The sequence below is a fragment of the Bacillus cereus group sp. Sample62 genome, assembly GCF_036851315.1.
Taxonomy (GTDB): domain Bacteria; phylum Bacillota; class Bacilli; order Bacillales; family Bacillaceae_G; genus Bacillus_A; species Bacillus_A wiedmannii.
In genome coordinates, this window is sequence record NZ_JAFLPK010000001.1 from 2,366,002 (window position 1) to 2,423,672 (window position 57,671).

Sequence of the window (57,671 nt, forward strand, 5' to 3'; positions counted from 1 at the left end):
CACATGATCGCCGTGTGAAACAGTTATCTTTAACAGAAATAGGTGTAGATTTAGAGAAAAAACTGAGCGATGTTCAAAGACAACAAATGAGTGTTATTTTTTCAAAATTTGGTGAATCGTGTGAAGAAAATTGGCATCAAGTTATGAATGAAATGGCAAATAGTCGATCAGGTTTTGATGCTTGGATATCAAAACGAGAAGTTGTAATCGATCAAAAATAATAAGAAATATATCTGTATTTATAGTTTGAAAAAGAACAAATTTTATCCATACATTTGGCAACTATGAATTGGTCATAGAGTGAATGGATAAAAAGATACATTACTAGATACTTTATACGTGTACGCAATGGAACAATAAAATTCACATTTCCGAGAGGGGAATTATTATGATAAAACTTGTACTTATTCGTCACGGACAAAGTTTATGGAATCTTGAAAACCGATTTACTGGTTGGACAGATGTAGATTTATCAGAGAATGGACTAAGTGAGGCAAGAGAAGCAGGAGCAATATTAAAGAAAAACGGATATACTTTTGATGTTGCTTATACATCTGTATTAAAACGAGCAATCCGGACGTTATGGATTGTACTTCATGAGATGGATCTTGCTTGGGTCCCAGTACATAAATCTTGGAAGCTAAATGAAAGACATTATGGTGCATTGCAAGGGTTGAATAAAGATGAAACTGCGAAAAAGTATGGTGAGGAGCAAGTTCATATTTGGAGAAGAAGTATTGATGTAAGACCACCTGCTCTTACAGAGGATGATCCTAGATATGAAATGAATGATCCAAAATATAAAGCACTTAAAAAAGGTGAGTTTCCATTGACTGAATGTTTAGTGGATACGGAGAAAAGAGTACTTGATTATTGGCATTCAGAAATTGCGCCGTCATTAAAAAGTGGTGAAAAGGTAATTATTTCATCACACGGTAATACGATTCGTTCGCTAGTGAAATACTTAGATAACCTTTCAAGCGATGGTGTTGTTTCATTAAATATTCCAACGAGCATTCCATTCGTTTATGAATTAGACGATGATTTACATCCGATTCGTCATTATTACTTAAGTATGGACGGAGAAGTACCAGAAGGGGAAATTCCGAAACATATTACTTTTTAACATGAAAATTTGAAACGCATGCTTGTCTACATATACAATGTAGATTCATGATAAAAGACGTGGCACCTTCTAATGTATATGCGATATTGCTAAATTTAGAAGCTTGTCCACGTCTTTTGTCATAAAGAGGGCTGCTTGTGCATGTAATGATATCGTGAGTAGTTTTTGAATGGAGGGTGATGTCATTGGTGATCTCTAACATTCGAATCGGCTTATTTATTTTAGCAATCGTTTTTTTCGTTCTTGTGTTCTATTACTGGAGAAACGAAGAGTTGTACGAGGAGAAAAAGCAACGTATTAGAAAGACTTGGTATGGATTGTTTATAATATCAGTCACCGTGTATTTCATGATAAAAGGAATTGATTTAACCCTCTGGAAAAACCTTTTAATGTTCACTGCAATGGTTATTTTCGTTGATATCGCATTTATTTTAACACCTAATATTTCAGAAATATGGGGAGCGAAATTTAGCGATATTGGCAAAACAGTTCAATCGATAAAACGTTCATTAATTGCTTCTAAAGCAAGAGGAGAAATATATACAACAATTATTCAAAATGTCAATCCAGCAATGTTCGGTACAATGGAATGGCATACGGAAGAGGAATATACAAAAAGCCTAAACGCATTTTTAGATTCGTATGGAGAAAAGATTGGAGCGAAAATTGTTGTATTTGAAGCGGCAAAGGAATTAAATACTAACTTTCGCGGTATCCGTTCTCAATTTAGTATTATCGTTCCGTTAGAACACATTGAGCAATTGAATGAGCAGAAAGCGGTACAAGTAGAAAATGTCGGAATTATACCAGCAAAAACTGTGAGTGATGTTTTCATTGTTATTGATGGGAAGAAAAATAACCTGCAAGATCGAGATTTTGAAAATGTATATAATTTAACAATACATCATAGTTATTTTAGTAAATAAGGACAGGATTTTCTTCTGTCCTTTTCACTTATACATAAAGGTAAAGCGAATTTAGACAAACTTGTATAAAATCGGACAATCATTCCTACACTAGCACGTAGAGGTGATTGTAGTGATAAAAGATTATGACAATGATTTTTTTAAAGAAGATAATGAAGATACAACAGATTTCTCGTTAATAAAAGGAGATACATTACAGCAAGTAGAAGAGTTAGAAGAAGAATTAAAAAGAAAATGATACTTGTACACGCTGTCTACATTTGCGATATAATATAAATAGAAGATTGTATCTTTTTGAAAAGGGGGAGAAGAGATGGCTGAAGTAAATGTACAAAAGTCTTCATTTTTTAAAGAAAAAAAAGAAGAACCAAATACAGATTTCTCTCTTGTGAAAGGTGCATTAACGGAAAATATAAATCGTTTAGAGAAACTGATGAATAATGGTACTTCAAAATATATGAGAGCAAAAAAAACGAAAGAAAATGCATAGTGCATTTTCTTTCGTTTTTTTATACGATTAAATATTTAAAGGGTGGATTTTAAAGGATGAAATAGAAAGGGAAAGTAACGAATCATGGTATAATGATAGCAGACTTACATATTATTTTGTCATTTTGAGAGGAGCTTAAAAATGTATTCTACTTTAGAACAATTAACAAAGCACCCTGTATTTTATCATTTTGCAGAGATTTCAAAGATTCCTAGAGGATCTGGTAATGAAAAGGAAATTAGTGATTATTTAGTTGGTTTTGCAAAAGAGCGTAACTTAGAAGTGATTCAAGATGAAGCAATGAATGTCATTATTAAAAAAGACGCAACTACTGGCTATGAAAATGTACCAGCTATTATCATTCAAGGCCATATGGATATGGTATGTGAAAAAAATCAAGCAACCGTACATGATTTTGAAAAAGATCCAATTGAATTACGAATCATTGGGGACATGTTATATGCAAATCAAACGACTTTAGGTGCTGATAATGGAATTGCAGTTGCGTATGCAATGGCTTTACTAGATGCATCAGACATTTCGCATCCAGCACTTGAAGTAGTTATTACTACTGAAGAAGAAACGACAATGGGCGGGGCTTTCGCTGTTGATGCAAATCACTTTGAAGGAAAGATTTTTATTAATATCGATTCTGAAGAAGATCATAAATTACTTGTAAGTAGCGCAGGTGGTGCGAAAGCTGTAGAAACAATTCCAGTAATATGGGATGAAGCGCCAGTGAATACGATTGCATACCGTCTATATGTTGGTGGTTTAAAAGGCGGACATTCTGGTATGGAAATTGATAAACAACGCGGTAATGCGAACAAAGTATTAGGACGAGTATTACGAGATTTATCAGCAAATATCCAATTTGATATAAGTGAGATTCACGGCGGATTAAAAACAAATGCAATTCCACGTGAAAGTGTAGCTACTATTGTATTACGTACAGAAGATGTAGAGAAAGTAGAAGAAAAACTAGAATCATGGACAAGAGTATTTCAAGAAGAAATGCGTGCTGTTGATCCAGATGTTCATGTAACTCTTACAAAGTTGGATGAGAAAGTAGAAAAAGTATTTGCTAAAGAGACACAAAAGCAACTTATTTCATCATTATTCTTAATTCCGAACGGTATTCAAAGTATGAGCTTGGATATTAAAGGTTTAGTAGAAAGCTCAACAAATTTAGGCGTTATTGAAACGTTGCAAGATGAAATTAAATTACGTAACGAAGTGAGAAGTTCTGTCAGTAGTTTAAAACAACATGTTGCAGATGAGATTAAATGTATTGCCGAATTAGTTGGTGCAACATTTGAAATAGAGTCAGAGTATCCAGAATGGCCATACAATCCGAATTCACAAATTCGTAATTTGTTTGAAAAAGTGCATCAAGAAAAATACAACAAGGATGCCGAAATCTTCGCTGTACATGCAGGTATTGAATGTAGTGCATTCGTTCAAAAGATGCCTGACTTAGATGCGATTGCATTTGGTCCAGACATTTTTAACGTTCATACACCAGATGAACATATTAGTATTTCTTCTGTTGTGAATAATTGGGGATTCTTCGTTGATGTAATGAAGGGTACGAAAGAATTAGCTAAATAATATGGATGAAATGAAAAGTAGCCTATAAAACTTTATAGGCTACTTTTTTGTATTGATCTTTATTAGAAATTCTTTTTTACGTTAGTATTTAATTTTCACTTTTATTTCTAGAGGAGATTGTACCAAAAACTGCTCCGGATATTGCACCGATTAAAGTCATAAAAATTGCACTCCATGCTGCAAATGACATTATTACACCTCCAAATAATGAATTATTGCTTCTTAGCCTTTTGAATAGAAATGATAATTGCGACAACTATTAAGAAAATAAGAGGAGACCAAGAAAAGAAAGACATGTAATATTCTCCTTCCAATATTAATTTTAAACCTTTATATAAATAAATTATCGCATGTTTAAAGAATGAACATATAGAATATGCAATATTGCATATCGCATTGTAGGGCATAAAGAAGTGAAAACGGTTCGTGAATAAAAATGCTAATTTATAAAGAAAGTAAGGATTTTTTCTAACCTTAAAAAGGGCAGACAATCAAAAAGCTCCTCTACCTTATATAGAGTAGAGAAGCTTTTAAAATAGTTTTTGTCTAATAACAATAGCATCCAATATTTACTGGTGAGATAAACGTAAATTATTTTGAGATTTTAAAGCTGCCCCCATAATAATAATTTTCTCCAAGTTTCATAACGGCTACATATGTTCCTGGATTATAAACCTTAGTAATAGGTGTTACAAATCTACCATAATTATGTTTTAAACCTGAGTCATAAATGGTTTTATATCTATGCAAGTTTATTTCATCATTTTCATTTCCACTTAATTGATATATTTTTACAATACCAGTATCCTTACCACCAGTATATATAGTAACATCGAATGTATCTCCATGCTTTAAGTCACCAACTGCTAACTCTTCTATAAAATCTGCATTATGATGTAATAAAAAATAGTTTTGCCACCGCCAAGTATCTGAAAATCGTGATTCATTTTGTGTTAGTTGCGATTCAGCAGACACAGGTGGGAGTGTACTAATTGTACTCGAAAATAAAAATCCTCCAACCGTCAATGCGCCAATAATTGTTGATTGCCTTAAAAGTTTCATCTTCTCAACCTCCTAATTAATAAAGGATTCAGAAATCATTTTGTGAAAAACTAGCTGTGAAATCTAATGGATGATAATACCTTCTATAATCATATTAACATTTATTGATTTATCAGACAAATCAATAGAAAATAAAATTATATAGAGGGAGTTATGGCTAATATAAGAAAGAGGTTAGATGTATAGCTAAGAAATCTTAATTATATGTAATTGGGATTTGTTATTTGAAAACTCGATTGTTTTAATGCTGAAATTTCAATTCAATTTAGTACATAATTTTACAATTTGACTTATATAATTTATCACGTTATGATTTTTTTATTATAAAAGAAAGGCTTGAATATAATGATTCGTCGTTTGAGAAAGCTAAAAAATGTAGCAGTCGTAGTAAGCTTCTAAGTGAATGACAAAGATCTACAATACTTAGAAGCGAGGAATAAAGTTATGAAGCATCCATTATATAATCATTGGTCAGAAACGAAATATTTAAAAGATATAGTAACAAATCCACTCATTGAAGTAGGAGAGTACTCCTATTACTCAGGGTATTATGGTCATCAAAATTTTGAAGATGGCTGTGTAAGGTATTTGTGGGGGGATGCTAAGTCCCGAGCACTTTTTAATCCAATTGAACAGATGGGATGGCATCTTGATAAACTCATTATTGGGAATTATGTTTGTATTGCTAGTGGAGTAGTCATTTTAATGGGTGGTAATCATAATCATCACTCAGAATGGATTACAGTATATCCATTCGCTGAGCAAATTGAACATTCATATGAACCGAAGGGTGATACAGTCATTAAAAGTGATGCTTGGATTGGAATGAATGCTATAATAATGCCTGGCGTTACAATCGGTGAAGGTGCAATCGTTGCAGCAGGATCTGTCGTAAGTAAAGATGTTCCGCCGTATACAATAGTTGGTGGAAATCCTGCTAAGGAAATAAAGAAACGATTCACTGATACAGAAATGAATATGCTAATGGAAATGCGTTGGTTTGATTGGGATAGAGAATTGATTGAGAAGGCAATTCCTCTGTTATCTAGTCCATCCATTGAACCATTATTTGCTTTTTATAACAATGAAGTGAAAAATAAATAAATCAGTTAGAAAAACTACATCCTAAATAGGGTGTAGTTTTTTATTATAAAAAATTTATAGTCTAGACTAAGGAAAGTTCATTTCTGGCAGGAGAATAGCAAATAGCTGAATTAAATAATTAATATCTTTGATAGCTAATAAACGAATGCTTGGCTACCAGTGTGCCTCGATATTTAATCGGGACACACTGGTTTTATTTTTTATAAGTGTGGAACAAAGGTATTACTTATATTGTCTATTAAGTGTAATCCTAAAAAATATGAAAGTACGAATCATTTTGAAAAATACAAAGGTATTAAAAAGAGGGATATGTGTGGGAATACTAAGTGTCAGTGTGCCTAAAAGGGTGGGATGAGATGTTTTATATGAAAATCGTCCTAATGTCTTATATGTATATGGAATTTGATATCGCTGTCTATTTTTTGAAGGATTATGTTAGAATAACGCTTTTTTGAGTACAAAGATATTGGAGGTAACAGAAGTGAAAGGTATGTTTTGCAAGAGATTTATTGCAATAGTAACAGTGCTTACACTATTTTGTAGCATGGGTGTTACATCTGGGAGCGCATCAGCAGAAACGGTCCCTGCTATAGACGTAGAAGCAGGATCAGCAATTTTAGTAGAAGCAAATTCCGGGAAAATTTTATATGAAAAAAATGCAGATGAATCATTAGCAATTGCTAGTATGACAAAAATGATGAGTGAATATTTAGTTCATGAAGCGGTGGATAAAGAGAAACTTAAATGGGATCAAAAAGTTAAAATCTCTGAATATGCATATAAGATTTCGCAAGATCGCTCATTATCAAACGTTCCATTAGAAAATGGTGGCTCTTATACAGTAAAAGAGTTATATGAGGCAATGGCAATTTACTCTGCGAACGGTGCGACAATTGCTTTAGTTGAAGAAATTGCTGGAAAAGAAGCCGATTTCGTGAAAATGATGAATGATAAGTCAAAAGAGTTTGGAATGAAAAATTATAAATTTGTAAACTCTACAGGCTTAACAAACTATGATTTAAAAGGACATCACCCAGAAGGAACAACTCCAGACGAGAAAAATAAAATGTCCGCAAGGGATTGTGCGATTTTAGCACAACGTCTTATTCAAGATTTTCCGAAAATGTTAGATACTGCAAAAATCTCTAAAAAAACATTCCAACAGGGTGGTAAGTATCCAATTGATATGACGAACTTTAACTGGATGTTAAAAGGTTTAATTAAGCAATACGAAGGTGTAGATGGGTTAAAAACAGGAACTACCCCAGAAGCTGGTGATTGTTTCACTGGTACAGTAGAAAGAAACGGTATGCGTCTAATATCTGTAGTGATAAAAGCAAACTCTCATGCAGCACGTTTTGATGAAACGAAGAAATTATATGATTATGGATTTGCAAATTTCGAAGTGAAGGAGGCCTATGGAAAAGACTCAGTAGTAAAAGGGCATGAAACAGTGCGAGTAGCAAATGCGAAAGACAAAGATGTAGTTGTTCAAACGAAGCAAGCTGTTTCACTTCCGATACCAAAGAACAACAAAGACGTATATAAAAAAGAATTTAAAGTATTGAATGAAGAACAAGAAGCACCTATTAAAAAAGGTGTAACAATAAGTAAAATGATTATCTCGCCTAAAGATAGTACAGATCCAGGGTTCTTATTAGGTAAATCATTACAAGTAGACCTTGTAACAAAATCTGATATAGAACAAGCAAATTGGTTTACACGTTTTATGCGTAACATCGGATCTTTCTTTAGCGGTATGTGGGATAGTGCGATTGATATAGTAAAAAGCTAACTTTATAGGATAAAACTAAATATTAATCTGAAAAAAAGAGTTTCGATGTTTTATAAATTTTTATGTAGATAGTTTGGAATGGAAGATGGTATTAATTTTCAAATTGGATCCTTCGGAACTTTGCTTATTGTAATCAAGCTAAGATAAATTTGTATCTATAAAAACAAAAAACGCTATTCTTTTTGTAGAAATATACAGAAAGGATGGCGTTTATTATGTATTTTTTGATTCAAAGCATTCTAGTATTAGTTTAATAAAGTTACATGAAGAAAAAACATCCATTTTTTCATCAAATGACAATAAAAAATTAATATACGGTACTTATTTCTGTAATTAGATTTTATAAAAACTTAATAAAATCTTTTCTTTGTATTAAATATTTTGTTTTAAATTATTTATATAAGGAAATGGAGACCAGAAAACAGATGCATAGATTGACTTTGAACTGTTTATATCTGGGATCTAGATAGACATTATGTACAATTTTCCCACTACACTAGTATAGTGGCCTTTATGAACAGCAAAATCTACAATTTACAAGGAGAATATTTTATGAGTAAGAGAATAAAAGAATTAGATTCTATACGAGGGTTAGCGGCACTTACTGTGGTATTTGGACATTTTTGTTTAATGCTACCATCGTTGCCTAATTCTATTAAATTTTCCCCGCTTAGGTTTTTATGGGCGGGTGGGGAAGCTGTTATCGTTTTTTATGTACTAAGTGGTTTTGTGTTATCTATGGCACTTTATCACTCAAAAACAAATTATTGGGGATATTTAATTAAGAGATTTGTAAGAATCTATATTCCTTATTATTTTTGGATAATCGTTACCTTTGTTTTATTTATTTTATTTTCGTCGTATGAAGTGGTAGGACTACGGGATTGGTTCTATGATAGGTGGCAAGGGTCTATAACAAAATTAGATATTATAAACCACTTTGTGCTTCTTACTAACTTTTTTACGGAAAATTATAATCCTGTTATTTGGTCATTGGCTCAAGAAATGCGTATATCTATTGTGTTTCCTTTATTATTCCTGCTTTTTTATAAACTGAATTGGAAGAAAACGATACTATTTGCTTTGAGCTTTTCTTTCATTAGTGTTTTTCTTAATATGTTGCATATTGGGAAAGCTGAAGGGTTTTATAATGGTTATGCTGATACACTGCATTTTACATCTATGTTTATGGTTGGAATGTTACTTTTTAAGTATCAGGAAAAACTTATTTACTCATATAGGAATATGAAAAAATTTAAAAAAGGATGTCTTATTGCATTAGGGATTATTTTATATTTATATTCTATTTTAATTTATGGTTTTTCCCGTAATGATACTACTTTCTTATTAAAAGATTGGGGTGTCGTAATGGGGGTTAGTATATTTATTATAATGGCTATGAGTAACCTAAAAGTAAAAGCATTTTTAAATAAGAGTGTATTTGTATATTTAGGAGAAATTTCATACAGTATTTATTTGTGTCATTTTCCAATCATGATGTTACTTTTTAAACTTTTGTATACAAAGATACCTATCTTTTTCCTTCTTACTTTGTGCATTGCAATGACACTACTTTTTTCTATAATTTCGTATCATTTAATCGAAAAGAAATGTATCAACTGGGCAAAACAAAGAACAACAAATTTTTATAATACCTAGAGGGATTTTATTTCTTTAGTAAACGAATATGACCGATTCCTAAGTATATTTGGAATCGGTCAATTTGGATTCTAAATGTAAACATACTAAAATGGAATGTAATTGAAATCGAAAACCACTTAGAAATAACAATTACGGTGTGAGCTATTGTATAGTATAGATATGGTTAATAATAAAGGGGGACTACATATGTGGAAGCGATTTGTATCGATTGGTGATAGTTTTACAGAGGGCATAGGGGATGAAGTTGAGGGAATAGCATTAAAAAGCTGGGTAGATCATTTTGTTCAACTATGTATAAACGATATAGAATATGCCAATTTTGCAAAGCGTGGGTTAGTAACGAAAGAAATTCGCTCACAGCAATTGGAAAAGGCATTAACGTTTAATCCAGATTTGGTTAGTCTAATTGCAGGTGCAAACGATGTTTTAAAAGGACGTTGGAATCATCAAGAATATAAGAACGAAATGGAATTTATGATAGATACATTAAGTAAAACAAATGCTGATATTATTATAGCAAACCTTCCAGATTTTACAGTTCGGCTTCCTTTTTCTTCTGAAAAAAAACAAATGTTAAAAGAACAATTATTAGAGGCAAATGAAATTATACTTTCACTGAGTAGTGAGTATAAGCTTCATCATGTTGATTTTTGGAATCATCATTTAGTTAATGATAATACGCTTTGGTCTACGGATTTGATTCATCCAAACTCAAAAGGATATGTAAAAGTTGCTGAATTGATTTTTAGTAGTTTGCCTGTACATGACTCTTCTAAATAAGCTTTAGAATGAACGCATCGAATCCCCTGTCGCATACAGCGCAGGGGTTTTGATGCGGAATAGAAAGATATAAAGCGCCTATAAATTATACTTTCAGTAATTCTTTTTATTGTTTATACTTAGTTATTTTCTGTTGTAGGACCCTTAGTATAAGGGGTCTTTTTTGTTTCAAATATCTACAAAAAAGATAAGAGCGGAGAACTCAAACTAAAAGGTATTTTAAATGAAATTGTTAAAACAGCACTAATAATGACACCGATTGCTAAATAGATCCGCTTTTTTGTTTGTAAGAATTTTAAAATCTTCCCCTTCGAATGCAACTGAACCATAAATTAATTTTTTTGTAAATATGGAACAATGTCATTACTTACACTGTCTATTAAGCGTTACAACATTTTTTATTTAATATATCAAGAAAGGAATAAATATTTTTAACTAAGGGAGAAGATTAAATTGAAAAAATTATGGATGCTGCTTTTCTTTTGTTTTGCAGTTATGTTGGTAGGATGTAATAAAAACGAACCGCCAAAACAAACATTTGAAGAATATATCAATTTATGGAATGATAAAAAATTTGCAAATATGTATGATCATTTATCAGAGCGTGCCAAAAAAACGATTTCTAAAAAGGATTTCACAGAGAAATATCAAAAAATCTATGAGGGTATTGGCGTTAAGAATTTAAAAATTAAAACGAAAGGAGAGAATGCTAAAGATAAAGAGCTTTTTCTTTTTGAGGTTAAGATGGATACGGATGGAGGAACAGCTTCATTTATCCATGAAGCAAAACTCGTGAAAGAAAAGGAATCTTGGAAAATAGATTGGACACCAGATTTCATTTTTCCAGGTATGAAAAAAGATTACAAAGTACGTATGCAAATAGAACAAGGAAAACGGGGAGAAATATATGATCGAAAGGGGAAAGCTCTTGCAACGAATGGTAAAGCGACTGAGGTTGGAATTATTCCAGAGAAACTAAGCGAAACGGCAGCGCAAACAAAAGAAATAGTAGCACAATTACTTGATATGTCTATAGAAGAGGTCGATCAGAAGCTTACAGCGAAATGGATAAAACCAGACTCCTTTGTACCAATTGGTATTTTAAAAGAGGGAACTAGACAGAATGATTATATTGAATTAGAAGGAGTTGCATCTCGCCCAGTAAATATTCGTACGTATCCATTAGGAGAAGCAGCAGCACACTTAACTGGTTATATAGGAAAGGTGAATGCAGAGGAGTTAAAATCGCTTCAAAAAAAAGGGTATCAAGCAGATGATTTAGTAGGTAAGACAGGTTTAGAGAAAGTATTAGAGAATACATTGCGTGGCGAAAAAGGTGGACGCGTATTCATAGAAGATGAGAATGGAAAAGAGATTAAAAATGTAGCAAAAAAAGAAGCAAAAGTAGGGGAAAACGTTACGTTAACAATTGATGCTGCAATTCAAGAAAAAATCTTTAATGAGATGAAAAATGAAGCAGGATCTAGTGCAGCGGTCAATCCTAAAACGGGTGAAACTATCGCACTTGTAAGTAGCCCTGCTTATAATCCAAATACAATAGTTAGAGGCGCATCAAAAGCCCAACGAGAAGTATGGAATAACGACTCGAAACTACCAATGATGAATCGTTTCACACAAGCATTTGTACCAGGTTCCGTATTTAAAACGATTACAGGTGCAATTGGTTTGGAAACAAACACCATAAACCCTAAGGAAGAATTTAAAATTCAAGGATTAAAGTGGACAAAAGATTCATCTTGGGGAAATTATTATGTAACACGTGTGAAGGAAGCTAGTCCAATTGATTTTGATAAGGCAATGAAGTACTCTGATAATATTTATTTTGCTCAACAAGCTTTGAAAATGGGAAAAGATCAGTATGTAAATGAATTTAAGAAATACGGATTTCATGAAAAATTACCAATCGAATACGAATTTCCTATTTCAATCATTGCAAGAGATGGGATAAAAAATGATATTCAACTAGCAGACACGGGATACGGACAAGGACAAGTATTAATGACACCACTTCATTTAGCATTAACATATGCACCGATTGTGAATGAAGGGAATATTCCGTCGCCTCATCTTTTAAAAGAAGCAAAGGTAGCGGGGAATTGGAAAGAAAATGTGGTTTCTAAAAAGAATCAAGAGATATTAAAGAGCGCATTAATAAAAGTCATTAATGACCCTGATGGCGCGGGGAGAATTGCTAAGATTGATGGTATAACTCTTGCTGGTAAAACCGGTACAGCAGAACTGAAGGCGTCGAAAGAAGCAGACGGAAAAGAACTTGGATGGTTTGCAGCTTTTGATGCAAATGCGCCCGACATGATCGTTACCATGATGATCGAAGATGTAAAAGGAAGAGGGGGGAGTAACGTTCCAGGTGAAAAAGTAAAACATGTTTTCCAGAAAAAATAAGTAACTATAAGGTGAAATCTTTTACTACATTCATTGTTTGCTTAACACGAAGGTATAAATTGAGCAATACAAAGAACAATTAAGTTTTGAAAAAGCATTCTCCTTAATCGAGAATGCTTTTTTTTTGTGGCTGAATAAAGATAATAACTCATTTTTGTTTTCATTTTTGAAAGGTTGGTATTGCTAATAGTAAATAGAAGAGTAAAACAAATTGAAAGGGACAAGTGAGGGGGAACTATAAACTTTAACAAAACAGTTATTTAGTAAAACATAAATAGAGCACACAAATAAGTATGCTCTAAGAAAAAAGGTGATACAAGTGGAGTGTTGCGTGAAATGCAAAAATAATAATCAGATTTTTTTGAGTGTATTTTTAACATTGTATGCTTTACTTGTTGTTAGGAGCCTGTCATATAAGAGAAAATATAGCTGATTATTTTATGCAAGTAATGGCACATCTATATCTTTTTAAGTGAATTTTTTTATCAAAAAAAGATAAACAATGGAACAAATACAACTTGTATCTTGTCTATATATTGAAACCATAATAAAAGCGAGGGTAGTTTTATCTTTATTCAAATAAGTTCGAGGTGTGGAAATGGAACAGAAGTTTATTGAAAAATGTAATCATGATGAGCTGGACGATGTTATAAACGATTATTGGCAAGATGTATGGAATTATTCATTTATTATTACGAAAGATCCACACTTATCAGATGATATCACGCAAGATGTATTTATAAAGGTATTTAAAAACTGGAATTCATTTCGAAAGGAGTCATCGATTAAAACGTGGATATTAAAAATAACAAGAAATACGGCAATAAACTATTTGAAATCCTCTTATTTTAAAAGGATATCTTTAATAGGATTTTTTAGTGACGATAAGCAATCCCCATCGGCAGAACGAGAATTTTTTAAGCAAGAGGAAATGAATGAAGTGTGGGAGGTTGTATTAAAATTACCTAAAAAACACCGTGAAATAATTATATTGGACGCAAAATATGAATTATCTTATGAAGAAATAGCTGAAACGTTAGGAGTATCCATTGGAACTGTGAAATCTAGATTAAGTAGAGCAAGAAGTAAAGTTTCAAAATTAATAGGGGAGGGTAGTAGTGATGAAAAATAAAAAAAATCCAGATTGGTATAGCAAATTAAAAAACGGCCCAATGGAACACCGTAAAGATGAAGAAGAATATATTTATAAAATAAAGCAATCTATATATCAAAGTAATAAGGTAGATTCTCCGAAACATAAAAGACCATTTTATAAAAAAGCATTGCCAATTGTAGTGGTTTTAGCTTGTACATTTTTATTTTTTATTGTTCAACAACCTTGGCTTAATGATAATAAATCACCTGTTCAAAGTAGTACTCAAATTAAGCCTAAAACAACAGATGAGTCTGCTCAAGATCCATCATTAAAACAATTTATAAATGAACTATATCAAAGTACAAATTCAAAAAATGAAAATGAGCTGTACAAAGCGTTAAATGATGAAGTTCTATTTAAAGGGAAGAGTTATAAGAAGGATGAACTGAAGTTTGAGGAAGATATTTTTCATGAGTTGCAAGTTGCTCTTACAATGGGGGGAGAGTTTACAAATGATACAAAGAAAGTATACAAAGTACCAAGTGGATTGACAGAAAGTGACCAACCAAAGCAGCCGCATTTTATATATGCAACTATTACTGGAAATAAAACGAAAATTTTAGCTGAACCAAAACGAGAAGCACATGTTTTATATGAAGTATCTAATGAAATGGTAAAAGCTTGGATTCCAGAAAAAGTACAGAATGATGGATATATAAAAGTATCGACAATTAGCGGTAATACTGGATATGTACAAAAAGAGTATGTTTTAACTGATATTAAATATTCATTTATGTTCGAAAAGAATAATGAAGGTGTATGGAAAATAATAAATATAGATTCTATATGGTAAAAGAGGGAGGTTCACTTTAATGAACCTTCCTCTTTGTTTTTATTTTCTTTTTGAAGATTATTCCAGTACTCTAAAATTTCTGATGTAACGAGAGCAGCAATGTTTTTTTCTGCAGTACTACCAGGAATAACGACAGAAACGGCAATTTGTGGATCTTCGGTAGGAGCATATGCAATGAAAAGAGAATGATTAATCATTCTTTCTTGCTCATTCGGAAATCCTGTAATACCCGTTTTACCTGCGACGTCAAAGGGTAACTTTTTAATCTCCTCTATATTTTGACTCATTCCGCCTTGCACGACATTCCAAAAGTTCATTGGATAATGATTTGAACTTTCTAAAATTGGTTTGAATTTTTTTGTTTCCTTACCATTTTGATCAATAATAGCACTTACGATTTGAGGTTTATATTTATCACCTTTACTTGCTAAAGTTGCTGCATATTGAGCAAGTTGAAGAGGAGTGTGTACTTCATTTCCTCCCCAAGAGGCATTTAATAAGGCGGAGATACCATTTTCAAACTTGTTTGTTGGATGAAATTCATATTGTCCGTCTTCTTCAAAGGGTAAATCAATCCCAGTTTTAGAACGAAGGCCGAATTGCTTTAAATACTCTGTCCATATATGCGCAACTTTTTCTATATTCCCATTATTTTGGTTGAATAAGGGTAGAGCTACTTTTGCTGTCATAAATGTGTTAGATGAATTAATGATAGCCTGCCTCGGTGTAATCTCACCTGTTGGCGTTCCAGGTGCATTCGTAATGTTATTTTGATTATCATATTGAAAAGTACCTTTATCTAAATAAGTATCTTCAGGTTGAAAAAGCTTTTCGTTTAATCCAATTAAAATAGTAAGAGGCTTTATAGTTGAGGCCATATTTACATAAGATTCACCATACTTTAATTTTTGAATTGCTTTATTTTGCGAAAGTGATTTGATGTTTTCTTTTTTAGATGATACTTGTTCATATAATGTATTTGGATCAAACACTGTTGAGTTGGCCATAGTTAAAATTGCGCCAGTTTTCACATCGGTTACCACAACATAACCAGCATTAACATCAGTTATTTTCTTGATTTGAGATCTTAATGCTTCCTCTGTTTTTTGCTGCAACTTAGAGTCTAAAGCTAGCCGGACATCTTTTCCTTTTTGTACTTTTTGCATGTTCCATAAGAACTTTTTATTATTTATTTTAAAAATAAGTGTTTTACCCGGTTTTCCTCTTAAATCATTTTCATATTGCAGTTCAATCCCATTTTTTCCAATAGCCAAATGCTTTGAATTAAGGTCATTTTCTACATACCCAATTACCTGTGAACCAATTTCACGTTTAGGATAATATCGAATCACTTCATCTTTGATTATTACATTATTGGGTTTGTTTTTGTTTATGAATGCAAGTTCATTCTCAGTTATGTCAGAGTATAACGGTATATCATTCATAGTCTGCTTTTTACAAGATTGTTGTAATTGAGATTTTATATCCTCTGTAGAAATGTCATGTTGAAACTCGCTTGAAAATTGATTGAAAAAAGCCAATGTGTTTGATGTATCTTGATTCGATAGCTTTTCATCATTATAAGTGCAATATAAAGACTTAACTTTCTTATTTGTAGCTAGTATTACACCATTTTGATCAAGAATTTCTCCTCTTTCAGCTGAAGAAGTCTCGGTAGTAATTGAAATGAAATTACTTTTTAATAAAATTATTAAAATCAAACCTACAATAGAAAGAACCGCTATAAGTCTCCATCTTTTTATTTTTGTATGTAACATAAAACCCTCCCTTTTTAGCCTATTCCATCTTATAGTTAATAATTTTTTTTGTAAATGTGGAACAACTTTATTATTTAGGTTGTCTATTAAGTATTACAGCATGAAGAAAGGAATAATCAGTATAAAAAGTTTTTAGCAAATCTATGTGTAAGTTTTATAAGTGCCAGTATACAGTTTAGCATTTTTAATGCTAGCGACAAAAAATAGAGAGAGAACAGGAAAGGAGAGTTATGAATTACGTAGCTAAACGAAAAGGTATGAATGCTAACAAGGATTTAGCAAAAAAGTCGAAACGATATTTATAACCGACCATCGGTATGCAACATATAAGGAATTAAATGGAGGATTTATGGGGAATCAAAAAGGAAAGAACAAGACGTATATATCTATTCGATTAAATATAATGTTCCTTTGCATATTTTTACTATTCTCAGCTATTATTGTTCAGCTAGGAAAGGTGCAAATCGTAGAGGGAGAGGCTTATAAGAATCAAGTAGAAAGCAGTCAAAACGCAAAAACTAGCATTCCAGTTCCACGTGGACAAATACTAGATCGAGAAGGGAAAACAGTTGTTAATAATAAATCTCTTCGTACGATTACGTATACAAGGGTAAAGGGAATTACTAGTGAAGATATTTTAAAAACAGCAAAAGACTTAGAAAAAGTACTTGAAATTCCCGAACAAGATATAAATAAATTAACAGACATCGATAAAAAAGATTTTTGGATGCAGTTGAATAGGCAACGTGCGGAGACAATGATTACTAAAAAAGATATAGAAAAGTTAAAAGATAAGGGAATAGAAGGAAAAGAGTTAGATAAAAAAATAGAAGACTTAAGACGAAGTCGTGTTACAGAATTAGAATTGGCAGAATTAACAGCACAAGATTTAAAGGTGTTAGCTATTAAAAGTAAAATGAGTTCAGGTTATCAACTAACACCACAAATTATAAAAAAAGATGTAACAGATCAAGAGTATGCGCGAATAAGTGAAAACCTTGCTGAGTTTCCAGGAGTAGATGCAACAGTTGATTGGGAACGTAATTATGTAAATGGTAATTTATTTCGTTCCGTGTTAGGTAATATTACGAGTAGTGAAGAAGGATTACCAAAAGAAAACTTAGATTCTTATTTGGTACGTGGATATAACCGAAATGATCGTGTAGGAAAAAGTTATATTGAACAACGATATGAAGATGTCTTGCACGGTGCAAAAGAAGAAGTGAAAAACATTACTGATAAATCAGGAAACATTATAAACACAGAAATAATCTCTAAAGGAAAAAGTGGTAATAGTTTAACATTAACGATTGATATGGAATTACAAAAGAAAGTGGAAGAAAGTATAGAGAAAAATTTGAGAGCGTTTAAGAGTTCAGAGCCACTGTTGGACCGAGCTTTTGTCGTCATGACGAATCCAAATAACGGACAGATTTTATCTATGGCAGGCAAAAAGATTGTAGAAAAAGAAGGGAAAATAGAGATTGAGGATTTGGCATTAGGTAACATGACAACTTCGTATGAGCTAGGGTCAGCTGTAAAAGGTGCAACTTTATTAACTGGATATGAGACAGGGGCAATACAGCCAGGAGATCAATTTTATGATGCACCTATGAAATTTAAAGGTACACAAGCTAAGAAATCGTGGAATGTATCCGGATTTGGTAATATTAATGATTTACGAGCGCTACAAGTATCTTCGAATGTATACATGTTCCAGACAGCTTTAAAAATTGCGGGAGTTAATTACGTACCAAATGGCTCGTTGGATATAAAACAAGGAGCATTTGATACGATGCGCTATTATTTTAAACAATTTGGATTAGGAGTTCCAACAGGTATTGATTTACCGAATGAAATAATTGGACAAACTAGAAAAGTAGATAGTCAGCCTGGGTTTTTACTAGATTTTTCTATCGGGCAGTATGATACGTATACACCGTTGCAATTGGCGCAATATATTTCAACGATTGCTAATGGGGGTTATAGAATGCAACCTCAAATTGTACAAGAAATACGAGAGCAATCAATAAAAGAAGAAGAGGTTGGCAAAGTTATACGCTCTATAGAGCCTGTCGTATTAAATCGAATTGATATGAAGACAGAACATATTGATCGGATAAAAGAAGGGTTTAGATGGGTATTCCAAGAAGGTGATGGAACTGGCGTGAAACATTTCAAAAATGCTCCATATAAACCAGCAGGAAAGACAGGGACAGCTCAAACTGTATATGGTGGAGATGATCCAATTGGTAGAAATGCAAAAGGAGAACGTATGGAATGTTACAACTTAACGTTAGTTGGATATGCTCCATTTGATAATCCAGAAGTAGCATTTTCTATAGTAGTCCCATGGCTTCATGATGATAAAAGTGGAATTAATTCTATAATTGGAAAGGAAGTTTTAGATGTATACTTTGATTTGAAAAAGCAACGTATAAATGGTGAAGTTGCTGGTATAGATGTTTCGAATCAAAACCAGTAAAATTTGTGCACTTTTCTCAGGTGAAGAACCCCTGTTTATATAAAGGCATTAATAAGTAAAAAGATGAGATGTGAAATAAGCGATAGTGGCGATCATAGTTGCTATCACTTATTTTGTTAATAACTCTCATACTAGCTATAATTTTTTTTCAGTTTATGGAACAAATTTGGTTCCGTGATTGTCTATTATGTGTACGTATAAAAGGTGCTAAAAATTTGGAAGGAATGATGATTTTGAAAAATAAGAGGATGTTAAAAATAGGAATATGCGTTGGTATATTAGGTTTAAGTGTTACAAGCCTAGAAGCTTTTACAGGAGGGTCACTGCAAGTTGAAGCGAAAGAAAAGACTGGACAAGTGAAAAATAAAAATCAGGCGACGCATAAAGAGTTCTCTCAACTTGAGAAAAAATTCGATGCACGATTAGGTGTATATGCGATTGATACTGGTACAAATCAAACAATTTCTTATCGACATAATGAAAGGTTTGCCTTCGCATCAACCTACAAAGCTTTAGCGGCAGGGGTATTACTACAGCAAAACTCTACTGAAAAATTAAATGAAGTTATTACTTATACGAAAGAAGACTTGGTGGATTATTCACCTGTTACAGAGAAACATGTAGATTCTGGAATGACAATAGGAGAAATTGCTGAGGCTGCTATTCGTTATAGTGATAATACTGCAGGGAACATTTTATTTAACAAAATAGGCGGACCAAAAGGGTATGAAAAAGCGCTTAGACGGATGGGTGATCGGGTTACTATGTCTGATCGCTTTGAAACAGAATTAAACGAAGCTATTCCAGGAGACATTCGTGACACTAGTACAGCGAAAGCAATTGCTACGAATCTGAAAGCTTTTACGGTCGGAAATGCGCTTCCAGCTCATAAACGTAACATTCTTACAGAGTGGATGAAAGGAAATGCTACAGGAGACAAACTTATTCGTGCAGGCGTACCAACTGACTGGATAGTTGGAGATAAATCAGGAGCTGGAAGTTATGGGACACGAAATGATATTGCTATCGTATGGCCGCCAAATAGAGCACCTATTATCATCGCAATTTTATCTAGTAAAAATGAGAAAGAGGCTACCTATGATAATCAACTAATTGCAGAGGCAACTGAAGTGATAGTTAAGTCTCTTAAATGATAATTCCTCAATTCTTTATGTAACGTAATTGAAAATATGAACCTAGAAAGCGATTCTTTTCAATGTGAAAAGAATCGCTTTTTTGTATTCCTATAATGAATAGTAAGTATATAAGCGAAAATTATTATTTCATATACATTTTATGCTCTAAAGTGCATGAAGGGAGTTTTCTCCTGTGGTGTTAGTAGCAATATGATTATTATGTATACGATAATAATATTTTGGAGTAGTTAAGCTAGATACTCCTATATGGATATGTAATTTTACATATCCATATAAAAGACACATATGTGCTAATCACTATTAAATTATATTAAAATCATTTTCAGGTAAGGGGATTCATATAGATTTAAGGGAATCAAAGAATTTTTATGTTTAATTATCATAGTATAATTATTTCACTTTATGAAATGAAATTTGTATTTAACTTTTTTAAATATAATATTTTTAAATTCGAATAATGAATATCTGAAAAATCAAATTTAATCAATGTGATTTTCAGGTTTACTTATGAAAAACATAGTGTTTAAAATGAGGGGGAAGTAAGGTCCTTATATTCTATCAAAAATAAATAAAAAACGAGATACGATTACTCTATCGAAAAAATTTCTCTCCTCAAGTGTGTGTGATGAAATCCTAACGTTAGGTTGTACAACATTTACGATTAAAACTGTAAAAAACAATAGTGAAGAGGTGTACGGAATGAAGAATAAAATTATGACAGGATTTTTAATAACATCAATCGTTACTGGAGCGACTATTCCTATCAATACTCTCGCAACGCCAATCGTTCAGGCGGAAACGAAACAAGATAATATAGATATTTCCTCAGCATTAAGAAAAATAGGTGCACACTCCAAATTAACACAAACCTTTATAGATGGAGCCTTAGCAAGTCCGAATGTGCAACTTGAAGAAGTTCCATCTTTTAATACAACTCAATTTCTAATTAAACAAGATATGAAAGAGTGGTCATCAGAACTATATCCAAAATTAATTCTACTAAATTCAAAAAGCAAAGGATTTGCAACCAAATTTAATAGCTATTATCCAACATTAAAAAGATTTGTAGATAATAAAGAAGATAAAGAAGGGTTTTTAGATAGACTGGAAGTTCTTCAAGATATGACTATAACAAACCAAGAAAACGTGCAACGTCAGATTAATGAGTTAACAGATCTTAAACTACAGGTAGATAAGAAACTGAAAAATCTTGATACGGATGTGGTAAAAGCACAGAGTGTACTTAGTTCAGAGGGAACAGGAAAAATAGACAATTTAAAAAATGAAATGCTAAATACAAAAAAATCAATTCAAAATGATTTACAGCAAATAGCATTATTACCAGGAGCTTTAAATGAACAAGGGCTAACGGTATTCCAAGAAATTTATAGTCTATCAAAAGATATCATTGAACCGGCTGCTCAAACAGCGGTAGTAGCGTATAACAAAGGAAAAGAAATAAACAATGCTATTGTAGAAGCAGAAAAGAAAGCAGAGCAAGAAGCAACAGAAAAGGGAAAATCAGCTATAGAAATTGAAGCTGCCAAAAAAGAAGCACGTGAAGCGATAGAGAAAAGTAAAAAAGGTGAAATTGCTGCAGCTGCAGTTACAAAAACGAAAGAGTATGATCTTATGAAAGTAATTGATCCTGAAAAAATTAAAAAAACATATAGTACCTTTGCAGAAATTAATAAACTAACAGCAGAGCAACGAGCGCATTTAGATGATCTAGAGAAACAAAATCAAAAATTATATGACTTAACAACTAAATTAACAGTAGCAGATTTACAAAAATCAATGATTCTTTTCATGCAAAATGATTTGCATACATTTGCTAATCAAGTAGATGGAGAAATTGAGCTAATGAAACGTTATAAAGAGGATTTGAATCTAATAAATAATAGTATTACAAAATTATCGACTGAAGTTGATACAAATAACACTCAGTCTCAAAAAGATACATTAAGACGACTAAAAAATGTAACAAATCAACTCGAAGAACAAGTTAATAAATTTTAATATTAAGAAATTAGGTTTAATAAAAGGGTAATAACTCAACTGAAAATAAGGAGGAGAATTAAATGATGAAATTTCCATTTAAGGTCATAACTTTGGCCACGTTAGCAACGGTTATAACTGCTACGAATGGTAGTACTATTCACGCACTTGCACAAGAACAGACAGCACAAGAACAGAAAATAGAAAATTATGCGTTAGGACCTGAAGGGTTAAAGAAAGTGTTGGCTGAAACAGGCTCTCATATTCTTGTAATGGATTTGTACGCAAAAACAATGATTAAGCAACCGAATGTAAATTTATCCAACATTGATTTAGGTTCAGGAGGTGGAGAATTAATCAAAAACATTCACCTGAATCAGGAACTGTCACGAATCAATGCAAATTACTGGCTAGATACAGCGAAGCCAAACATTCAAAAGACAACACGTAATATTGTAAATTATGATGAACAATTTCAAAATTATTACGACACACTAGTAGATACTGTAAAAAAGAAAGATAAGGCGGGCCTTAAAGAAGGAATAGGGGATTTAATCGGTACAATTCATACAAATTCAAATGAAGTTACGGAAGTTATTAAGATGTTAGAAGCTTTCAAAACAAAGTTGTATACAAATACTGTAGATTTTAAAAATAATGTTGGAAGTCCAGATGGACAAGGGGGATTAACGGCCATATTAGCGGGAAAACAAGCACTAGTCCCACAACTTCAGGCCGAAATTGAGAATTTACGTTCTACGCAGAAAGCACATTTTGATAATGTATTAGCCTGGTCAATTGGTGGTGGATTAGGAGCAGCTATTTTAGTTATTGGAACGATTGCAGGAGCGGTAGTAATTGTTGTGACTGGTGGCACAGCGACACCAGCTGTTGTTGGTGGTCTAGCAGCTCTAGGGGCAGCTGGTATTGGTTTAGGAACAGCAGCTGGTGTTGAGGCATCTAATCATATGAACTCCTATAATGAAATTTCTAATAGAATCGGAGAATTAAGTATGAAAGCCGATCTTGCTAACCAAGCAGTTATTTCACTTACTAATACAAAAGACACGTTGACATATTTGTATCAGACAGTGGATCAAGCAATCATGTCTCTAACGAATATTCAGCAACAATGGAATACGATGGGAGCCAATTATAAAGATCTATATGATAATATCGACCAAATGCAAGAACATAAACTTTCTTTAATACCTGATGATTTAAAGGCTGCAAAACAAAGTTGGAATGATATTCATAAGGATGCAGAATTCATTTCAAAAGACATTGCTTTTAAACAAGAAAAAATAAATTAAAAATCAATATATATGCATAGGAGGAATTAAAATGAATAAAAACTTTCCTTATAAACTACTTGCTGTATCGACGTTTTTAACTCTGACAACAACTACTGTAGTTTCTCCAGTGGCAGCCTTCGCAAGTGAAAGTAAAATGGAACAAACTAGTACCGAAGATATATCTCTTTCTGTAAACAGCGAAAAGATGAAAAAAGCTTTGCAAGATGCTGGAGTATTTGCAAAATCTATGAATGATTACTCTTATTTGTTAATTAAAAACCCAGATGTTAACTTTGAAGGAATTGACATTAAAGGATATATAAATCTACCTAGTCAAATTCTACAAGATCAAAAGAATGCAAGAGAGCATGCTACGAAATGGGATTCTCACATAAAAAAACAACTTTTAGATACACTGACGGGGATTGTAGAGTATGATACTAAATTTGACAATTATTATGACACATTAGTAGAAGCGATTAATGAAGGGGATGCAGACACATTAAAAGAAGGCATTACAGATTTACAAGGTGAGATTAAACAAAATCAAGCATATACACAGAATTTAATACAAGAACTAGCTAAGTTAAGAGATAGTATTGGAGAAGATGTCCGGGCATTTGGAGGTCATAAAGATATTTTACATTCAATTCTGAAAAACCAAGCATCTGGAATTGATGAAGATGAAAAGCGCTTAAATGAAGTTTTAGAGCAAGTAAGACATTTTAAACAAGTAGAATCAGATGGAATAATAACTGTATCAATTCCCTCAATTCCTACGTGGATTGCTGGTGGTGTAATGATAGGGGTAGCAAGAAATAATTTAGGTACGTTAGAGCCGTTGTTAGCACAATTACGTCAGACTATAGATTATAAAGTAACGTTAAATCGTGTAGTTGGTGTTGCGTATAATAATATTAATGAAATGCACAATGCGATTGGATCGGCTATTAATGCACTTACCTATATGTCTGCACAATGGCATGATTTAGATTCTCAATATTCGGGAGTGCTTAGTCATATTGATAAAGCATCCCAAAAAGCGGATCAAAATAAATTCAAATTTCTAAAACCTAACCTGAATGCAGCGAAAGACAGTTGGAAAACGTTAAGAGCAGATGCGTTTACATTAAAAGAGGGAATAAAAACATTAAAAATGAATCCTGTTTCTTCAAAAAAATAGCGGAATACGGTATTTGTTGTAAGGGCATTTATACAGTTATAAAATGATTTTTTGTTCTTTATAAATTGAAAAGACGGAGGTATAATCAGGCCTCTGTCTTTTGTTTTATTGAAATGTTTTTATAATTCCATCCTATATGTAGAAAGTAGTTATACAAGTTTGAATTTTTAAGGTGAATAATTTTTATGAATTTTTCCGTAAAACTTAATCTATGATTAGTGAGCTTTATATTCTTATTTTCCTAATTGAATACTTTTATACAATTAGATGGAAGTTAAGAATACTAAATCAAAACATAATAGGTTGTTATTGATGAGTTTATCGTAAAGTTGTTATTTTATGTGTCATCAAATAACATTTATAAACAATTAGAAATAAAGAAAAGGAGACTATTATGAGAAAAAATAGAGTATTAGATACAACATAAATAGCGTAAATAGTTTTTGATGTAAAAACATGATAAATAAAATAATAGTCCTTACATGTACTAAGGGAAAATGAGGGAGATAATATGGGGAATAACTCAAAATATAAAACTAGAAAAATACTTGCAGCCACCGCTACAGTAACTATGCTTGCAACTGCAATGATTTCTACAACAGATATCATTGCAGAGGAAACAAAGCAGCAAAAAAAAATATCGACATCACTGCAAGAGGGAAAGTCAATCAAATCAGAAAATAGAACTTATACAGTCCCAGGAAAAGGGGATGTTGAGATACTAAAACAACAGGAAAGAAAAAGTATGGCATTTAGTCCATATGAACCAACTGGTTTATATGCAAAGCCAAATGAACAAATAACGATTAATGTAGAAGGAAATCAAGATATTCAAGCATACATTGGAACGTATTCGTATGATGCTTCTTGGAGAGAAGATTCTAAAATAAAATCATTTACATTAAAACCTGGTATAAACACAATCCAATCTCCAAATGGGGGAATGATTTATTTTTATAATAAACAACAAGGTGGTACTATTCGAACAACAGTCACAACAGGTGGGACGACTACTCCTTTCTTTGAACTAGGAAAGCATACGAAACAAGATTTAATAAACATGCTGGACCAATATCCAAATGCACATGCAGTGGAGTTAAAAGGAGAACGTGTATTAATTACGGCTAGCCCTGCACGTGTTAAGAAATATTTGTTGGGTTCTAATACAGATCCTGTACAACTCTTAAAAAAGATAGATGAAGCTAATCGAATTCAAGACAAAGTAGCTGGATTATCTGAAGAACAAGTAGATAAACATTATGTTCATTACGTAGAAGAAAATCATTCTCCCGATTATTATATGTATGCATATCCTTATCGAACTGCTTATGTAGGAGATGCAATCCAATACGTGTTAGATATTAATAAATTTATAAAAGATGGCTGGGGTCCATGGCATGAGGCAGGGCATTTGAGACAGCAATCACCTTGGAAATTTTATGAAATGACAGAAGTACAAAATAACATATACAGCCTTGCAGTAGAAAAAGCATTTACATCTAATCAATCTTTTAGATTGCAACAAGAGGGTGCTTATACTAAGGCGTTTCAATACTTAGAACAATCTAATAAAAATTATGATGAAATTAGTGATGCTTTTGTTAAGCTTGTTATGCTTTGGCAACTACAGTTAGCATATGGAGAGGATTTCTATCCTAAATTGCATCAATTGTATAGAGACATGCCTTCAAATGAACTTCCACAAACTGATGAAAATAAAAAACAATTATTCATGATTTCAGCATCAAAAGTAGCCAAACAAAATTTGCTTCCTTTCTTTGAGAAGTGGGGATTACGTCCAAATAACGATACCATTCAAAAAGTGAATGCATTAGGATATCCAATTTTAACAGCAGAAATTTGGAAGGGTACGGATTCTAATCCAATTAAACCAGATATGCCTAATGGAAATAATATTTTAGAAGGAAAACAGTTTGCATGGTCACTAAAAGGAATTAGTGATTTCGAGTTTGCTAAAGTCAATTTCAATAAGTCGACAGAAGAAATGCAAATCGACTTAAAAGAAGGCATACCGCACCATTATTTTAATGAAACATATGCGAGTATTAAAGTACAAAATGCATCAGGAAAAGTAGTATATAAGAAAGACATTTATGGAAACAAACAACAAAATGCTGAACTGCAAAAAGTTCCAGTCAAAGTAGGAGATTATATTGAGTTAACACATCTAGAAGGTGTGCATAGAGCAACTTTTATGAATGTCGATAATAGTAAACAAGAGAGCTTTGGAAAAAAAGCCATATACGAAGTTACAAAGGATGGCCTGAAAACAGTAAATCAAATTGTTAATCCGAAACCAGATACAGAGGCTCCGACACAGCCACAAGAATTATATGCAAGCAACCTTACTTCTAACAGTGTAGAGCTAAAATGGAATCCTTCTACAGATAATGTAAGTGTAAAAGAATATCAGGTATTACGCGATGGACAATTGATTCAAACAGTACAAGGAACGACGTATACTGATCAAGACTTAACAGTTAATAAGGAATATAAATATGCAGTGAAGGCCGTAGATGCAGCTGGAAATACATCAATTCAAAGTAACATTCTTCCGGTAAAAACAAAAGATCAAAATATATCTCATGAGAAATGGGATCCAAAGAAGGCGTATACAAAGGGAGATATAGTAGAACATCAAGGGAAAGTGTATGAAGCTATTCAAAATCATCAAGGAAATGGTGACCCGAATTGGATATTTGCTTTATCGTTATGGAAACTACTTACAATCAAGTAATATGTAAGAATTAGATGTGAAGATAGAACAACATAAATGGGGGCAGTATTTTAAAGAATTACTGGATGTTGCTTGAATTTTGATAGGTTTCTCTATTAAGTTAGTATTCAAAAATAAAAATAAGAAAAGGAAGTAGATTAGTGATGAGTCAGAAAACAAAGAAAAGGTTTAATAAAGTTATTATAATTACCGCAGCATGTAGCATGTTTTCTATGTTTGGAACGTCTATTTCGCACACTAAAGCTGCAACACATTCAGCTGCTCCAGCAGTTTATGTCAGTCCTCAAAATATACCTGCCTCAGATATTATTAGTATAGACTGGTCACCAGTTCAGACTCCACCTTATACGTACTGGGCTGTACACAACTGGAATGCAGGTGGTGAAGCTGGAGGATATGCTGGTTTTCAACAACAAAGTGGGTTTGATGAAAATGGAAAACGTACTTTACATTTTGCTTTATGGGATCCAATTTCCTCTAAAGAAGCAATAAAGGCCGAATACTTATCTCCGAATTCGCAAGCTGGGCCCTTTGGAGGAGAAGGAACAGGAATGAAGGTTCAAACAACTTATGGTTGGAAAGACTACAATTGGTACACAATGACAATGCGTTCATGGCAAGAAAATGGTCATACTAAATTTGGACAATGGATGAAAGATGTAACAAAGAATAAATGGCATCAAATTGCAATTATGGACTTTCCGGTTGCTAATGTTGCATTTAATCATGGATTAGGAATGTTTCAAGAAGACTGGGCTGATAGTGGACAGAATGTTCGAGAAGCGCGCCTAAAAAATGGTTATAGCCGAAAATTAGTTGATAAACAATGGAGTTCTTGGAATAATCAAAGTATTTCTGGAACGCATGATAATACTTATCAATATGATGGAGGATCTACTTCAGAATATGTATGGGTCAAAGCAGGAGGTAATACGCAGTCTACTATTGGGTCAGGAAAAATATTCAAGCTAAATCAACATACTCAACCTGAAATAGGAAAACTAGATTTTGATATCCAATCTATATATTATGAAAATGAAAAATTAAATGTATCTTGGAAACTAAAAGAAAATAGTACACCGCAATTTAAGGGGAAAATTGAAATTTATAACAATGAAAATATGACGGGCCAACCTATTAACGTAATTGATGATATTAAATCTTATCAAAATGGAATCAGTCAATCTATATCATTACCAACAAATGCTTATGCAAAAATTGTATTAACGGATATATTTGATCAAACTGTTGAGAAAAAGGTACAAATCAAAAATGAGTCTCCAAACATTTTTGAAGGTAATGAATTTGCATGGTCGCTGAAAGGGATTGGAGATTTTGAATTTGCGAAAGTAAATTTAAAAAAATCAACAGAAGAAATGAAAATTGATCTAAAAGCAGGTGTACCACATGACTACTTTGATAGTACATATGCAAGTATTAAAGTGCAAAACACATCAGGTAAAGTGGTCTATAACAAAGAGATTTATGGAAACAAACAGCAAAATGCTGAATCGCAAAAAGTTCCAGTTAAAGTAGGCGATTATATAGAGTTAACACATCTAGAAGGTGTACATAGAGCTACTCTTACAAATGTAGATAATAGTAAACAAGAGAGCTTTGGAAAAAAAGCCATATACGAGGTTACAAAGGAAGGCCTGAAGAAAGTAGAAAAAATGCCAGAAGCAACAATTTTAGAAGGAAACAAGTTTGCCTGGTCATTAAAAGGATATAGTGATAGAGAAATTGCAAAAGTAGATTATGATAAAACGGTAGAAGAGATGAAGGTAAAACTAGAAGCAGGTGTACCACATTCCTATTTTGCTAGTACGTATGCGAGTATTAAGGTCCAGAATTCTTCTGGTAACGTTCTGTACAATAAGGAAATCGTGGGAAATAAACAACAAAATGCTGAAAGCCAAACTGTGCCCGTCAAGGTAGGGGATTACATTGAATTTACCCATATAGAAGGAGAAGCAACAAAGGAAAAAACGCGAGCAACTTTAATTAACCTTGAAAATAACAAAAATGAAACCATTGGAAAAACAGCAAGATATCAAGTTACAAAAGAAGGCTTGAAGAAAGTAGAGAAAATGCCAGAAACAACGGTTTTAGATGGAAATCAATTCACTTGGTCACTAAAGGGATATAATGATCGAGAAATCGCGAAAATAGAATATAACAAAGCAACAGAAAAAATGCAGCTTAAATTAGAAGCGGGTATACCCCATCCTTATTTTGCTAATACGTATGCAAGCATTAAAGTCCAGAATTTATCCGGCAATATTTTGTACAATAAAGAAATTATAGGAAATAGACAACAAGATGCTGAGAGCCAAACCGTTTCAGTCAAAGTAGGAGATTGTATTGAGTTTACTCATATAGAGGGAGAAGCACAAAAGGAAAAGACACGCGCCACACTTACTAATCTTGAGAATAGTAAACAGGAGTATATGGGAAAGAAAAGAATATATCAGGTTACTTCTATGGGATTATTAATAAAGTCATAGATTTCACTACAAAAGTTAAATTATAGATTTATATATTATATAAAAATCTTAACCATTATACGCATTAAAAAATTCTCAAGAGAATATAGATTGGCGGGTATAGTATGAACATATTCAAAGGGTTTCTAATTTCATCAATTGCAATGACCACATTTGTAGGAACAGATCTAATCCTACAAAATGATAGTATTCATAATAAAGTTTACGCTGAATCTAATAATGTCACATACAAAGAAAGAGATTCACAGGAAGAAAGATTAATTGTAAAGTTTAAAAATCAAATTGACTTACCTTATGAAGATAGTATTGAGAAACGAATAAAAAATGGGGATTATGATAAGAATTTAAAGAAGTTATTTTCCGAAAATACGGAACTTACTTTGAATCGTCTGTTCTCATCTGTAAATCCGATAGAGATTGAAAAGTTATCAGTACAATCTAAATCAGTTGCTAATGAATCAGCTAATAATTTATTAAATTATTATATTGTACAAGCTCCTAATAACATAGAAATAGAATTATTACTAAAAAAATTTGAAACATCTCCTCTTGTAGAGGAGGCTTATATACAAGAAAATCAAATTTTGACACCCCCTGAAATACAGTTACCAAATTTATCTGTTAATCCGTACGATGATCCTAGATTTAAAAATCAAGGATATCTTGAAGCGGCACCAAAGGGAATTAATGCCTCGCATGCTTGGAGCATTAAAGGTGGTGACGGGAAGGATACAACTTTTGTGGATATGGAATATGGATGGTTATTGAACCATGAGGATTTAGTTAATAAAAATATTAAGCTTATGTCGGGACAAAATATAAGCCAGCATAGAGCTCATGGTACTTCTGTATTAGGAATTGTTTCATCTGAAGATAATCAAATTGGAAATATTGGAATTGCACCAAAAGCAAATGTAAAAGTAATATCCCAGATTAGGGATAACGGAATTTATAATACAGCGGATGCTATTTTAAGTGCTGTACATAATTTACAAGCGGGAGATATTCTTTTATTAGAGGCACAAGCTTCGTATGATGGGTATGGGGATAAATATTTACCTGTAGAAGTACATCCAGATATTTTTGATGCAATTCGTGTTGGTGCAGATAAAGGGATTATTATTATAGAAGCTGGCGCAAATGGTTCAAACGACTTGGATAATTTTAAAGATCGTAATGGAAAAAAAATCTTAAATCGAAATAGTCCAGACTTCAAGGATTCAGGTGCTATTATGGTTGGGGCGGGATCATCAACTGTTCCACATAAACGTTTATGGTTTTCAAATTATGGAAGTCGATTAGATGTATATGGATGGGGAGAAAATGTTGATACAACGTCAGCAAATCCAAGTCAAAATACTACAAATTTATATACATCAACATTTAGTGGAACATCAAGTGCTTCACCAATTATTGCTGGAGCAGCAACTTCGATTCAAGGTATTGCTAAAGAACATCGAGGTTCTCCTTATACACCAGCCGAATTAAGAAATATCTTAAGTAATCCGAATACAGGAACAAAATCTCAAGATCCATGGAATGATAGAATAGGTGTTTTACCTGATCTAAAATCTATATTAGATAACTTAGGTTTTAATTCAGATATCCCGAACTCTTCTAGTATTTTAGAAGGAAACCAGTTTGCATGGTCACTAAAAGGAATTAGTGATTTCGAGTTTGCTAAAATCAATTTCAATAAGCCGACAGAAGAAATGCAAATCGACTTAAAAGCAGGTGTACCGCATCATTATTTTAATGAAACGTATGCGAGTATTAAAGTACAAAATGTATCAGGAAAAGTAGTATACAAGAAAGACATTTATGGAAACAAACAACAAAATGCTGAATCACAAAAGGTACCAGTCAAAGTAGGAGATTATATCGAGTTAACACATTTAGAAGGTGTGCATAGAGCCACTTTCACAAATGTCGATAATAGTAAACAAGAGAGCTTTGGAAAAAAAGCCATATACGAAGTTACAAAAGAAGGTCTGAAGAAAGTAGAAAAAATGCCAGAAGCAACAATTTTGGATGGAAATCAATTTGCATGGTCGCTAAAAGGAATCAGTGATTTTGAGTTTGCAAAAGTTAATTTTAATAAGTCGACAGAAGAAATGCAAATCGACTTAAAAGCAGGCGTACCGCACCATTATTTTGATGAAACGTATGCGAGTATTAAAGTACAAAATGCAACAGGGAAAGTAGTATACAAGAAAGACATTTATGGAAACAAACAACAAAATGCCGAATCACAAAAGGTACCAGTCAAAGTAGGAGATTATATCGAGTTAACACATTTAGAAGGTGTGCATAGAGCTACTTTCACAAATGTAGACAACAGTAAACAAGAGAGCTTTGGAAAAAAAGCAATGTACGAAGTTACAAAAGAAGGTCTGAAGAAAGTAGAAAAGATGCCAGAAGCAACGGTTTTAGACGGAAATCAATTTGGTTGGTCTTTAAAGGGATATAGTGATAGAGAAATCGCAAAAGTAGATTATAATAGGGCTACAGAGAAAATGCAGGTGAATTTAGAAGCAGGTGTACCACATTCTTACTTTAATAATACGTATGCAAGTATTAAAGTACAGAATTCATCCGGTAGTGTTGTGTACAATAAGGAAATAGTGGGAAATAGACAACAAACTGCTGAAAGCCAAGCCGTGCCCGTAAAAGTGGGAGATTACATTGAGTTTACCCATATAGAAGGGGAAGCGGTAAAGGAAAAGACACGTGCTACACTTATTAACCTTGAGAATAATAAACAAGAATATATAGGTAAAAAAAGAACCTATCAAGTTACTTCTACGGGATTAAACAAAATAGATTAACATGAAAAAAACATTCAAATTATTAGTAAGATGCTAAATAGTCGTTCATTATGAACGGCTATTTGGCTTTTATTTATATAAAAGTGAAATATAATCTAATGTTTAATGATTTATCAGAAGTAAAAAGATAGGTATTATATAAGAGAAAATGAATAATTTATGCAGAGCTTGTATATGGTGTTATTATTTAACTATTCTAAAATCAATTGATGAAAACGCTGGAATGTTTTTTAGAAAACAACTGACTCCATACGTGGATTAGTATTAAGATTCAAAATGTAAAATATCTAAAGACCTAAGTACAAGCACACTTTTAGCAATTAGGGTCGGCATATACATATACATAAATATGCGTTTGAGTGAAATTTTGGATGAAAAATCCAAATGCATAGTATACCAAAATATTTAAGGCTCTTCGTATGCAATATTGCATACGAAGAGTAGGTGGATATAATAGTTAACTTACCTCTATTAAAAGTAAAATGTGTTTATATTAAAAAAGTTAAAATCCAATTGAAGCTGGTTAAGTTCTTAATTCTTCATAGCTACCTAATTAATCAATTTTAGCTACTGAGTAGGAAAGAGTTAATTAATTTGAAAATGATTTGAGTAGGTAAATTCTCCATTATACTTAATTACTGCAATATATGTCCCTTTAGTATATACATTTGTAATTGGTGTTCTCCAAATTTCTAATCCTTTAGGCATAGTAATAAATTCTGGTTCAATTGTAATAAAGCGTTGTAAAGTGCCGTCAGGGTGAACCTTGAAAATCTTCATTTTGGCACCAAAATGCGCTCTACCAAAACGTTGAGTTAAGTAGAAAGTATCTCCTGTTATGAGGTGTTCAATATTCCAGTCGGGTTGGTATGTACTATTTTCAGCTCCCTCTAATTCATTAATGGTTTTATATCCCCAATCGTCATTAAAAGATTCAGAATATGCGGCTTTAACTTCATTTGTTGGTGAAATTATTTCAATGCTAGTCATACTTCCTACTAATATTAATATGTTTCATAACATTTCATTCTCCAAAATCCATATTGGTTCCTGCGAAAGTGTATTCTAATGTTAGTATTATCCTGATATATGCGATTGTCAAAAAAAGTTTCATAATAAGTCCTTAGCATTTTATGAAACTAAAAATAATATGTTTTTCAATTTTAATATTTAAAACTTATATATACATGTTACAATGAAGTTCTCCAATTTATTTTATTCTTCTATTCAGAATTTATGGTTTAGTGATTCAATACAACAAAAGTGGCTGTAGTAAATAGATAAATGAATGAAGTGATGCAGTTAGAATAGTTAAAAGGCAGTTAAATATAATTATTAAAAGAATAAATTCACTTAGTTATGCATAGTGAATTTATTGTGGTAAGGATTTCACACGATTTGTATAGCGCTAAATTAAAATTTTATCCAAACAAAGCCAATAATTTTTTAAAAATGAAGTATATGTTTCATCCAGTTTATTTGGAATAATTTGTAGTCTAATAATTGCTTAATCTAAAAAACATATTCGAAAGGAAGATATATAAAACTCAGCTTGTGGAATTTAAATCGCTACATATGAAAATAAAGGTAAATGAATATAAAAATGATTTCATTTCGAATGGTACCATAAGTGAATGTGGAAAAAATAAAGGAGAGAAAATGTAAATAAACTATATAAGTAGTATGAATGAAAAGGAGAAGTATCTAGTGTTTAATATAAAAGAAAGAATGGGACAAATAAAGCTTAAAACGAAGTTGTCTATGGCATTTATCGGAATATTAATTATACCTAGTCTTATCGTAGGAGTATCATCCTATAATAAGGCAAAAACAGATCTTAATGAAACAATCCTACAATCAGCAAAAGATAATGTAAGTATTTTAGATAAGATTGTAGATGATGAATTAGAAAATAAACATACAGATGTAACTCATTTTGCAAAGGTACTCACACAAGGTGATTATAATCCTGAACAATTACAAAATGTACAGAGTAAATTTGATCAATATATACAGTTACATCCAGAGATAGAAACGATTTATACGGCATCCGGTAACAATCAATTTATTCATGCACCTGTTGGAAAAATACCAGAAGGGTTTAATCCGTTAGAAAGTAGTTGGTATAAGGATGCAGTAAAAGCAAAGGGAGGAATTATTGTTTCATCTCCATATAAATCAAAGGCTACAGGAAATATGGTAATTGCAATTGCAAAGCAAAATGCAGATAAAAGTGGTGTCATTGGCGTAGATTTGAATATTAATGATATCGTAAAAACATCCAAAATGATAAAAATTGGAAAGCAAGGCTTTGTATCTATAGTCAGTCAAGATAAAACTATAGTTGTTCATCCATCACTGAATCCTGGTGAGAAATTAGAGAAAACTTTAGCGGATGAACTGTACAAGAAAGAAGATGCAGTAATTACTTATAGCCTTAATGGTGAAGATCGAAACATAAGCTTTAAGACAAACAAAAAAACAGGATGGAAAATAGCTGGTGTAATGCCTACGAAAGAAATTGAAGAAGCTACCAATCCTATTTTTTATAAAACGCTCACTATAATAGGGGCTTCATTATTGTTAGGTGGAATTTTAATTTTCTTCATACTTAGATCAATTATTACTCCACTAAGACAATTAGTAATTTCAGCTCAAAGAATTAGTCAGGGAGATTTAACTGAGAAAATAGATATTCGTTCAAAGGATGAACTTGGTCAATTAGGTGGTAGTTTTAATACAATGGCAGAGTCGTTACGTAATATTATTACTCAAATTAATACATCTGCAGGACATGTAGCTGCTTCTTCTGAGGAACTAACTGCTAGCGTAGAGCAAGCAAGTGTTGCGACAGAACAAATTACAAAAGAAATGGAAGAAATCTCGAACAGTGCAGAGGTTCAAAATAATGAAGTTGAATCTGGAGCTAAATTAATTGGTGAGGTAACACGAAATATTCAATACATAGCTGATAATGCTTCTGAAGTATCGGATTCATCTATATACACAAAACAAAAAGCCAATGAGGGTGAACAATTAGTAGAACAAACTGTAACACAAATGCAGTCTATACATTACTCTGTTTCTCAATCTGATAATGTAATAAAATTACTAGATAAGAAATCGCAACAAATTGGAAGTATATTAGAAGCGATTCAAAATATTGCGGAACAAACAAATTTATTAGCATTGAATGCAGCAATTGAAGCAGCTAGAGCAGGAGAACAGGGAAGAGGCTTTGCAATTGTTGCTGATGAAGTTAGGAAGTTAGCAGAGCAATCATCCGAGTCTTCAATGGAAATTGGAAGTTTAATTAAGGAAATACAATCAGATGTACATGAGACTGTAAAAGCCATGAATGAAGTAGGTGTAGAAGTACAGTCGGGAATTCAGGTTGCGAATGATACAAAACAAAGTTTTTATGAGATTTCAAAATCCGCAAATGATATTGTGTCAAAAGTGCATGGTATGGTGGAACTATCAAATAAAATGACAACTGATGCAATGAAAGTCGATACATCAATTGATCAAATATCTATGGCTGTGAAAGAAAATTCTTCAAGCATGCAAACGATAGCAGGTTCATCTGAGGAACAACATGCTTCCATGGAAGAGATAAATTCTTCAGCGATACACTTAGCACAGATGGCAGAAGAACTTCAAGAGTTAATTGGTGGATTTAAGATATAAGTATAGATTCATAGAAAGTTTTTCTTTGAACTAAGCTTTTTTGACAGGAATAGATTTTTTCATAACTAGAACAAATAAATGAATAATTGCATATACTGTATTTTCGTTAAAGCAAGGCATTATTCTCTCAGAAAAAGGAATCACTAGAACAATATGTGATTCCTTTGAGAAATGCTATTAAATCCTAGACTAATTTCTAATGGTTCCAGTATCTTTTATTTTGACGTGTGTTTTTACAGTTATTTTAGCCTCTGCTAACGCTTGCAACCAATCTCCTTTTACTTTTTTCCACTCTTTATATTGAAAAGCTCTAGCATATAGGGATAATCCGATTGGATCAATTTTATTCTGCTGTATTTCATTCAACATATTTTGTAAATTATTATTTATTTCTTTTTGAATAGCACTTTTTAAATTATTTATATTTTTTTTATTATCATAATGCCCCTTAATTAAATTCGCATTGGTTTTTTCTATTAAAGCTACATTAGCATATATATTGAAATTAAATACAAACTTTCCGTTTTGAAAATTAACATCTACCTTCCTTGTCGCGTTCTGTACGAAGATAGAAGTGTTTGTTTTTTTGTTGGATTTTTTAGGAGGAAGCACAAGGTGTAGTATCATTCGGCCGTTACTTTTTGACTTATTTATAAGATTGAAAAATTTAACATCTTTTTTAGGGATATGAGTTAAAAATTTCCCTTTTCGATTTAAAAATGCAATTCCTACTGTGTCGATTTCATTCTTTGTTTTTTTGATAATTGGAACAGTTTGTGTCATTCCTTCCTCATTTTGTTCTCTCATTAATTGTTGAATTGTAGAAGAGATGGATTGGTTATTTTGAATTGAGGATTCGATTACACCATTGATATAAGATGGTAGTGATGGTTTGCTAGGCTTATGAATTTTAAAAATTTCTTCTGTTGGCCCATCTACAAGTACTACTTTAGCATTAATTGTAGCGTAAGGATCACGGTAAGAAGAATCAAGCTCCTGCAACCAATTCTCTTCTTTTGCTAATTTTTTTCCAATTAAAATGATTTCAGCTTTGGAGGCTGTCATATAGCCCGTTAACTTTGTATCTATCTTACTGAATCCAGTATATACAGTTGATGCTTGTGTCCAATGCTCTATAGTACTTTTTGGCTGTTTATGATGAAACAGTGGTATGCTTGTGCCAACTTTTATGTCTCCATTAGGGGCCTTATCCAAGCCAATTAACAGGATTAATGAAACCTTCTCAAGAGGAATTCTCTGACTACAACTAATTAAATATACACAACAAAGTACAATCCATATCCATTTTCGAATCAAAGTTGTTTCCTCCTAGTAACCCAAGTAAAAAGAATACTGTAAGCGAAAAATAAGATTGGTAATAGAATAAAGAAAATGACATTTAAGATATCCATAAGAGAATATATAAACAAATATTGATCCACATCGGGATTTACAAAAATAAATAGGCCAACTATAAATAACATAAAAGCAAGCAGCGCCCAATTTCGGGTGTTTTTTTGAAGTGATATGGTCATAGATTCAAAACTGAAAAATAAATACGGATATAAAGTAGTGGAGAATACAATTAAATAATAAGCGATATAAATAATTTCTAATCGTTCCATGAAAGAAAAACGAACCCCTTGTAACAAATGAAATACGGGCCAAATTACGTCTTTTATCCCCTCGGGGCTAAAGTATATATAAGAAAGAATAGTCACATATAGATAGAAAATCATGGTTCCAGTATTCGCAATTAGTAGTCCTTTTATGGCCTTTTGTTTTTTTTGTAAGAACGGATATATATAATATGCAATTTCTAAGCCAGCATAAGGAGTAATGGTTTCTTTTGTTGCCTTTACAATAGGGTATAATCCTTCTTTAAATATAGGTAGTAGGTGTAAAGGATTGTAGTTAGTCTTTAGTGAAAAAAGAAGAAATAGTGGCATCCAAGTAGTGAAGAAGAAAACAAGCATAGAATAACTAGTAAGAGCCCTTAACCCACTCAGAGCTAAAATAATAAAAGGTAATAGTAATAATATGGTGATTTGATAAGCAGGAATGGAAGGGAATATCCACACTTTTACAATATTAGTTGCCTTTAATAAAGTATTAAAGCCAGCAAAAAATAGATAAAAGGCATATAAAAGAAAAAGAATTGTCCCTATCCATTTACCAAAGTAAGTTTTTAAGATTTGTGAGAAATTTTTGTTAGGATTTTTTTGTAACATTAATATAATAAATACGCCGATTATAGAAGTAGTTATCCAGCCAAGTATGATAGAAATCCAGCCATCTGTGCCAGCCGTAGTAGCAAGTGGGCTTGGCATAATTAACATACCTGATGCAAGTTGCAGTGAATGAATGAAAATAATAAATTCGAATAAAGTTATGTTTTGGAATTTAAGATTCCCCATGCGTACCACCTTCTTTTTTCTTTTTTTGTTTCGGCTGTCCTGTACTCGAGCGGGTGGTAATCATAGAAATAGGAAATCTTACAAAAGAATCTTTTAATTCTTGGAGCCGAAATGGCGCGATTGGCAATCCGTATGGTGAACCATAGGAGGTTAGTGAAACAAAATGAGCGAATAAGAGCATTAATCCACTAACGATACCTACAATCCCATAAAAGTATGCCAATAACATCATTGGAAAACGAATAAGGCGTATAGAACTTGATAAATCATAATTAGAAACAATAAATGATGCAATGGCTGTAATAGATACGATAATAACCATAACGTTACTTACAAGACCAGCTTGAACAGCTGCCTGTCCAATTACAATCCCTCCAACAATTCCAATGGTTTGTCCAATGGGTTGTGGTAAGCGAATACCAGCTTCACGTAGCATTTCTAGTGTAATTTCCATTATAAAAGCTTCCAATAAGGGAGAGAAAGGGACTTTGACTCTTGATGTTGCAATAGAAGTGTATAAATCTATAGGAATGATTTCAAAGTGAAAAGAGACTATAGCAATATAAAATGCGGGTAAAAAAATAGCAATAATAAATCCTGCAAATCGTAATAAACGAAAAAATGATGCAATGAGCCAATGAATATTATAGTCATCTGGAGTTTGAAAAAATCCAATTAAATTCATTGGAACAACCATTGCACCAGGGGATCTATCCATTAACACTGCTACTTTTCCATCAAGTATATGATTTGCAATGGCGTCTGGGCGTTCGCTTAAATAAGCCTGTGGAAAAGGAGTCCAATTTTGATCTTTTGTATAATTAGATAGTTCTCCAATGCTCAATACCGCATCCGTTTTAATGTTACAGATTCTAGTTTCTATTTCTTGGACTACATCTGAGTTTGCTACATCACCTAAGTAAATTAAATAGACTAAAGAAGTGGCTCGTTCTCCAATTGTCAGCTTTTTGATTTTTAACTCTGTAGAAGGAATATATCGACGAATTAGGCCTATATTTTTTGTGGCATTCTCAATAAAACCATCATGTGAGCCTTTAATAGTAACTTCTGAAATTGGTTCTTGAATGGCTCTTTCTGCCCAGCCTTTTGTATTTATTAGAAGTGACCGATTTTCTCCTTCCATAAATAGTACACATTGACCCTCAAGTAATCCTTCTTTAATTTCATTCCATGTATATACTATTTTTGTATGAGTAGCAATAATATTAGAATTAAATATTTGACTGTCTTCATTCACTTCTTGTAATAATGGTGTAACAACATTTCCTTTTAATGCAACACCATCTGTAAGGCCTTCAAAATAATATAGTAAAATATTCGTGTTTGTTTTTAATTGCAAAGGATGTTCAATCAAATCTGCACTAATATCGAAGATGTTATCTAATGTATTTTTAAGTTCTTTTAAGTTACTTGTTTGGATTTTTTCAATGGTTTTATCTGTCTTTGTTTCTAGGGTCTTTTCATTTAAGGACAAAATTGACACCTCTTTAATATATAACGATTAGTTGTATTTATTATTTTTATATGATGGAATTTTATTCACAAATTTAAACAAATTGGGAATGGAAATTAATAATTGAGAGCAAAAAAGTAGATGTAATTTGTGTGGAAATCTAAGTATCAAGATAGAATTGAATTTTGAATGATTATAATAAAAAAGAACCCTCGATAGGTTCTTTTTTATAGTTGGTAAATATATTGTCAACAATAGATGGTGAAAAAGGTAGTAAATTAGATGTCTTTATGTTAATCAGCTGAATTTTGTAGGAAGAATTCTTTTTTCATACCTCAATGCTCAATAAAAAAGGACATTTCATTTATTTGGGTGTTCTAGTGTATTTGAATTTTGCGTGCTAATAAATTTTGTTTAGGGACAAAATGTGTTTTCTTAATTATCAGAAAAATCAGCGCAACAAAATTCTTATTGGTTATTTTGGTAAGTATCAAATATTTCTTTGGCCTTATTTTCTTGATAGTACCGTACGTTTATATGTTTCTAAGGGAAAGAAATATTTTCATTTTTATTACCATCTATTGTTTGATTAAGATGTTAACATGAAATTGAAGCGTTTACAACTAGAAAATAAAGAAAAAATATTAAAATACGACTTTTTCCGACAATTTTTTTATGTTTATATCTAATTTTTTTATAGGAAAAGGCGGAGGAAAGCGGACCTTTTCCTATAAAATATCTTGTTGGAATTAGAAATAACAAAAAGAGTAATAATAGCTAAAAATTAAAGTGAAATTCAATGAATATGAGTTCAAAGTCATGAAATTCAATGATAAAGTTATAATTGAATTTTTGAACCTCAGGTATCTTGAAAGTATGGTCAAATTTTAATCCACGTTGCGTTTCGTCCTTTTGTAACTAGCTTAATATGGCCAAATAATTGCAAGGAATTTAAAGCCTTACTGATTGTACTCTCTGCAATGTCTGGATAAGTGTTACGAATACTTTCCTTAGTAAAGGGTTGTTTTTGTTTAAGTATAAAATCCTGGATTCTCTCAACTTTAGTATGTTTACATATAGAATCTAGAACTGTGTTATGAAGATCTTTGTAAGCCTCTAATATAATTGTTAAAAACGTTTTTAACCAAAAGCTATTATTATGTTCCTCGCAGTACCAATTCACCGAAGATTTATAAATCGAATTGTAATAATCAGATTCATGTTTCTTAATATATTTATCCAAACATACATATTTTACAAATGTATGTCCACTCTTAATTAACAGCAATTGCATTAACATAAATGCCAGCCTGTTATTACCTTGATTGAAAGGGACTATGCAATAAAAATTTAATATAAAACGAGCTATTAATAAAAGTGAATGTAGCCCCTTACTAGTATTTAATGAGTTGTATTGATCACATAATTGCTCCATAAACTGTGGAATAAGTTCATGCGGAAGAATGCGGTAACTATTCAAGTGCATTCCATGTTCTGGAATTCCTGGAATAATAAAAGGTTTTTCACGCCATTTGGCACTGTCCGAGGTAATGTAATGTATTAGTTGAAAATGCAATTCCTGTATAGTTGCTGGATTAATTAATAAAGTACAGGAGTTTTTATGTACAAAAGAAAGTGTTTGATAATAACAAAAAATAGCATCTTCTGAAATATTTTGAGGTACTATATCATCTAAAATAAGCTCTTTTAATCTTTTATTAGGAACTTTTACATCTTCATAAATAGTTGTGAAATTTTTTATGTAATGTAGTGGTATAGTTTTTTCTAAATTATTAAATATGTCAGGGTTTTGTTCCTGATAAGCAGCTAATTTTCCTTTGAACTCGCTAATGTCACTTATTAAATTTATTAACCTCCTTTTTAATTCAATATTTTTATACTTATCATCAAAAAAGTCTCTCATTTTTGTTCCCCCTGTAACCCCTTAACACGTTGTTGCATGTATCTTTCCATTCTAAAGGTATTCCACGACATCATTGTAAAATAACGACATTTTTGTTCTGATTTTGATCGTGTTTCAGAATCTATATTTTTATTTGGTATTTAAAATATAGAAATTATAAAGAAGAATCGTTAGGATTCAATTTTAATAGGCATAATCCTAACATCAAATGTACAAATGTACAATAAAAAAATAAAAAATATAAAACTATCGACTCTTTTGAAAGATTATTTAAAAAAGGTTTAAGTAATTGTTGGTATAGATGTGCTTTAGTTTAGGAGTAAAGATTGAAATGGTAATAAATTTTTTCATAGGTAATCAATAAGTAGATAAACTATTAATTTGTGACAATTATGTGCCTAATCTATTATTTGCTATTATGAGAATTCTAAAATTAAATCCTAACGAGCTGAATTTTCTATATTTAGCATATGAATTAGGAGAGACGTGTTGATGAAATGTATCATTAAATATAGAAATATGTAACGTTTAACACTTGTATTGTAAAATATATTGACATAAGTTAATTTAAATACTAGGTACAGGAGCAGTTAATAACAATTCAGTAAAGTACCCTTTAAACGTTTCACCCTAAAAACGTTTATATTTATAATAATTGCAATCACACTGAAGATTTTTGTTTGTTCCTGTACCTTATTAGGTAAAAATCATATAATAAATTAAAAGAATGTTATGGGGGAATTGGATTGTCAATTCTCTTTTTTACCTTACATTATCAATCTCTAGATGATTTGTTTAAAGTAAGGATTCACAGGGTAGAAGATGACTATTCACAAGTACTATAAAGTTAAGTTGGATATCTAGAGGTATTTTATAGGAATATGTATCTAAGATTAAAGGGTTTGTGTGCATTCACCATTTGAATATAAACAGATTATTTATTGTGTTTTTTCGAGTTTAGAAAATATGTGTGAATTTAGCCTTGGAAATGACTTGTATGTATGTTGTATAGTAGAAGTGTGAAGTCTGGAGGAGACTGATTTAATCAGCTTCTTCCAGACTTTTTTACTTTAAAATTGTATTTTTTCAGCATGAGGCTAAATATAATTCTTTAAATTAATATTTGAATTTTTTGTGAAATAATATAAGGATTTTATTCCTCTATTAATACATAATGTTACAAAATAGAGTTATTGTATTTATTTTATTTTTATATGAGATTAAAAATAATAATAAATGTAACAATGTATGAGTGATATTAGTATATTTACTAGTAATTTGTTCGTTTATTCTTATATTGCTATTATATTAGCGTAAACAATATATTGGGGGGATAAGAATGAATTTGAAATTAACATCTAAATTAGAAAGATTAAGAAAAAGTAAAAAAGGAATTGGAGCTTGTGTTTTAGCTGCAGGGGTGATGGCAATTACAATGATTCCTCAAAGTACATATGCACATGGGTTTGTTGAAAAACCAAGTAGTCGTTCTGCTTTATGTAGTCAGAATTATGGGGCATTAAATTTAAATTGTGGAAACATAATGTACGAACCTCAAAGCTTAGAAGCACCTAAAGGATTCCCAGATGGTGGACCAATTGATGGGAAAATCGCTTCGGCAGGAGGACTGTTTGGAGGGATTCTTGACCAACAAACATCAAATCGCTGGTTCAAAAATACGATTAAGGGTGGAGCAAATACATTTACATGGAAATATACAGCTGCACATTCTACAAGTAAATGGCATTATTACATTACAAAAAAGGGATGGGATCCTAATAAACCATTAATACGTGCTGAATTAGAACCAATTGGAACTGTGAAACATGACGGTTCGGCTGCATCAAATAATTTAACACATACAATTAATGTACCAACTGATCGAAATGGTTATCATGTTATTTTAGCTGTATGGGATGTAGCAGATACGTCAAATGCGTTTTATAATGTAATTGATGTAAATCTAGTAAATAATGAAACTCCCGATACAGTAGCTCCAAGTCAACCAACTGGATTAAATACGTCTAAAGTTTCTGCCAATAGTGTTGCACTAACATGGAAGGCCTCTACTGATAATATAGGTGTAAAAGAATATCAAGTGTTACGCAATGGAGAAGTAATTGATACGGTACCAGGTACAACTTTTACTGATAAAAAACTAAAAGCAAATGCGGAATATACCTATACTATAAAGGCATTAGACTCTGCTGGAAACATATCAAAAGAAAGTGAAAAACTAAAGGTTAAGACAACAAATGAAACTCCAGATACAGAAGCTCCGACTCAACCGAAAGGGTTACATAGTATGAGTACAACAGCGACAACTGTTGATTTGATGTGGAGTCCGTCTGAAGATAATGTAGGTGTTGACCATTATATTGTATATAGAGAAAGCGCTGGGGTTATGAATAAAATTGGGGCAGCTGATAATACATCCTTTATGGATAAAGATTTGAAGACTAATACATCGTATAAGTATGTAGTGACGGCGGTTGATTTAGCTGGAAATGAATCTAGTAGAAGTGACGTTTTGAATGTAACGACAAAGTCAGAGGATTCCACATATGAAAAATGGGATGCAAGAAAGGCATATATTAAAGGTGATAGAGTAGTACATGAAGGAAAAGTGTATGAAGCGGTGCAAAATCATCAAGGAAATGGCGACTCAAATTGGATTTTTGCCCTATCGCTTTGGAAGCCAGTTTTGAATAAATGATAAACGGGGAAGGGTAGTTATCACTAATTCTATGTGCAATACCGAAACAGGGGTGAAGTTTTTAATCTCCATCTCAACATATACGAAATGAAATTATTAAAGAATCCCAATGGAATTTCATTGGGATTCTTTATTTTCTAATTTGTAATAGCGTATATTTTCACTGTAAATTTGTTAGTGGCACCATTTGGATTTGCAATATAATATTTAGTATTTGTGTAAGCTTCAGTCCTAGATCCATGTGAAATGTTTTTCCAACGGATAGAATCGGTACCTAGAGAAACATCAATCATTACATTGAAAGAAATAGTAGAAGGATGCTCTTTTTCTGAAGGCTCAAAAACCCATTTTAATTCCTTGGTACCTATAGGTAAGCTATCAATTTTAAAGTTTTGACTGGATCGATTTTTTTGTCCGGATAAAGGACTAGACTCAGATGAAATTTGCGAAATTAATATTTCTTTTTCAATCGAATGTATACCATTTAATTTAATGATACTATCAATTAAACCTGGTCCAGGAAAATCAGCTGCAATGATACCAGTATGTTTAATTCCACCGTGTTGTAAGAGTTCAGTGCCAAGTGTATTCATTCCACCATAAAATACTTGACCATTTATATCACGAGGGAAATCTTCCCACGCATTAGTTATAGCTTTTTGAATCATTTTGGAGTTACTATCAGTATTTCTGCTCTCTTTACCACTTGCAACAAACCAAGGATAAACATTATTTAATAATGCAGCAGCACCACCTGTGCCACTAAAATGGTTAAGATAGATTTTATCATTGTTAAAATTATTATTTGTATTTTGAAGGTGGGTTTTCACCGCATTCCATTTTTCATACATTCCGTCTGGTCCGTTTTCAATTTCAAATGTATCTTGTATATTTAAGCTATCGTAATTAATGCCATATTGCTGAGAGGCTGTAAAGTTTTGTAAGATTACAATTTTCCCTCGGATATCGCCTAGAGTAGGATTATTTCTTTTTGAAGTTGGTACAGAACTTGGATCCCAAAAATAGGAGGAATTAAGGTCTTTGTATTTTTTAAGTATTTCTTCAAATGATAGTGAGCCGCTTTCAGGAGTAGTTTCTTCTTTTAAGCGCATTAAAATTGTTTCTGTAGGATGATCTTTTAAAAATTGAATTGCCTCTTTTAATACATCTTCAAACATTGCTTTTTGATTTACAATCCCATGGTACATTGCAAAAGAATCTTTTACACGTTTAACACGCATATCTACATATCGAATTCCAGAATTTAATTGTTGGGGTAGACTCATAGTTTGATTTCTTGTCAAATTTTCATCAAGAAAACTTGCTCCATGTAAAGCCATTGTACCGTGAGTACCTGGAATAGATATTTCACTTAATTTTGTTGAATCTACTACCTTCGACATCCACGATGGATTTTGATATCCTATATTGGATTCATAGGAATAACCTGGATGACTATCAGCTAAAATAGTAGACGGTGTACTTAAACTTGCTAGTGTAAAACAAGTGAGGATGCTAATTTTAAAGAAATTTCTCATTTTTATTTTGTTCATTTTATCTCTCCTGACTTTTAAATAATAGATATAATAAAATAAAATGATTTTTTATTATATTTATTGTTTTCATTCTTAAAGTAATGAATTTTTGTGATTGAAAAAATTAAAAATAGAGGTAGTAATTTACTTGAAACTTTAATAGTTTGTTGTAATAAATTGTATCTAATAGCCAAACGGATTCTTAAAGAATAGAAGCATAGATAGGTGAAAAAATTTTCCGCGGTACTGTATACAAACAAAACAGAAGTCTTAAAAAAGACTTCTATTTTGTGACATATAATGAATGATAAGGTGGTTAACAAATCAAGATAATGTGACTGAGTGGTAAAAATCTATTTATAGCTGTTTCAGAATCTCTTATAACAAGGCTACCGACGAAAAATGGGCCTCTGCAAGGCTAATAAAAATTGAAAAATTCTACTCATTAAAACTTAAACTAACTACAGTTGCGATAGATTGGGCTGCATGTTCCCAGCTTCCATCTATAACTTTTCCAATCTGTTGACCAAGTGCATTCAAATCATTTGGATTAACTGGAATCCCATTATACGCAGCAAGAATTGATAAAAGCGGAGCAGCAAATGGTGTCCAACCACCTCTATCAATATTAAATACAGGCTTATCTACTACTTTTCCATCTTGCACAGTAAACTCATAATAAAATTGATCATCTGGACGGAAACTTAAATGATGTGAAATTTGTCCCTTAACATATTTTTTTCCTGCACCTAGATTTACTACTTCTATTTCTTTTACGTTAAATTCATGCTCAAACACTTTTATTTTTTTGACTTCTGGACCATTTAAGGCAGCATTAACAGCTGTTTCTAAATTATTTTGTGCTAATGGTTGAATACTCATTTGTGCCTCTTGTTGTTGGATAGAAGCCTCTTTTTCTGCAGCAAACACTGATGTAGTAGGTAGTGCACCTGTTGCTAATGTAGCTGCAAGTGCTGTTGTCATCATGATTTTTCTTTTCTTCTTCATAGTTTTCTTCCTCCTTTTAAGTTATGATATATAATCTTTTAAAGACTGACACGGTGCATTATTTTATTTCATAATTTACACAAAAATTAGTTTGAAAATTATGTGAAAATATGTCAGAAAATTAAAATCAATTATATATGCATTTACAATGATATCTATCTACACATATTATTTCAATTTTCTAATTAATATTGTAATAATCACTTTTCATAAGTGAATTTAGTGTTTCAATTCTCTCTATGTACGTTTTAAATAAATTAAAATCGTAGTGGTAATAATATATTTGCAAGCAAATGTCGTATATACTTCGAGAAAAATACACAATTTTTTTATAAAAAACTATAGGAATTATCATTATATCGTTATTAAACTAAGTAAGATAAATGATAATATGATGAAGAGCTTCCAGCGATTCGCTATAAATTCAATGGAAAATGAGCATGATATCATACACTCATGAAGGAAACCTAGGATATTAAAGCTCCACTTTATAGCAGTTAATACGAATGGGATTGGAAAACAGCTAAGTGTTCATTAGAGACGTATAACACTATGAAAATACTTCAAATCAATTAAAAAGTTTCAGTTATTCTGAATTCGAAGGGCACGGAATGTTTATTGAGAATTGTAGTACTGATCAAAATTTTAGGAGGAAATATGAACAAGAAGGCTAAAAGAATTATATTACTTATTGCTACATTAGTAGGTAGTAGTATCTTTCTATATTTACAGAACAATTTAATAAGTATAACTGAGGTTAAAATAACCTCCAGTAAAATTCCCTCCGCTTTTAAAGGATTTAAAATCCTCCAAATTTCAGATTTACATAATAAAAAATTTGGCGACAATCAAGAAACTTTAATTCAAAAAGTAAGAAGCATAAATCCAGATATTATTGCTATTACGGGTGATCTAATTGACAGTAAATCATATGATCCGGAAGTTAGTATGGAACTAATCCGAGAACTTGTAAAGAAGTATCCTGTCTATTTTGTGACAGGAAACCATGAAAAATGGTCAGGAAAATATAATGATTTAGAGAAAGAGTTGAAGCAACATCATGTTACTGTTTTAAGAAATGAACATGTAAGTATTCAAATAGGGGGACAAGACATACATATACTTGGTATTGATGATCCGGAATTTGTTACTGGAAACCGTGATGAAGGAAATGTTGTAAAAGATGAAATTATAAAAGCGAAATTTGAAATGCAGCCGGATACATATAATGTATTACTATCCCATAGGCCTGAATTTTTAACAGAGTATGCTGATGAGCAAATAGATTTAGTGTTATCAGGGCATGCTCATGGAGGGCAAATTAGATTGCCATTTATCGGAGGTTTAGTTGCTCCAAATCAAGGGGTTCTCCCTACATATACAGCCGGTTTATATGAAAAACAAAATACGTCTATGGTAGTAAGTAGAGGACTAGGTAATAGTATCATTCCGCAAAGAATTTTCAATAGACCAGAACTTGTAGTCGTACAGTTAAATTGAACTGTACGATTTTTTGTATAGAAAAATAAGCCATATGTAATTTATACAAGTTAACATTACAATTTTGTTAAAAATTTTCTACGTTACATAAAGTAACAAAATTTGACCCGGATAATTTGTTATAGTGTAAATAATCAAAAAAATTAAAATTTGTCGAGTGAAAAGTGTGATAAGTAATTCATGTAAAAAACTTAAAGGGGTGTACACATGCATAAAGAATATGAAATTGAAGAGTATACGGCGATTGAGGAACAAATACATTATTATTGTAAATGTTTATTAGTAAGTCATCCTGATCAAATTATAAAGTATTTAGAAAAAAGGTTAGAAAAATATGCAGAAACATTACAATATGCACATTTATATCCGGACACAGTTATTTTACCGTTACAGCAATTAGTTATCGAATATTCTTTAGATGTTGCTAGAATTAGGAAATATATGAATTTAAAAACGTAAAATAAAATATATAATTTAAATGAAACAGAGTCGACTTTAAGAAATGATATTCTAATGTCGACTCTGTTTCATTGTTTAAGATTGAAAATACATACTAATCAATGAAGTTTGACATATAATTACGCAAGAGTAAAATAAAAGTGAGTACTCACTCATTTTAGAAAAGGGGGAAGAATACGTGCAGCAACCTGCCATTATTTTACGGACTGTATCAAAAAGTTTTGGAAAAAAAGAAGTGTTACACAATCTTTCATTGCAAGTTGAAAAAGCAGAGATATTTGGTTTAGTTGGGCCTTCAGGTTCAGGGAAAACGACTCTTATTAAATTGATTGCAGGTATTAATGAGACAACGAAAGGTGAAGTGCTTGTATACAACACGAACATGCCTAATTTAAATGAAATGAAAAGAATTGGTTATATGGCTCAGGCTGATGCATTATATGAAGAACTATCAGCATATGAAAATGCAGATTTTATTGCAACGATGTATGGATTAAAGGGAAAACATAAAAAAGAAAGAATCGAAGAGGTTTTTGACCTTGTACAATTATCACAACATATAAGACAGCAAGTGCAGCATTTTTCAGGTGGGATGAAGAAGCGTTTATCATTAGCGATAGCACTCCTTCATGAACCTGAAATATTAATATTAGATGAGCCAACAGTGGGGATAGATCCACTTCTTAGAAAAATAATCTGGGAAAAATTTTATGATTTGAAAAAGAAAGGCACAACTATTATCGTAACGACGCACATTATGGATGAAGCTGAGTTTTGTGAGCGTCTAGGGTTGATTAGAGAAGGAAAGCTAGTTGCGACTGGAATACCTGAAGAATTGAAAAAACGGGTATCATCAGGACGGATTGAAGATGTCTTTTTGTTGGAAGAGGTGGCCCTATCATGAGAGTTACTGGTGTAATCATTCGTATTATTCGCCAATTTTTTCGAGATAAACGTTCGTTAGCGATGATGTTTGGGGCACCTATGTTATTACTTTGGTTATTGTCTCTAGTGTTTACACAAAAAGACTATGTACCGCATATTGCTGTAGTTGATGTGCCTGCTCCTATTGTAAAAACAATGAAAACTGAAGAAGCCTCAATTTATGAATACGGCAAAGAGAAAGCAATTTCAGAGTTAGAACTGCAAAAGGTAGATGCAGTAATTTATTTAGAGAATGGGAAAATGAATCTTTTATTAGAAGGAAGTGATTCATCAAAAAATCGTGCTGTACTTCAAGTTTTACAAAAGAGTACAGAAAAGAATGAAGTATCAGTTATGAAGCCTGAAGTAAATTACTTACATGGCTCTAAAGACTTTACAATGTTTGATGGGCTTGGTCCCGTATTGATTGGTTTCTTTACATTTTTCTTTGTATTTATATTGTCTGGAGTTTCCTTTGTTAGAGAACGTTTAAGTGGTACATTAGAGAGGTTATTGTCCACTCCAGTGAGAAGATGGGAAATAGTTGTAGGATATATTATTGGTTTTGGAATCTTTGCATTTATACAATCAATTATAATCGTGAATTTTTCAGTTTATATTTTAGATTTGTATGTAGCTGGTTCCATATGGCTAACGCTACTTATTACATGCATGCTTTCTTTAACGGCATTAACTTTAGGGACGTTTTTATCAGCATACGCAAATAATGAATTTCAAATGATCCAGTTCATACCGCTTGTCATTGTGCCACAAATTTTCTTTTCTGGTTTGTTTCCAATTGAATCTATGAATAAATGGCTCCAAATGTTAGGGAAATTATTTCCACTCACATATGGAGCGGACGCAATGAGACAAGTGATGATTCGAAATCAAGGATTTACAGAGATTGCATTAGATCTTACTGTATTACTACTCTTTTCTCTATTATTTACAATAGGAAATGTATTTGCATTAAAGAAACATCGAAAAATATAATGATGATACAAAGGGGCATTATAGATGAAGAAAGATTGGCTGGATGAATTAATTGCCGCAACAAATACGGATAAACGAAATGAACGTCAAATGCGTATTTTAGAGGCAGCTGTTGATATGTTTGGAGAAAAAGGATATGCATCAACTTCTACAAGTGAAATTGCAAAGCGTGCTGGTGTAGCGGAAGGAACGATCTTCCGCTACTATAAAACGAAAAAAGATTTATTGTTAGCAGTCGTCATGCCAACATTAACAAAGTTTGCTGCACCATTTTTTGTACAAGCCTTCGCAAAGGAAATATTTAAATCGGAGTATGAATCGTATGAAGGGCTGCTAAGAGTTGTTATTCATAATAGATTTGAATTTGCAAAAAAGCATTTTCCAATGATAAAAATATTAATTCAAGAAGTGCCATTTCAGCCGGAACTGAAAAATGAAATACAACATTTAGTAGAAACAGAGTTACTTTCACATTTTAAAAAGTTAATTGTAAAGTTTCAAGAAGAAGGGGAAATTATTGAAATGCCCTCTTCTTCTGTTTTACGACTTACTTTATCAGCTGTATTAGGTTTACTATTAACAAGGTTTTTATTATTGCCTGAAGAAAAATGGGATGATGAAGTGGAAATTGAAAATACGATTCAATTTATATTGTACGGATTAACACCACGAATTTAATCGTCGAAGTATGAATTACATATCTTACATTTAAGTAAAATAATAAATCGCCTTGAAAAAGGCGATTTATATTCATTATATACTTTTGATAAATAAGTACTTGTTTACTAAAAATATTCTGAATTAGCGTGTTTCTTTGTCTCTTCTTCTAAGACCTAATAATCCTGCTAGACCTAATAAACCCAGCCAAGCCCAATTATTATTTTTATCCCGATTATCATTCAAATCATTTGTCGTATTTACATTTCGAGTTCTCACATCATTATTAACTCTGTCTAAGTTATTGTCATTAACTCGAGTTGAAATGTCAGTGTTATTAACTCTGTTCATATTATTTCCATCGTATTCAGCTTGTGCAGATGTACCTAAAAACATAATAGATAGTGCTAAAACACTTAAAATAGATGATAATTTCTTCTTCATGGTTTTCCCCTCCTTTCTTATGTATTAATTTCTCCAGTACTTTTGTACATTATTCGTATCACAGTATCCAAATCATAAAGTTAAAGTTATTAGAACTATCTTTAATTTCCATTATTAAACGGACAGGTAAATATAATGAAGCGGTTAACAAAAGTTAACCGCTTACGCCATGTTATGCTTGATCAGATTGAAGAACATGTAAAGGAGGAGGAATAATCCAACCTTTTTTCTTATTTAATCGTAGTAATGTAGCACCCGCTTGTGCTTTTTTCATATGGAATTGTCCAAACATCATTCCTACGTCTTCTCGAAGTGATTGTCCCATTGCTTGGCTACATGCTACTAGTCCAGCGGCAAGATCCATAGAAACTTTAGCTGCAATTTCTGCGTCATTAATACGAGCACCAGGAGGGATTGTTTCAATAGATGCAACTGGACGTTCTGGAGGTGCTGGTGGTAATGCCACACCGTTTGATTTTAACAAGTTTTTTAGTTCTTCAACTTCTGATTGGATATCATTTTCTATAAGATTTTCTAAAAACTTTTTTAAGTCCTCGTCTCCAGTATGATTGACAAGAACTTGGTAACCAGCAATTGCACCTTGTGCCCCTGCGAGATAACTCCAAATTGCAAAGACTTCTCCGTAATGCATTGGTTCATTTGGGGGATTACCACTTAATACGCCCATTTTAATATGCCTCCTTAAACTGAATGGATTTTTTGAAATGTTTTTTACAAAAGAAAAAATGCTTCTGAAAATGTTCCGTAATAAAGAAAGTAGGTTTCTAAAATTCATTTGGAACACCCTAACTACAAGTAATACTTTCTCAGTCTATAATGTACAAATATAAAGAATATATTCCAAATAACTTGGGATTAAAATTCGTATTAAGACTTATATTAATTTAGCTGTAAAGAGGAGAGGAAAGAATCTGTAAATATGCTAGTAAAGATGGATTGTGTTTAGACAAAAAAGTATTAACAATTTTGTACAAGAACTTGTTAATACATATACGAAATAGATTTGAATTGCAGTTGATATAGCATTAAATTTATAGTTATTATAAAAATAATCAATATAAACAGACTTTGCTTAAGATACTAATATCAGTACAATTTAGATTGTATGGATTGATACCATGGAGGTAATGAAATGCGGCAATTTGCAAAACCAACAATTGTTGTAAGTAAATGTTTAGAATTTGATGCCTGTCGTTATAATGCAGAGATGATACCAGATGTAACAATACGAAATTTGCAGCCATTTGTTACATTTATACCTGTTTGTCCAGAAGTCGAGATCGGATTGGGGACTCCTCGTGAAACGATAAGAATTGTAGAAGAAAATGGTGTGAATAGGCTTGTACAGCCGTCGACACGAGAAGATGTAACTGAAAAAATGTTGCAATTTTCAAATGTCTTTTTACAAACGATATCTGATGTGGATGGTTTTATTTTAAAGAATCGTTCGCCGAGTTGTGGTACGCGTGATGTGAAAATTTATTCTGGTTTTGAAAAAGCACCAGCAAAAGGAAAGGGGTCTGGCTTATTTGGCGGAGCAGTAATAAAAAAATTTTCGCATCTTCCAATTGAAGAAGAGGGGAGATTGTCGAATTTTATTATAAGAGAACATTTCTTTACAAGACTGTTTACTATCGCGCATTACAAAATGATTAAACATACTAAAAACATAAAAGAACTCGTATCATTTCAATCAGACTATAAGTATTTATTTATGGCATATAATCAAGTGAAACAAAAAGAATTAGGGCGTATTATTGCAAATCAAAAAAATGAAACGATTGAAGTTGTATTTGATAAGTATGAGAAGACTTTATATGAATTATTTATGCGCACCCCCCGCTATACATCGAATGTAAATGTATGTGAGCATATTTTTGGATATTTTAAAACAAAGTTGAAAAAACAAGAAAAAGATCATTTTTTAGATTTGATACAAAAGTATATAGAAAAGAAAGTCCCGCTTAGTAGCTTACTTACAATTTTAAAATCATGGGCCATTCGATTTGACGATAAGTATTTATTAAGACAAACATATTTTGAACCATACCCTGAAGCATTAGTAGAAATTTCGGATTCGGGAAAAGGTAGAGATTATTAAACAATAAATTACATAATTCGACATAAAACTTCCTATGTTGTTGTAGAACAATGTAGGAATTTTTTTGTGCATTGGTACAGAATCTGTTTTAAAATTAAGTTATGACAGAATTATAGCAATTGTCTAACTAATATTCATTTCTTTTAAGAAGTAATGTTTGTAGTAGAAACTCGCACGCTGTCGAAACTCAATATTCGATAAGGGGTGTGTAGCGGAATGGAATTTACTCTAACTCGCGAAAAACAAATGATTAAAGAAATGGTACGTGACTTTGCTGAAAAGGAAATCGCACCGAAAGCTGTGTATTATGATAAAACTGGGGAATTTCCATATGAAACATTTCGAAAAATGGGCGAACTAGGATTATTAGGCATCCCATTCCCTGAAGAGTATGGAGGTTCAGGTGGCGATACTGTATCGTACGCGTTAGCAGTTGAAGAAATTGGTCGTGCTTGTGGTGGGACAGGATTAAGTTATGCTGCAACAATTTCATTAGGTGCTTCTCCAATTTATTATTTCGGTACAGAAGAACAAAAACAGAAATATTTAGTTCCAATGGCGTCAGGTAAAACATTAGGTGCTTTCGGTTTAACTGAGCCGAACGCTGGATCTGATGCAGGCGGCACACAAACGAAAGCTGTATTAGATGGGGACGAGTATGTTATTAGTGGTGAAAAGTGTTGGATTACAAATGCAGAGTATGCAAATACAATTATTGTAACCGCTATCAACGGTGTTGAAGATAATGGTAGAAAACGTATTTCGGCATTTATCGTACCGACTACAAGTGAAGGATTAACGATCTCAAGTCCTTACGATAAGATGGGTGTTCGTGCTTCTAATACATGTGAAATCGTACTTGATGGTGTACGTGTACCGAAAGAAAATATTCTTGGTGATGTTAATAAAGGATTTAAACAATTCTTATATACACTTGATGGAGGACGTATTTCAATCGCAGCATTAGCAGTAGGTATTGCACAATCTGCATTTGAACGTGCGCTGCAATATGCGAAAGAACGTCAACAATTTGGAAAGTCAATCTCTAATTTCCAAGCGATTCAATTTAAATTAGCTGATATGGCGACTGAAGTAGAACTTGCACGTAATTTAGTACATAAAGCGGCTTGGTTAAAAGATAATGATAAACCTTTCGGTAAAGAAGCGGCTATGGCAAAGTTATTTGCATCTGAGGCTGCTAGTCGTATTGCAAATCAATCGGTACAAATTCACGGTGGATACGGCTATATGCGTGAATATGAAGTGGAACGACATATTCGTGATGCAAAACTATTAGAAATTGGTGAAGGAACTTCTGAAATTCAACGTCTCGTAATTGCAAGACATTTAGGATGTAGATAAAAAGGAGGAATCACTATGTTTCAAAAAATATTAATTGCTAATCGCGGGGAAATCGCAGTTCGTATTATGAAAACTTGTCAAAAACTTGGCATTCGCACTGTTGCTATTTATTCTGAGGCTGATGAAAATGCCCTACATGTAAAAATGGCAAATGAAGCTTACTTAGTAGGTGGACCGCGTGTCCAAGAAAGCTATTTAAACCTTGAAAAAATTATTGAAATAGCTAAGAAGACAAATGCTGAAGCAATCCATCCGGGATATGGATTATTATCAGAGAATCCATCTTTTCCGGTTCGCTGTAGAGAAGAAGGAATTGTATTTATCGGTCCATCTGAAGAAATTATTACGAAGATGGGAAGTAAAATCGAATCTCGTATTGCAATGCAAGCTGCAGATGTCCCAGTAGTTCCAGGTATTACTACAAATATTGAAACTGCTGAAGAAGCAATTGAAATTGCAAAACAAATTGGTTATCCATTAATGCTGAAGGCATCCGCAGGCGGCGGAGGCATTGGAATGCAGTTGATGGAAACTGAGCAAACGCTCACCAAAGCATTTGAAAGTAACAAAACAAGAGCACAAAACTTCTTCGGTAACGGAGAAATGTATTTAGAGCGCTATATTGCAGATGCACACCATATTGAAATTCAGCTTTTAGCAGATACACATGGTAATACAGTGTATTTATGGGAGCGTGAATGTTCAGTGCAGCGCCGAAATCAAAAAGTAATTGAAGAAGCACCTTCACCATTTTTAGATGAAGGTACGCGAAAAGCGATGGGGGAAGTTGCTGTACAAGCTGCCAAAGCTCTAGGCTATACAAATGCAGGTACAGTTGAGTTTCTTGTAGATGATCAGAAGAACTTTTATTTCTTAGAGATGAATACGAGATTACAAGTAGAGCATCCAGTTACAGAAGAAATTACTGGTTTAGATCTTGTAGAACAACAACTTCTAATTGCATACGGTGAGAAACTATCATTTACACAAGATGATATAAAACGTAGTGGTCATGCCATTGAGGCACGTATTTATGCAGAGGATCCGAAAACTTTCTTCCCATCACCTGGGAAAATTACAGATTTAACGCTTCCATCCAATGTACGTATTGATCACTTTTTGGAGAATCAAGTAACGATTACACCTTTCTACGATCCAATGATTGCGAAAGTCATTGCTCATGGTGAAACTCGTGAAGAAGCCATTTCAAAATTACATGATGCTTTAGAAGAATTAAAAGTAGAAGGTATTAAAACGAACACGCCAATGCTACTTCAAGTATTGGAAGACGATGTGTTTAAAAGTGGTATTTATACAACGGGTTTTGTAACGAAACAACTCGTTAAAAAATAAGATTTAACAATATTAAGGGGGAAAAAATGATGACGAAGGTATATGCATCGATGGCAGGAAATGTATGGAAAATTGTTGTAGGAGTAGGAGATACAGTAGAGGAAGAGCAGGATGTCGTCATTTTGGAATCTATGAAAATGGAAATTCCAATCATTTCAGAAGAAGCTGGCAC

General features: G+C 32.3%; 43 protein-coding genes and 1 pseudogene (2 of these 44 only partly in view). 32 read left to right on the plus strand and 12 right to left on the minus strand.

Features of this window, described 5'->3' with window-relative positions:
• From J0835_RS11995 to pepD, 6 genes are all read left to right on the plus strand, one after another.
• Positions 1-221, plus strand: the 3' end of a protein-coding gene (locus J0835_RS11995; RefSeq protein WP_000191899.1) for a MarR family winged helix-turn-helix transcriptional regulator. It extends 262 nt beyond the left edge of the window; only the last 221 of its 483 coding nucleotides appear in the window; the start codon falls outside the window, past its left edge; its stop codon occupies positions 219-221.
• Positions 222-388: 167 nt separating this feature from the next.
• Complete coding sequence (gene gpmA, locus J0835_RS12000) at positions 389-1,126, plus strand: 2,3-diphosphoglycerate-dependent phosphoglycerate mutase (RefSeq protein WP_087980441.1); 738 nt, start codon at positions 389-391, stop codon at positions 1,124-1,126.
• Positions 1,127-1,314: 188 nt separating this feature from the next.
• Entirely contained in the window at positions 1,315-2,052 is a 738-nt protein-coding gene (locus J0835_RS12005) for a type II toxin-antitoxin system SpoIISA family toxin (protein WP_140386792.1), read from the plus strand.
• Between the two features lie 112 nt (positions 2,053-2,164).
• Positions 2,165-2,290: a hypothetical protein gene (locus tag J0835_RS12010; RefSeq protein ID WP_000588712.1), complete on the plus strand. Its 126-nt coding sequence runs from the start codon at positions 2,165-2,167 to the stop codon at positions 2,288-2,290.
• Between the two features lie 75 nt (positions 2,291-2,365).
• On the plus strand, positions 2,366-2,542 hold the full coding sequence (spoIISB, locus tag J0835_RS12015; protein ID WP_000852619.1) for a stage II sporulation protein SB: 177 nt from the start codon (positions 2,366-2,368) through the stop codon (positions 2,540-2,542).
• 141 nt (positions 2,543-2,683) lie between these two features.
• Entirely contained in the window at positions 2,684-4,153 is a 1,470-nt protein-coding gene (gene pepD / locus J0835_RS12020) for a beta-Ala-His dipeptidase (RefSeq protein WP_087980443.1), read from the plus strand.
• Positions 4,154-4,744: 591 nt separating this feature from the next.
• Here the strand turns inward: pepD and J0835_RS12025 are convergent.
• Positions 4,745-5,215, minus strand: a complete 471-nt coding sequence (locus J0835_RS12025; protein ID WP_087980445.1) for a DUF5065 family protein — start codon at positions 5,213-5,215, stop codon at positions 4,745-4,747.
• A 444-nt stretch (positions 5,216-5,659) separates the two neighbouring features.
• Between J0835_RS12025 and J0835_RS12030 the strand changes: the two genes are divergently transcribed.
• The 7 genes from J0835_RS12030 (at position 5,660) to J0835_RS12060 (ending at position 14,929) form a co-directional block, all read left to right on the plus strand.
• The gene (locus J0835_RS12030) at positions 5,660-6,319 is read left to right on the plus strand and encodes a CatB-related O-acetyltransferase (RefSeq protein WP_087980446.1); all 660 of its coding nucleotides are present in this window, start codon (positions 5,660-5,662) and stop codon (positions 6,317-6,319) included.
• Positions 6,320-6,800: 481 nt separating this feature from the next.
• A complete protein-coding gene (locus J0835_RS12035) occupies positions 6,801-8,114 on the plus strand; it encodes a D-alanyl-D-alanine carboxypeptidase family protein (RefSeq protein WP_087980447.1) in 1,314 nt (437 codons plus the stop codon).
• Between the two features lie 513 nt (positions 8,115-8,627).
• Entirely contained in the window at positions 8,628-9,773 is a 1,146-nt protein-coding gene (locus J0835_RS12040; RefSeq protein WP_087980448.1) for an acyltransferase family protein, read from the plus strand.
• Positions 9,774-9,935: 162 nt separating this feature from the next.
• Positions 9,936-10,556, plus strand: a complete 621-nt coding sequence (locus tag J0835_RS12045; protein WP_140386794.1) for an SGNH/GDSL hydrolase family protein — start codon at positions 9,936-9,938, stop codon at positions 10,554-10,556.
• 453 nt (positions 10,557-11,009) lie between these two features.
• The gene (locus J0835_RS12050; RefSeq protein WP_087980450.1) at positions 11,010-12,980 is read left to right on the plus strand and encodes a penicillin-binding transpeptidase domain-containing protein; all 1,971 of its coding nucleotides are present in this window, start codon (positions 11,010-11,012) and stop codon (positions 12,978-12,980) included.
• A gap of 598 nt (positions 12,981-13,578) precedes the next feature.
• Positions 13,579-14,112 carry an RNA polymerase sigma factor gene (locus J0835_RS12055; protein ID WP_140386753.1) on the plus strand — a complete coding sequence of 178 codons (534 nt, stop codon included), beginning with the start codon at positions 13,579-13,581 and terminating at the stop codon, positions 14,110-14,112.
• A complete protein-coding gene (locus tag J0835_RS12060; RefSeq protein ID WP_087980452.1) occupies positions 14,102-14,929 on the plus strand; it encodes an anti-sigma factor in 828 nt (275 codons plus the stop codon). Before J0835_RS12055 ends, J0835_RS12060 begins: the two co-directional genes overlap by 11 nt.
• Before the next feature lie 11 nt (positions 14,930-14,940).
• On the opposite strand, the gene J0835_RS12065 is transcribed toward J0835_RS12060, so the two are convergent.
• Positions 14,941-16,707: a peptidoglycan D,D-transpeptidase FtsI family protein gene (locus tag J0835_RS12065; RefSeq protein WP_087980453.1), complete on the minus strand. Its 1,767-nt coding sequence runs from the start codon at positions 16,705-16,707 to the stop codon at positions 14,941-14,943.
• A 349-nt stretch (positions 16,708-17,056) separates the two neighbouring features.
• Between J0835_RS12065 and J0835_RS12070 the strand changes: the two genes are divergently transcribed.
• A complete protein-coding gene (locus tag J0835_RS12070; RefSeq protein WP_087980454.1) occupies positions 17,057-19,192 on the plus strand; it encodes a peptidoglycan D,D-transpeptidase FtsI family protein in 2,136 nt (711 codons plus the stop codon).
• A gap of 227 nt (positions 19,193-19,419) precedes the next feature.
• A complete protein-coding gene (gene bla / locus J0835_RS12075) occupies positions 19,420-20,346 on the plus strand; it encodes a class A beta-lactamase Bla1 (protein ID WP_176373353.1) in 927 nt (308 codons plus the stop codon).
• Between the two features lie 7 nt (positions 20,347-20,353).
• On the opposite strand, the pseudogene J0835_RS29200 reads toward bla, so the two are convergent.
• Positions 20,354-20,440 (minus strand): annotated as a pseudogene (locus tag J0835_RS29200) (undecaprenyl-diphosphatase); the annotation flags it as partial.
• Positions 20,441-21,048: 608 nt separating this feature from the next.
• Between J0835_RS29200 and hblC the strand changes: the two are divergent.
• The 6 genes from hblC to J0835_RS12105 all read left to right on the plus strand — a co-directional run bounded on the left by hblC (position 21,049) and on the right by J0835_RS12105 (position 32,918).
• A complete protein-coding gene (gene hblC, locus J0835_RS12080) occupies positions 21,049-22,368 on the plus strand; it encodes a hemolysin BL lytic component L2 (RefSeq protein WP_087980456.1) in 1,320 nt (439 codons plus the stop codon).
• A 62-nt stretch (positions 22,369-22,430) separates the two neighbouring features.
• On the plus strand, positions 22,431-23,660 hold the full coding sequence (gene hblD / locus J0835_RS12085; RefSeq protein ID WP_087980457.1) for a hemolysin BL lytic component L1: 1,230 nt from the start codon (positions 22,431-22,433) through the stop codon (positions 23,658-23,660).
• 31 nt (positions 23,661-23,691) lie between these two features.
• Positions 23,692-24,825 (plus strand): hemolysin BL binding component B, encoded by a 1,134-nt coding sequence (hblA, locus tag J0835_RS12090; RefSeq protein ID WP_087980458.1) that lies wholly within the window; start codon positions 23,692-23,694, stop codon positions 24,823-24,825.
• 511 nt (positions 24,826-25,336) lie between these two features.
• The gene (locus tag J0835_RS12095; protein WP_087980459.1) at positions 25,337-27,583 is read left to right on the plus strand and encodes a M60 family metallopeptidase; all 2,247 of its coding nucleotides are present in this window, start codon (positions 25,337-25,339) and stop codon (positions 27,581-27,583) included.
• 140 nt (positions 27,584-27,723) lie between these two features.
• Entirely contained in the window at positions 27,724-30,090 is a 2,367-nt protein-coding gene (locus J0835_RS12100; RefSeq protein ID WP_087980460.1) for a putative mucin/carbohydrate-binding domain-containing protein, read from the plus strand.
• 104 nt (positions 30,091-30,194) lie between these two features.
• Positions 30,195-32,918 carry a putative mucin/carbohydrate-binding domain-containing protein gene (locus tag J0835_RS12105; protein WP_144536373.1) on the plus strand — a complete coding sequence of 908 codons (2,724 nt, stop codon included), beginning with the start codon at positions 30,195-30,197 and terminating at the stop codon, positions 32,916-32,918.
• 585 nt (positions 32,919-33,503) lie between these two features.
• Here J0835_RS12105 and J0835_RS12110 read toward each other — a convergent pair.
• Complete coding sequence (locus tag J0835_RS12110; protein WP_087980462.1) at positions 33,504-33,908, minus strand: DUF5065 family protein; 405 nt, start codon at positions 33,906-33,908, stop codon at positions 33,504-33,506.
• 717 nt (positions 33,909-34,625) lie between these two features.
• Between J0835_RS12110 and J0835_RS12115 the strand changes: the two genes are divergently transcribed.
• Positions 34,626-36,608: a methyl-accepting chemotaxis protein gene (locus J0835_RS12115; protein ID WP_140386755.1), complete on the plus strand. Its 1,983-nt coding sequence runs from the start codon at positions 34,626-34,628 to the stop codon at positions 36,606-36,608.
• Between the two features lie 189 nt (positions 36,609-36,797).
• Here J0835_RS12115 and J0835_RS12120 read toward each other — a convergent pair whose 3' ends face one another.
• The 4 genes from J0835_RS12120 to J0835_RS12135 all read right to left on the minus strand — a co-directional run bounded on the left by J0835_RS12120 (position 36,798) and on the right by J0835_RS12135 (position 42,423).
• Positions 36,798-37,925, minus strand: coding sequence for a Ger(x)C family spore germination protein (locus tag J0835_RS12120; protein WP_087980463.1), 1,128 nt, complete (start codon positions 37,923-37,925; stop codon positions 36,798-36,800).
• On the minus strand, positions 37,922-39,025 hold the full coding sequence (locus J0835_RS12125) for a GerAB/ArcD/ProY family transporter (RefSeq protein ID WP_087980464.1): 1,104 nt from the start codon (positions 39,023-39,025) through the stop codon (positions 37,922-37,924). Before J0835_RS12125 ends, J0835_RS12120 begins: the two co-directional genes overlap by 4 nt.
• Positions 39,012-40,520, minus strand: a complete 1,509-nt coding sequence (locus tag J0835_RS12130; RefSeq protein ID WP_087980465.1) for a spore germination protein — start codon at positions 40,518-40,520, stop codon at positions 39,012-39,014. Before J0835_RS12130 ends, J0835_RS12125 begins: the two co-directional genes overlap by 14 nt.
• A gap of 859 nt (positions 40,521-41,379) precedes the next feature.
• The gene (locus J0835_RS12135; RefSeq protein ID WP_001204203.1) at positions 41,380-42,423 is read right to left on the minus strand and encodes a Fic family protein; all 1,044 of its coding nucleotides are present in this window, start codon (positions 42,421-42,423) and stop codon (positions 41,380-41,382) included.
• A gap of 1,339 nt (positions 42,424-43,762) precedes the next feature.
• Here J0835_RS12135 and J0835_RS12140 point away from each other — a divergent pair.
• On the plus strand, positions 43,763-45,139 hold the full coding sequence (locus J0835_RS12140) for a lytic polysaccharide monooxygenase (RefSeq protein ID WP_087980466.1): 1,377 nt from the start codon (positions 43,763-43,765) through the stop codon (positions 45,137-45,139).
• Positions 45,140-45,276: 137 nt separating this feature from the next.
• Here the strand turns inward: J0835_RS12140 and J0835_RS12145 are convergent, their stop codons facing one another.
• The gene (locus J0835_RS12145) at positions 45,277-46,692 is read right to left on the minus strand and encodes a phosphatidylinositol-specific phospholipase C (protein ID WP_087980467.1); all 1,416 of its coding nucleotides are present in this window, start codon (positions 46,690-46,692) and stop codon (positions 45,277-45,279) included.
• Between the two features lie 420 nt (positions 46,693-47,112).
• Complete coding sequence (locus J0835_RS12150; protein ID WP_087980468.1) at positions 47,113-47,682, minus strand: methyltransferase; 570 nt, start codon at positions 47,680-47,682, stop codon at positions 47,113-47,115.
• A gap of 657 nt (positions 47,683-48,339) precedes the next feature.
• Here J0835_RS12150 and J0835_RS12155 point away from each other — a divergent pair.
• The 5 genes from J0835_RS12155 to J0835_RS12175 all read left to right on the plus strand — a co-directional run bounded on the left by J0835_RS12155 (position 48,340) and on the right by J0835_RS12175 (position 52,239).
• Complete coding sequence (locus J0835_RS12155) at positions 48,340-49,182, plus strand: metallophosphoesterase (protein ID WP_087980469.1); 843 nt, start codon at positions 48,340-48,342, stop codon at positions 49,180-49,182.
• Between the two features lie 207 nt (positions 49,183-49,389).
• Entirely contained in the window at positions 49,390-49,641 is a 252-nt protein-coding gene (locus tag J0835_RS12160) for a hypothetical protein (RefSeq protein ID WP_000548621.1), read from the plus strand.
• Positions 49,642-49,819: 178 nt separating this feature from the next.
• Complete coding sequence (locus tag J0835_RS12165; protein ID WP_140386756.1) at positions 49,820-50,545, plus strand: ABC transporter ATP-binding protein; 726 nt, start codon at positions 49,820-49,822, stop codon at positions 50,543-50,545.
• Entirely contained in the window at positions 50,542-51,561 is a 1,020-nt protein-coding gene (locus J0835_RS12170) for an ABC transporter permease (protein ID WP_087980470.1), read from the plus strand. Before J0835_RS12165 ends, J0835_RS12170 begins: the two co-directional genes overlap by 4 nt.
• 24 nt (positions 51,562-51,585) lie before the next feature.
• Positions 51,586-52,239 carry a TetR/AcrR family transcriptional regulator gene (locus J0835_RS12175; protein ID WP_087980471.1) on the plus strand — a complete coding sequence of 218 codons (654 nt, stop codon included), beginning with the start codon at positions 51,586-51,588 and terminating at the stop codon, positions 52,237-52,239.
• Positions 52,240-52,362: 123 nt separating this feature from the next.
• Here the strand turns inward: J0835_RS12175 and J0835_RS12180 are convergent, their stop codons facing one another.
• Complete coding sequence (locus J0835_RS12180; RefSeq protein ID WP_063224864.1) at positions 52,363-52,662, minus strand: WGxxGxxG family protein; 300 nt, start codon at positions 52,660-52,662, stop codon at positions 52,363-52,365.
• 172 nt (positions 52,663-52,834) lie between these two features.
• Positions 52,835-53,350: a DUF3231 family protein gene (locus tag J0835_RS12185; protein ID WP_087980472.1), complete on the minus strand. Its 516-nt coding sequence runs from the start codon at positions 53,348-53,350 to the stop codon at positions 52,835-52,837.
• 465 nt (positions 53,351-53,815) lie between these two features.
• Between J0835_RS12185 and J0835_RS12190 the strand changes: the two genes are divergently transcribed.
• From J0835_RS12190 to J0835_RS12205, 4 genes are all read left to right on the plus strand, one after another.
• Positions 53,816-54,784 carry a YbgA family protein gene (locus J0835_RS12190; protein ID WP_333728124.1) on the plus strand — a complete coding sequence of 323 codons (969 nt, stop codon included), beginning with the start codon at positions 53,816-53,818 and terminating at the stop codon, positions 54,782-54,784.
• A 216-nt stretch (positions 54,785-55,000) separates the two neighbouring features.
• The gene (locus tag J0835_RS12195; RefSeq protein ID WP_087980474.1) at positions 55,001-56,146 is read left to right on the plus strand and encodes an acyl-CoA dehydrogenase; all 1,146 of its coding nucleotides are present in this window, start codon (positions 55,001-55,003) and stop codon (positions 56,144-56,146) included.
• 15 nt (positions 56,147-56,161) lie between these two features.
• Positions 56,162-57,499 carry an acetyl-CoA carboxylase biotin carboxylase subunit gene (locus J0835_RS12200; protein ID WP_087980475.1) on the plus strand — a complete coding sequence of 446 codons (1,338 nt, stop codon included), beginning with the start codon at positions 56,162-56,164 and terminating at the stop codon, positions 57,497-57,499.
• 26 nt (positions 57,500-57,525) lie between these two features.
• A protein-coding gene (locus tag J0835_RS12205) for an acetyl-CoA carboxylase biotin carboxyl carrier protein subunit (RefSeq protein WP_001987345.1) crosses the window boundary here: on the plus strand, positions 57,526-57,671 show its 5' portion. 70 nt of this gene lie beyond the right edge of the window; 146 of the gene's 216 nt are visible here — the first part of the coding sequence; its start codon is at positions 57,526-57,528; its stop codon lies beyond the right edge, outside the window.

Coding starts and splice junctions, on each gene's coding strand:
- J0835_RS12110 (WP_087980462.1), bottom strand. CDS start 33,908: ATGACTAGCATTGAAATAATTTCACCAACAAATGAAGTTAAAGCCGCA.
- J0835_RS12170 (WP_087980470.1), top strand. CDS start 50,542: ATGAGAGTTACTGGTGTAATCATTCGTATTATTCGCCAATTTTTTCGA.
- J0835_RS12030 (WP_087980446.1), top strand. CDS start 5,660: ATGAAGCATCCATTATATAATCATTGGTCAGAAACGAAATATTTAAAA.
- J0835_RS12125 (WP_087980464.1), bottom strand. CDS start 39,025: ATGGGGAATCTTAAATTCCAAAACATAACTTTATTCGAATTTATTATT.
- J0835_RS12150 (WP_087980468.1), bottom strand. CDS start 47,682: ATGAAGAAGAAAAGAAAAATCATGATGACAACAGCACTTGCAGCTACA.
- J0835_RS12095 (WP_087980459.1), top strand. CDS start 25,337: ATGGGGAATAACTCAAAATATAAAACTAGAAAAATACTTGCAGCCACC.
- J0835_RS12185 (WP_087980472.1), bottom strand. CDS start 53,350: ATGGGCGTATTAAGTGGTAATCCCCCAAATGAACCAATGCATTACGGA.
- J0835_RS12175 (WP_087980471.1), top strand. CDS start 51,586: ATGAAGAAAGATTGGCTGGATGAATTAATTGCCGCAACAAATACGGAT.
- hblC (WP_087980456.1), top strand. CDS start 21,049: ATGAAGAATAAAATTATGACAGGATTTTTAATAACATCAATCGTTACT.
- J0835_RS12180 (WP_063224864.1), bottom strand. CDS start 52,662: ATGAAGAAGAAATTATCATCTATTTTAAGTGTTTTAGCACTATCTATT.
- J0835_RS12195 (WP_087980474.1), top strand. CDS start 55,001: ATGGAATTTACTCTAACTCGCGAAAAACAAATGATTAAAGAAATGGTA.
- J0835_RS12055 (WP_140386753.1), top strand. CDS start 13,579: ATGGAACAGAAGTTTATTGAAAAATGTAATCATGATGAGCTGGACGAT.
- J0835_RS12105 (WP_144536373.1), top strand. CDS start 30,195: ATGAACATATTCAAAGGGTTTCTAATTTCATCAATTGCAATGACCACA.
- J0835_RS12155 (WP_087980469.1), top strand. CDS start 48,340: ATGAACAAGAAGGCTAAAAGAATTATATTACTTATTGCTACATTAGTA.
- J0835_RS12040 (WP_087980448.1), top strand. CDS start 8,628: ATGAACAGCAAAATCTACAATTTACAAGGAGAATATTTTATGAGTAAG.
- hblD (WP_087980457.1), top strand. CDS start 22,431: ATGATGAAATTTCCATTTAAGGTCATAACTTTGGCCACGTTAGCAACG.
- J0835_RS12145 (WP_087980467.1), bottom strand. CDS start 46,692: ATGAACAAAATAAAAATGAGAAATTTCTTTAAAATTAGCATCCTCACT.
- bla (WP_176373353.1), top strand. CDS start 19,420: ATGATTTTGAAAAATAAGAGGATGTTAAAAATAGGAATATGCGTTGGT.
- J0835_RS12025 (WP_087980445.1), bottom strand. CDS start 5,215: ATGAAACTTTTAAGGCAATCAACAATTATTGGCGCATTGACGGTTGGA.
- J0835_RS12135 (WP_001204203.1), bottom strand. CDS start 42,423: ATGAGAGACTTTTTTGATGATAAGTATAAAAATATTGAATTAAAAAGG.
- J0835_RS12140 (WP_087980466.1), top strand. CDS start 43,763: ATGAATTTGAAATTAACATCTAAATTAGAAAGATTAAGAAAAAGTAAA.
- J0835_RS12060 (WP_087980452.1), top strand. CDS start 14,102: ATGAAAAATAAAAAAAATCCAGATTGGTATAGCAAATTAAAAAACGGC.
- J0835_RS12045 (WP_140386794.1), top strand. CDS start 9,936: ATGGTTAATAATAAAGGGGGACTACATATGTGGAAGCGATTTGTATCG.
- J0835_RS12065 (WP_087980453.1), bottom strand. CDS start 16,707: ATGTTACATACAAAAATAAAAAGATGGAGACTTATAGCGGTTCTTTCT.
- J0835_RS12200 (WP_087980475.1), top strand. CDS start 56,162: ATGTTTCAAAAAATATTAATTGCTAATCGCGGGGAAATCGCAGTTCGT.
- hblA (WP_087980458.1), top strand. CDS start 23,692: ATGAATAAAAACTTTCCTTATAAACTACTTGCTGTATCGACGTTTTTA.
- J0835_RS12070 (WP_087980454.1), top strand. CDS start 17,057: ATGGGGAATCAAAAAGGAAAGAACAAGACGTATATATCTATTCGATTA.
- spoIISB (WP_000852619.1), top strand. CDS start 2,366: ATGGCTGAAGTAAATGTACAAAAGTCTTCATTTTTTAAAGAAAAAAAA.
- gpmA (WP_087980441.1), top strand. CDS start 389: ATGATAAAACTTGTACTTATTCGTCACGGACAAAGTTTATGGAATCTT.
- pepD (WP_087980443.1), top strand. CDS start 2,684: ATGTATTCTACTTTAGAACAATTAACAAAGCACCCTGTATTTTATCAT.
- J0835_RS12190 (WP_333728124.1), top strand. CDS start 53,816: ATGCGGCAATTTGCAAAACCAACAATTGTTGTAAGTAAATGTTTAGAA.
- J0835_RS12160 (WP_000548621.1), top strand. CDS start 49,390: ATGCATAAAGAATATGAAATTGAAGAGTATACGGCGATTGAGGAACAA.